Below are 55,865 nucleotides of genomic sequence, written 5' to 3'. Positions count from 1 at the left end.
CGTGGCCGGACGGGTTTCCGGCAGCCACCGACCGGCCACCAGCAGCAACACTGCCGCCAGCACCAACAGACCGCTGAAGACCCCGAGATAGCCAAGCCGCTCGGCCAGCAGGCCGCCGCTCACCAACCCCAGCACGGGGCTGAGGGAGAGCGCCATGCCCATCACCGAGAAGACCCGCGCCAGATCGCTGCCCTGATAGCTGTCGCGCAGCATGGTCTGGGTCACCACGGATCCCACGGCGGCGCCGAAGGCCGAGATGACCCGGGCCAGCAGCAACACCTCGAACTCATTGGCCAACAGCGCCAGCAGAGTGCCGACGCCATAGGTGTGCAGACCTGCCAGCATGGCTGGACGCCGCCCGATCAGATCGCAGAGCCTGCCCCAGCAGACCACACCCACCGCAAACGCCAGGAAATAGACCGACAGGGTCTGGGATGCCTGCCCCTCGCTCACCCGGAACTGGGTGGCGATCTGGGTCAGCACCGGGCTGTAGATGGTCTCCACTATCTGGGGAAACATCATCAATCCCACCACCAGCCAGCGCGGTGGCAACTTGTTGTTCATGACAAACCTCCTTCACAAGAGGTCGCCATTCTAGAGAGATACCGATTGTCTGATTACAATAAGCAGGACTATATACATCAAGAATCGGACACATGGCCTTTATTCTTCCCGATCACCCTTTCGACCCCGACCAGCTGACGGGCAGCGTGATCGGCATCGCCTCCGCGCTCGGCTGGCACGACTCCGGCCTGCATCGGCATCAGCGCCACCAGCTGCTGTTCGCCCAATCAGGCTGCATGACCATGGCGCTGGCAGACAGGGTCTGCCTGCTCCCGCCGACGCGAGCGGCCTGGCTGCCGGCGGGCACGCCCCACAGGGTCCTGATGCGCGGAGTGGTGGCCTATCGTTCTCTCTACTTCACCCCGCACCCCGAGCTGCCGACCAGCATGGCGGTGCTGGGGGTCAATTCCCTGTTGCACGCCCTGATCGAACGGATGGCGCTCTGGCCGTGGGACCAGCCGCAAGAGGAGCAGCAGCGGACGCTGGCACTGTTCATGGAGGAGTTGGGGCAGGCACCCCGAGAGTCCTGGCAGCTGCCGTTGCCGTCAGACCCGCGTCTGGCGACCTGGCTGCAGAAGATAAAGCGGGGCGACACCCTGCCCCCTCGGCTCAACCGGCTGGCCGAGGAGGTGGGTGCCAGTGACAAGACCATAGGTCGCATCTTCATGAGAGAGACCGGCATGAACTACCAGGCCTGGCGCCAGCAGTGGCGACTGCTGCGAGCCATGGAGTTGCTGGCCGAAAGCGAACCCATCAGCCGGATTGCCGCTTCCCTGGAGTTTTCCAGCGACAGCGCCTTCATCAGCTTCTTCAAACAACACTCGGGGCAGACGCCCCTGCGTCACCTCAACTCTCGGGGTGAGTCGTCACGGCGGGGCTGACCTCCACCACCAGGGTATCCAGTGCCAATGGCTGGAGGTTGTGGATGGCATCCAGTACCACCTCCCGGGATGCCTGCTGCTGCTGGGCAAGCATCTCCTGCGCCAGCTTGGCGCTATCCAGCTCGGGCCTGGGGTTGTCGTTGGCCATGGCGTTCAGGCTCAGGCTGCTCAGTATCAGGGTCGCGATCAGGGTCTTCATCTGGCTTGCTCCGGTGTGGTTGAGATGACCAGAGAGTTATACCAATAGTCGTGCCAACTATATAAACATTTGATTTTGTTTAAATAAAATAAAAACAGATACCATTTGAGGCATCCCTTCCCATCTTGTTGGTTATTTTGAAACCCATTAGTGGTTATTTTTACCACATCCATTTTCCTGGGCCCGTTCCACGTGGAACGTCCCATGATTTTGATCGACACCCGCTTTTAAACTGAGCTATGGTGCTAGCTCCCCCGTAACTGACTCTGGATCTGTCACCGAATGGAATTCTCCTTGTTCGGCGAGAAGTTCACTCGCCACGCCGGTATTACCCAACTCATGGATGACCTCAATCAGGGGCTGCTCAATCCGGACGCCATCATGCTGGGAGGCGGCAATCCGGCCCCCATCCCCGCCATGCTGGAACGCTTTCAGACCGAGGCCAAGCAGCTGCTCGACAATGGCGAGCTGATCAAGGCCATGGCCAACTACGATGGCCCGCAAGGCAAGGACAGGTTCACCAAGGCGCTGGCCGCCCTGCTCAAGAGAGAGCTGGGCTGGGACATCTCGGCCCGCAACATAGCCCTGACCAACGGCAGCCAGAATGCCTTCTTCTATCTGTTCAACCTGCTGGCCGGCGAGTTCGCCGATGGCCGCAAGAAGAAGGTGCTCTTCCCCCTGGCCCCCGAATACATCGGCTATGCGGACTCGGCCCTGGCGGAGGATCACTTCGTCGCCTACAAGCCCACCATAGAGAAGCTGGCCGACGGCCAGTTCAAATACCATGTGGATTTCGAGAGCCTGGAGGTGGGTGACGACATCGGGGTGATCTGCGTCTCCCGCCCGACCAACCCCACAGGCAACGTGCTGACCGATGAAGAGATAGAGCATCTGGATCAGATCGCTCGCGACAAGGGGATCCCGCTGCTGCTCGACAACGCCTACGGCGTGCCCTTCCCCGGCATCATCTTCAGCGAGGCCAAGCCGTTCTGGAATGCCAACACCATACTCTGCATGAGCCTCTCCAAGCTGGGCCTGCCGGGCACCCGCTGCGGCATCGTCATCGCCGACGAGAAGATCATCCAGGCCATCACCAACCTGAGCGGCATCATCAACCTGGCACCGGGCAGCCTGGGGCCCGCCATCACCATCCCCATGATAGAGAGCGGCGAGATCATCGCCCTGAGCGAGCAGGTGGTGAAACCCTTCTACAAGCATAAGGCCGACTTCGCGGTCCAGCTGCTGCGAGAAGCCATTCCCGATCCACGCTTCCACATCCACAAGCCGGAAGGCGCTCTCTTCCTCTGGCTCTGGTTCGAAGGCCTGCCGATCCACTGCCAGGCGCTCTACGAGCGGCTGAAGGCGAAGAACCTGCTGATAGTGCCGGGTCATTACTTCTTCCCCGGCATCGACGACCCCGAGTGGCGCCACAGTCAGGAGTGCATCCGCCTCAACTACTCCCAGAGCGAGGAGCTGGTGCGGCGCGGCATCGCCATACTGGCGGACGAGATCAACGCCATTTACCGCGGCAGCTGACTCGCCTGCAGATAGAAGAAAGGCCTGCGATCGCAGGCCTTTCTCGTCTCTGGTGTCAGGCTCCCCGGCTTAACTCGGCAGCGCCAGCTGATCGGGTTTGCCGATGAGGATGGCGCGGGGCTTGAGTGCCTCCGGCAATTCGCGGGCGAGATCTATGGTCAGCAGACCATGCTCCAGTCTGGCCTCCTTCACCTCCACGTGCTGGCTCAGCTTGAAGGCGAGCTCGAAGTCACGCTCGGCAATCCCCTGATGGAGGAACTGACGCTCACCGGCCGCAGCGGCCTTGCGCCCCTTCACCTTGAGGGTGCCGTTTTCGGTCTCCAGCTCTAGCTCTTCGCGCTCGAAGCCAGCCACGGCAACCGTGATGCGGTAGCCGTCATGCTCCCGCTTTTCGATGTTGTAAGGGGGATAGGCCGCCGCCTTCTGGTCGAACAGGCCTTCCAGCTCGCGGGCCATCCGCTCGAAGCCGACGGCATTGGAAGAGAGGTGAGAAAAATCGAGGTTACGCATAATCCTATCCTTCTAGTAAGCAACAGGTTTGACTCTCCACAGGCCCGTCATCGGCACCCGGGAAGCAGGTAAAAACACTGAGAGTTCAGGCTGTCAGCCGTTGATCTCGATCTTGCGGGGCTTCATCGCCTCGGGCACTTCACGGGCCAGATCGATGTGCAGCAGACCATTCTTGAGATCGGCACCCTTCACCCGCACATAGTCGGCCAGCTGGAAGCGACGCTCGAAGCCGCGCTCGGCTATGCCCTGATAGAGATAGTGGCGCTCGGAGTCAGCCTGCTTGTTGCCCTTCACCGTCAGCAGATTTTCCTGGAAGCTCAGCTCCAGCTCTTCCTGGGTAAAGCCCGCCACCGCCATGCTGATGCGGTAGTCGTTGTCACCCAGCTGCTCGATGTTGTAGGGGGGATAACCGGCATTGCCATTGCTGGCCGCAGATTCGATGAGATTGGCCAGACGATCGAAACCAATGGCAGAACGATAGAGCGGAGAAAAGTCGATAGAACGCATAGTATTACCCTCTTGTGAGCGATAACGGATTGTTTGCCCTCCATATGGACGGGCGCCTGGTCGAAACCTCTGTCGAGCGTTCCGGCCTTGTTACCTATATAGGGGCTCACTTTTTCCTTTCAAGGGAAAAAATGAAAAGAAATTTTTGGTCGCCTGTCAGCGTCGAAAATGGCCCGATTGATATGATATTCGGCCCGCGGGCCACTCATCTCCTGATCCGCTGCGCGCCATACTGGTTGCGTCCCCCCACCAGAGACCGGAGCACACCATGCAAGTTACCCAGGTTCGCAATGCCACCCTGCTCATCCACTACGCCGGCACCCGCTTCCTGATCGATCCCATGCTGTCTGCCAAGGGCAGCCTCCCGGGGTTTGAGGGAACGGCCAACAACCAGCTGCGCAATCCGCTGGTCGAACTGCCCCTGCCCATGGCAGAGATCCTCGATGTGGATGCGGTGATAGTGACCCATGATCACCTCGACCACTGGGACCCGGTCGCTCAGCAGCAGATCCCCAAGCACCTCCCGCTGTTTGTGCAGCATCAGAAAGATGCCGACACCATAAGCGCCAGCGGCTTCAGGGATGTGCGCCTGCTGAGCGAGCAGGTCGAGTTTGCCGGGATCCGGTTGCAACAGACCGAGGGGCAACACGGCAACGATCAGGTCATGGCGGTGTTGGGCGAGCGACTGGGTGAGGTATCCGGAGTGGTCTTCTCCCACCCCGCAGAGAAGACCCTCTATCTGGCGGGTGACACCGTCTGGAACGCCCAGGTTAAACAAGCGCTGCAACAGCACCAGCCCGAGGTCGTCATCCTCAACTGTGGCGATGCCCAGGTGCCGGGGCTGGGTTCCATCATCATGGGCAAGGAGGATGTCGCCGCCGTCTATCAGGCAGCGCCACAGGCCACCCTGATTGCCAGCCACATGGAGGCGGTCAATCATGCCCTGCTGACAAGGCGCGAGCTGCGCGACTACCTCGGCAAACAGGGGATGGCAACGCGGGTGCTGGTGCCCGAGGATGGCGAGTCCATCGTCCTCTGATCGAGCGGGCCATGTGACCACATGGCCCTTCGGCTTTCTGTTGCCGCCCCTTATCATGGGGATCCGAGTGCAAAGGAGTCTGCTACTATGCCCAATCCCATCGTCGTCGCCGTCATCACCTTCGATCACTTCAGCCCCTTTCACTGCGCCGTGCCCTGCCTCATCTTCGGCGACACCATGATGCCTGGCGCCTCCCTGTTCGAACTCAGGCTCTGCGCCGGCGACACCACCCGCCAGCCCGGTTCCGCCCAGGGCTTTCGCATCGACGCAAGCCACGGGCTGGAGGGATTGATCGGGGCTGACATCGTCATCATCCCCTTCTGGCGCGATCCGGCCGAGCGACCGGCCCAGCCACTGCTCGATGCCCTGGTTGCCGCCCGAAGCAGGGGTGCCCAGCTAGTGGGGCTCTGTCTGGGCACCTATGTGCTGGCCTATGCCGGTCTGCTGGAGGGACGCAGGGCCTCGACCCATTGGGAGTTCGAGCAGGACTTCATGGGCCGCTTTCCCGCCGTGCGGCTCGATACCAATGCCCTCTACGTGGACGATGAGGGCCTGATCACCTCGGCCGGCACCGCCGCCGGGCTGGATTGCTGCCTCTACCTGGTGCGCGAGCACCATGGCAGCCGGATCGCCAACAAGCTGGCTAGGCGGCTGGTGGTGCCACCCCATAGAGAGGGGGGCCAGGCCCAGTTCATTGAGCAGCCGGTGCCCGCCTCCACCCGGGATGCCAGGATCAACCAGCTGTTCGATCACCTGCGTATGCACCTGGCCGAGCCTCACAACCTGGACGCACTGGCAGAGCACTGCCTGATGAGCCGGCGCACCTTCACCCGTCGCTTCCAGCAGGCGACCGGCCTCTCCGTCGGGGAGTGGCTGCTGGCCGAGCGTCTCAGGCGCAGTCAGGAGTTGCTGGAGACGAGCGGCCACTCCATGGATCGCATCGCCGAACTGGTAGGATTGAAGACGGCCGCCATACTGCGCCAGCATTTTCGCGCCCGTTTCGGTGTCTCTCCGAGTGAATGGCGCCGCTCTTTTCGTGGCCACAACGTCTGATGACGCCCCCTGTACCGGTTCAACCCGCTATGGCAGGCTAACCAGAAATACTCAGGAGTCATATCATGTCCCGTTCCGAACGCCTGCTGTCCCTGCTCCAGCTGCTGCGCGGCCACCGCTACGCCATCACAGGCTCTGAACTGGCCAGCCAGCTTGGCATCAGCCTGCGCACCCTCTATCGGGATATCGCCACCCTGCAGGCGCAAGGTGCCCATATCGAGGGAGAACCGGGTATCGGTTATGTGCTACGCCCCGGCTTCATGCTGCCGCCGCTGATGTTCAGCGAAGAGGAGCTGGATGCACTGGTGCTGGGGTCGCGCTGGGTGGTCGCGCACGGTGACGGAGCCTTGAGTGCATCGGCCAGCAGCGCACTAGCCAAGATAGAAGCCGTGTTGCCCGCCGACTATCGCCAGCAGCTCCAGAGCAATGCCCTGCTGATCGGCACCTCCCGCAGCGACAGCCTCACCGATGAAGCCCCGTTGCGCAGCGCCATCCGCCAGCAGCGCAAAGTGATCCTGAGCTATCGCGATCTCAAGGAAGATACTTCTGAGCGCACCGTCTGGCCCTTTGCTCTTGGCTACTTCGAGCAGGTGCGGGTACTGGTCGCCTGGTGCGAACTGCGTCAGGGCTTTCGCCACTTTCGGGTCGATCGCATCACCCGGATGCAGCCAGAAGAAAACCGCTATCCCAAAAGCAGGGAGAGCTTGCTGAAAGCGTGGCGCGCCACCCAGCAGATCCCGCAACCCAAATTCATTGCTGACAGAAACTGACAGCAGGTAGCGCCATGCTGACGGGGTCGGCGCAGATGCGCCCTCCCCAATCAAGGAGCATCACCATGTTGTTAGTCCCACCGTTCACCATTCTCTATGTTTCTAATCCGGCCCGCAGCGCCCGCATCTATCGCGAGCTTTTCGGTCGCCCACCGGTAGAGGAGTCCCCTACCTTTGTCATGTTCGTGTTCGAGTCGGGAGCAAAACTGGCTATCTGGTCCAGCGCTACCGTCGAGCCCGCCGTGACCCAGTGTGCTGGCGCCATGGAACTGGCCTTCCCGCTGCCCGATGAAGCCAGTGTCGATTCTGGCTTGGCCGAGTGTCAGGCTCGCGGCCTGACCATCATCCAGCAGCCGATCCGGATGGAGTTTGGCTATACCGGCATGGCACTTGATCCCGATGGCCATCGCCTGCGCCTCTACTGCCTGGCAGCAGAACCGGGCTGAGTCGGTGCTATCAACACCAAGGCGGTTTCATGTTTCACGTGGAACACGCCACTTTCCTCACGCACAGAAAACAAAAAGCCGCTCACAAGGAGCGGCTTTTTACTGTCTGACTGCGTCGATCAGACGTCGAGGTTGGCGACCCGCAGGGCGTTGGTCTCGATAAAGTCACGACGGGGTTCGACCGCATCACCCATCAGGGTGGAGAAGAGCTGGTCGGCGCCGACGGCGTCGTCTATGGTGACGCGCAGCATGCGACGGGCTTCCGGATCCATGGTGGTTTCCCACAGCTGATCCGGGTTCATCTCACCCAGCCCTTTATAGCGCTGGATGTAGATGCCACGCTTGCCTTCGCCCATCAGCCAGTCGACGGCTTCCACGAAGTTGGCCACAGGTTTGACCTTCTCGCCACGCTTGATGAAACCACCTTCCTCGATCAGGTTGGCGATCTCCTTGCCCAGGGAGACCAGCTGACGGTATTCACCGGACTGCAGGAAGTCGTAGCTGAGCGGGTATTCCCGGTCGACACCGTGCTGACGTACCACGGCGTGGGGCACGAACAGGCTGCGCTCTTCGTCACGACGTACCTGGATCTGGTACTGGATGCCGTGGTTGCTCTCGTTGAGCACGGCTTCCATCCCCTGGCACCAGGCCAGCAGATCGCTCTCGCTGGCCAGCAGGGTTTCGTTCAACTCAGGCTGATAGATCAGCTGGGTCAGCACGGCATCCGGGGCGCGGCGGGACATGCGGGTGATCAGGTGAGAGACGGCACGGTGCTGGTTGACCAGACGCTCCAGCGCCTCGCCACCGATAGCCGGGGCAGACTCGTTGACGTGCAGGGTAGCACCGTCCAGCGCCATGGAGGTCTGGTACTGCAGCAGTGCATCTTCGTCTTTCAGATACTGCTCCTGCTTGCCCTTCTTGACCTTGTAGAGCGGCGGCTGGGCGATGAAGACGTAGCCACGCTCGATGATCTCCGGCATCTGACGGTAGAAGAAGGTCAGCAGCAGGGTACGGATGTGCGCACCATCGACGTCCGCATCCGTCATGATGATGATGTTGTGGTAGCGCAGCTTGTCCGGGTTGTACTCGTCGCGACCTATGCCGCAGCCCAGCGCCGTGATCAGGGTACCCACCTCTTGCGAGGAGATCATCTTGTCGAAACGGGCCTTCTCCACGTTCAGGATCTTGCCCTTGAGCGGCAGGATGGCCTGGTTCTTGCGGTTGCGACCCTGCTTGGCGGAGCCGCCAGCAGAGTCCCCTTCCACTATGTAGAGTTCGGAGAGGGCCGGGTCTTTCTCCTGACAGTCCGCCAGCTTGCCAGGCAGACCGGCGATATCCAGGGCGCCCTTGCGGCGAGTCAGTTCGCGGGCCTTGCGGGCCGCTTCACGGGCACGGGCCGCATCGATGATCTTGTTGACCACTATCTTGGCGTCGCCCGGGTTTTCCAGCAGGAAGTCCGCCAGCTTCTCGCCCATCGCCTGTTCAACGGCGGTCTTCACTTCGGAAGAGACCAGCTTGTCCTTGGTCTGGGAGGAGAACTTAGGGTCAGGCACCTTGACGGAGATAACGGCAATCAGGCCTTCACGGACGTCGTCGCCACTGGCGGCAGACTTGGCCTTCTTGCTGTAGTCCTCTTTGTCCATGTAGGAGTTGAGGGTACGGGTCAGCGCGGTACGGAAGCCCACCAGGTGGGTGCCCCCATCCCGCTGCGGGATGTTGTTGGTGAAGCAGTAGACCCCTTCCTGATAGGCGTCGTTCCACTGCATCGCCACTTCGACGCCGATGCCATCCTGCTCTGTGGTGAAGTGAAACACCTTGGGATGGATCGGGGTCTTGTTCTGGTTCAGGTATTCGACGAAGGCCTTGATGCCGCCCTCGTAGCAGAAGTGAGCCTCGCGGCCATCCCGCTCGTCCATCAGGCGGATGGAGACACCGGAGTTCAGGAAAGAGAGCTCACGCAGACGCTTGGCCAGGATCTCGTAGTGATACAGGGTATCGGTAAAGATGGTCGGGCTCGGCCAGAAGCGCACTTCGGTACCGGTGCCCGTGCTGTCGCCAATCTGCTTGAGCGGTGCCTGCGGCTCACCCAGGTGATAGGTCTGCTCGTAGACGTGGCCGTTGCGACGTATGGTCAGCAGCAGCTTGTCAGAGAGGGCGTTCACCACTGAGACACCCACGCCGTGCAGGCCGCCGGATACCTTGTAGGAGTTGTCATCGAATTTGCCGCCGGCGTGCAGCACCGTCATGATGACTTCGGCGGCGGAGCGGCCCTCCTCCTCGTGCATGTCGACCGGAATACCCCGGCCGTTGTCACGGACGGAGACGGAACCGTCGGAATGGATCTTGACCTGAATATCGGAGCAGTAGCCAGCCAGAGCCTCGTCAATGGAGTTATCGACGACCTCGAACACCATGTGGTGCAGGCCCGAGCCATCATCCGTATCGCCGATATACATCCCCGGGCGCTTGCGGACCGCATCCAGGCCCTTCAGCACCTTGATATTCGAGGAGTCGTAAGTATTTTCACTCATAGCTTACTCTCTGCCTTCTCTAACGTTTCGGAGATCTTGCCTTGTTCCACGTGGAACAGCTTGCAGTCACTCGCATCCATCATGTCTGCGAGCTGACCGGTATCGATGGCGGTGATAAACACCTGGGACGCGCACTGCTTCAGCCTTGCGGCCAGCAGGCGACGTTTGTCGACATCCAGTTCAGAGGCAAAATCGTCAATTAAAAAAATACAGCCACGGCTGCTATGTTGATTCAAATAGAGCCCTTGAGCCAGTCGCATGGCACAGACCAGCAACTTCAACTGACCCCTGGACAAAATATCCTGAGCGGGTACCCCGTTCGCCTTGAGCCGCACATCCGCCTTCTGCGGACCGACCCCAGTGTACCCCAGCGAACGATCCCGCTCGAACCCCGCCTCCAGCAAGTCGCCGAGGGGAGTCTCTCTCTCCCAGCCCCGATAGAAACCGAGGCTGATGTCGAATTCCGGCAGAAAATCCGCCGTCATCTCCTTGATCAGGGGGGTAATGGCCTGACAATAACTGGCGCGAAACTCCGCCAGCTCACCCCCTAGCCGCACCAGCTCCTGATCCCAGAATGCCAGCTGGCGATACTGGCTGCTCTGGCGCAGCAGCGCATTGCGCTGTTTCAGCAGACGCCGCACCCGCCCCCACAGGGAGAAGAAGGTCGGCTCCTGATGAAAGACACCCCAGTCCAGCCAGGCCCGGCGAGCCTGAGGCCCGCCGGTCAGCAGGTTGAAACCATCGGGATGGATCAACTGCACCGGCAACAGCTCGGCCAGATCGGCCAATCGCTGTGCCTGGGCCCCGGCGATCTTGAGCTGGGTCTCGCCCCCCTTGTCCTTGGCAAGCCCGATGGGCACCTGACGCCCTTCCAGCTCGCACTGGGCAAACAGGGTAAACGCCCTCTCCCCCTGGCGGATGACCCGCCCGGTCAGGTGAGTACGAAAAGAACGACCGAGACCGAGGTAATGGATGGCTTCCAGCACGCTGGTCTTGCCGCTGCCATTGCACCCGACCAGGATATTGAGGCCGGGGGACAGCGCGAGACTGGCGTGCTGGATGTTGCGAAAGTCGCTGAGCTGGAGTTTGACCAGGGACACGACTAGATCCGCATCGGCATCACCACATACTGGGCATCTTGGCTGTCAAAATCCTCAATAATGGCACTGCTGATGGAATCGCTCAGGCTGATCCGGATTTGGTCACATTTTAACGTATTCAGCACGTCCAGCACATAGGAGACGTTGAAGCCGATCTCCATCTCGCCAGCGGCATATTGTACGTCAAGCAGCTCCTCGGCTTCTTCCTGTTCCGGGTTGTTGGCGGTGATGCGCAGCAGGTTTTCCTGCAGATTGAGACGCACCCCACGGAATTTCTCGTTGGAGAGGATGGCGGCGCGGGCGAACGCCTGGCGCAGATCCTCACGACCGGCGATCAGCGCCTTGTCGCTCCCCCGGGGAATGACACGACGCCAGTCCGGGAAGCGGCCATCCACCAGCTTGGAGGTGAAGATGAAGCCATCCAGGGCGGCACGCAGGTTGCTGCGACCGACCTGCAACCGCACCGGCTTGTCTTCCGCCTCCAAGAGGCGCACCAGCTCCAGCACGCCCTTGCGAGGCAGGATGACCTGATGATCGGGCAGCGATTCCCCGACCACTTCGCGGCGACAGGTGGCCAGGCGGTGACCATCGGTGGCGACGGTGCGCAGGCCATGGCCCTCGCTCTCGAACAGCATGCCGTTCAGGTAGTAACGCACATCCTGGCTGGCCATGGAGAACTGGGTCGCATCGATCAGCTTCTTCAGCTCCAGCTGGCTGATGTCGAACTCGAGCACGGATTCCCAGTCCTCGATGTTCGGGTACTCGGTCGCCGGCAGGGTCGAGAGATTGAAGCGGGAACGACCGGAGCGGATGATGAGGCGCTCCCCTTCGGTGTTGAGACGGATATCCGCCCCTTCCGGCAGGCCGCGGCAGATATCCAGCAACTTGCGCGCCGGCACTGTGGTGCGCCCATCCTGGCTGTCGCTGCTGAGATAGACCTGGCCTATCATCTCCACCTCGAGATCTGTCCCGGTCAGCGACAGCAGGCCATTGCTGACATCGAGCAGGACGTTGCCGAGGATGGGCAGGGTCGGCCGGCCACCCAGGGCACCGGACACCAGTTGCAGAGGACGTAACAGGGCCTCACGGCTAATTTCGAGCTGCATCTGTGCTCTCCGTTGTGATTAGGAGGAAAATTTTCGGATCAGGTTGGAATATTCGAGCCCCATCTGTCCACTCCGTTCCGTTATCAGGAAGAAAGGGTACGGATCAGGTTGGAATAGTCTTCCTTGATGTCGTGACTCTCCTCCTTCAGCTGCTCGATCTTGCGGCAGGCATGAAGAACGGTGGTGTGGTCACGGCCACCAAAGGCATCCCCTATCTCCGGTAAACTGTGGTTGGTCAGCTCCTTGGCCAGGGCCATCGCCAGCTGACGCGGGCGGGCAACGGAGCGGGAGCGACGCTTGGACAGCAGATCCGCCAGCTTGATCTTGTAGTACTCCGCCACCGTCTTCTGGATGTTGTCTATGGTGACCAGCTTCTCCTGCAAGGCCAGCAGGTCGCGCAGCGCCTCACGCACGAAGTCGATGTTGATGGCACGGCCGGTGAAGTTGGCGTTGGCGATCACCCGGTTGAGGGCGCCTTCCAGTTCACGGACGTTGGAGCGCAGACGCTTGGCGATGAAGAAGGCCACTTCGTCCGGCAGATGGATCTGGTTCTCGTCCGCCTTGCGCATCAGGATGGCGACACGGGTCTCCAGCTCGGGCGGTTCGATCGCCACCGTCAGGCCCCAGCCGAAACGGGATTTGAGGCGATCCTCCACCCCGTTGATCTCCTTCGGATAGCGATCCGAGGTCAGGATGATCTGCTGGTTACCCTCGAGCAAGGCATTGAAGGTATGGAAGAACTCCTCCTGGGAGCGCTCCTTGTTGGCGAAAAACTGGATGTCATCGATGAGCAGGGCATCGACGCTACGGTAATAACGCTTGAACTCTTCAATGGCGTTATTCTGCAGCGCCTTCACCATGTCCTGAACGAAACGCTCGGAGTGCATGTAGATGACTTTAGCGTCTTTCTTGCGATCCTTGATGGCGTTGCCGACGGCGTGCAGCAGGTGGGTCTTGCCCAGACCCGTGCCGCCGTAGAGGAACAGCGGGTTGTATGCGCCACCCGGATTGTCAGCCACCTGACGGGCCGCCGCACGAGCCAACTGGTTGGACTTACCTTCGACGAAATTCTCGAAGGTATAGTTCACGTTGGTGTTGCTCTTGTGGTTCGGCTCGGGCTTGGCTTCCGCCTTGCTTTCCCAACTCTTGTGAGAGTTATTCACAGGATCGACACCGCGCGCCGGCGCTCTGGCGACCGCGACGGGATGGGGACGATTACCGATGTCAAAGCGCAGGGTGGGAGCATCGGCTCCGCACAGCTCGTTGATGATGCCATTGACCCGGAGCAGGTACTTGTCGCGTACCCAGTCCAGAACGAAGCGATTCGGTGCATACAGGGTCAGAGTATTGTCACTCAACTCCGCTTGAAGCGGCCGGATCCACATGCTGAATTCTGCCGAGGGCAACTCATCTTGCAGCCGGTTAAGGCACTGCTGCCATAGCGAAGCAGTCACTCTAGACTCCCGTCAATTGATTAAGTAAAGACCGGCTATTCTACGTTTTTAGTGGCTGGATCTCCAGTTGCCGCCGCACGGATCCAGCAAATAAGATCCTTGACTTTCAAGGATCCAACGCCCCAGGATCTGATTTCATCCCCAAAGTTACCCACAGCCACCGACCGGTGATGTGGACAGAATGAGAGCCTGCTGCTGCGGTTATTTTATATAACCAAATATCATTTATTCTTTATATTTTATTCCAATAACATCAGCGCCAACCCGTGATTACAACTAAAAATACAGAACTACAGAGAGAGGAATCCCCATGAAGACCACCATCAAGCTGATTTCCGGCGCCGCCATTCTGCTGGCCAGCCTGTCCGGCCAGGCCATCGCCCAGGAAACCATCAAGGTCGGCATGTCCGGCAAGTATTTCCCGTTCACCTTCGTCAAGCAGGACAAGCTGCAGGGCTTCGAGGTGGACATGTGGAACCAGATCGGTGAGCGCACCGGTTACAAGGTCGAGTTCGTCACCGCCAGCTTCTCCGGCCTGTTCGGCATGCTGGAAACCGGTCGCGTCGATACCATCTCCAACCAGATCACCATCACCGACGAGCGCAAGGCCAAGTACGCCTTCTCCCAGCCCTACGTCTATGACGGCGCCCAGATAGTGGTGCGCAAGGGCAACAGCACCATCCACGGTCTCAAGGATCTGGAAGGCAAGACGGTCGCGGTGAACCTGGGCTCCAACTTCGAAGAGCTGCTGCGCAAGAACGACCCGAACAAGAAGATCGACATCCGCACCTATGACTCCAGCTTCGAGCAGGATGTCGCCCTGGGTCGCATCGATGCCTTCGTGATGGACCGCGTCTCCACCGCCCAGCTGATCAAGGAATCCAAGCTGCCGCTGCAACAGGCAGGAGCACCGTTCGAGACTATCGAGAACGCCCTGCCCTTCCTGAAGACCCCGGAAAAACAGGCCGTGCTGAAGAAGGTCGACGAGGCGCTGACCGCCATGCGTAAAGACGGCTCCCTGACCAAGATCTCGGAAAAATGGTTCGCAGCGGACATCACCAGCAAATAAATGATGGAATTTGATCTCGAGTACACGCTAGGGCTGTTTCCCATCCTGCTCAAATACCTGGGCACCACGATGGAGATGGCCCTGTGGGGATTCGTATTGGCACTCGTACTGTCGCTGGCCCTGGCGATAGTACGGGTGTTTCGCGTTCCCGCAATTCACTGGCTGGCGATGCTGTATATCTCGTTCTTCCGGGGGACTCCCCTGCTCGTCCAGCTGTTCCTGCTCTACTACGGGCTGCCGCAACTGTTCCCTGTCTTCGTGGGGATGGATGCCTTTACCGCCGCCATCATAGGGCTGACCCTGCACTTCGCCGCCTACATGGCCGAGTCGATCCGGGCCGCCATTCTCGGCATCCACAAGAGCCAGATGGAAGCTGCCCTCAGCATCGGCATGAGTCGATATCAGGCGATGCGGCGGATCATACTGCCGCAGGCGGCCCGCATCGCGACGCCGTCCCTGATGAACTACTTCATCGACATGATCAAGAGCACCTCGCTGGCGTTTACCCTGGGGGTGGCCGAGATCATGGGCAAGGCACAGATGGAGGCCTCCTCCTCCTTCAAGTTCTTCGAGAGCTTCATGGCGGTGGCCCTGGTCTACTGGGTGGTGGTCATCTTCTTCACCCGCTTGCAGCACCTGCTGGAAGTACGCCTCAATCGTGCTTACTAAGAGGATGCCAGCGATGATGAGCACGCCATTACCCACTTGCGGCACAGGCTGGAAGTACCTCTCAACAGCCGCGCCCATTGAAGGAGACCTGTCATGATCAAGTTAACGGGTCTTTCCAAGGCCTATGACGGCAATCAGGTATTGAACGGCATCGATCTGGAGGTAAAGAAGGGTGACATTGTCGTCATCATCGGTCCCTCCGGCACCGGCAAGTCGACCCTGCTGCGCTGCCTCAACCTGCTGGAGACCCCGGATGCAGGCACCCTTGCCATCGATGATCTGCAGCTGGATCTGGCCCGTGCCAGCGAGCAGCAGGCCATAGAGCTGCGCAAGCGCGCCTCCTTCGTGTTCCAGAACTACGCCCTGTTTGCCAACAAGACGGCGCTGGACAACATCGCCGAGGGGCTGATCACCGTCTGGAAACAGCCAAAGGCGGAGGCCCGTGCCACCGCCCTTGGCATCCTCAAGGACATAGGTCTCGCCGACAAGCAGGATGCCTACCCGGCGTCCCTCTCCGGTGGCCAGCAGCAGCGGGTCGGCATAGGCCGCGCCATGGCGGCCCACTCCAAGGTCATCCTGTTTGACGAGCCCACCTCGGCCCTGGATCCGGAATGGGTCGACGAGGTGCTGGGGCTGATGAAGGAGCTCGCCCGCCAGCACCAGACCATGGTGGTGGTGACCCACGAGATCGAGTTTGCCCGTGATGTCGCCGACCGGGTGATCTTCATGGAAGGGGGCCGGATCGTCGAACAGGGCCCGCCGGATCAGATATTGGTCGATCCGCAGGATCCCCGTACCCGGGAGTTCCTGCGCAAAGTCCTTAAATAGCTCTCTCTTTGGCGGCCTGGCCGCCTTTTTTCTTGGTGGATCCTTGTTTAACCCGGGGTTGCCAGTATAATTCGGGGCCCTTGATCCTCTGGATCCTGCCAGCTTCTCCTGCTTATTGTTGAGCCAGAAGAAGATGAGAGGGAACGGCGGATTGACGAGAAGCCGAACTCTGTTTAGAATTCGGCCTCTTTTGCTAGTCGTCACACGCTATAGCTGGCGCGTCGGCTAAGTGTGACAATCAAAACTGTACAGAAATACGGAATCGAATCATGAAACGTACTTTTCAACCGTCCAACCTGAAGCGCAAGCGCTCTCACGGTTTCCGCGCTCGCATGGCTACTGCCAACGGCCGCAAAGTTCTGGCCGCTCGTCGTGCCAAGGGTCGTGCCCGCCTGGTAGTCTAATGCCTACCCAGCACACCTTCTCTCGGGAGTTACGTCTGTTAACTCCCGAACACTTCAAACGCGTTTTCGCCGAGCCTGTCCGGGCCGCTTCTCCGCAAATTACGCTTCTTGCTTGCCCCAATTCCCTCGAACACCCCCGTCTTGGCCTAGCTGTGCCCAAAAAAGCACTCAAGCGTGCCGTCTGGCGTAACCGTGTCAAACGAGTGGTACGGGAGAGCTTCCGTCTCAATCAGGCCAATCTGCCCGCTATCGACATCGTCGTCATAGCCAAGGGTGGCGTAAAGGAGATGGATAACGAAGAGCTGTTCAAGTTACTGGAAAAGCTATGGCGCACTCTGTCACGCCGTTGCAATGGGTAGCTATCAAACTGATACGCCTGTATCAGCTAATCATTAGTCCCCTGCTCGGGCCGCGCTGCCGTTTCACCCCGACTTGTTCCCAATTTGCGATAGAAGCAATCCGACTTCACGGTTTCATAAAAGGCGTTTGGTTAGCCAGCAAACGTCTATTAAAATGCCATCCCTTATCCGAGGGTGGTTATGACCCGGTTCCGCAACCAAAGCGAAGAAACTGAAGACTATGGAATCACAACGCAATTTACTCCTGATCGGTTTGCTGTTCGTGAGCTTCTTGCTCTGGCAACAGTGGGAGTCCGACAAGGCTCCGAAGCCGGCCCCGACTACCGTGGCCCAAACCGAACATTTCGTACCTGAAGCCGGTCAGACCGGTGATATTCCTCAGGTTTCCGAGCAAGCCAACGCCACTACCGCACGCAAGCTGATCACCGTCTCCTCCGACGTGCTCAAGCTGACCCTGGATACCCAGGGCGGTGACATCGTCTCTGCCGAACTGCTGGCCCACAAGCTGGAAGAAGGCAAGGAACAGCCGTTCACCCTGCTGACCAGCCAGCCTGCGCACCTCTATGTTGCCCAGAGTGGTCTGGTGGGTCGCAACGGTCCTGACAGCCAGCCCCAGGGTCGTCCCACCTACGAAGCCGCCCAGACCAGCTACCAGCTGGCCGATGGTCAGGATCAAGTCGTCGTGCCGATGACCTGGACCGACAGCAAGGGCGTGGTCTTCACCAAGGAGTTCGTGCTCAAGCGCGGTGACTACGCCATCGGCGTCGATTACAAGATCGACAACAAGTCTGCCGAGCCGGTTCAGGTGCAGTTCTACGGTCAGCTGAAGCAGACCGTGACCACGCCGAAGGACCAGGAAGGCCATGCCATGGTGGCCAGCGCCTACCGTGGTGGTGCCTTCTCCAGCGAAGATACCCGCTACAAGAAGTACACCTTCGACGAGATGAAGGATGCCGACCTGAACAAGACCACCAAGGGTGGTTGGGTCGCCATGCTGCAACACTACTTCGTCTCCGCCTGGGCACCGAACGCCGAGGACACCAACAGCTTCTACAGCCGCGTGATCCCGGGTAAAGACCAGGCCATCATCGGCTACAAGGCGCCGCTGGTTGACGTGGCTGCCGGTCAGCAGGCCGAAGTGAGCGGCAAGCTGTGGGTCGGTCCCAAGCTGCAGGATCAGATGGCCAAGGTGGCAAACCACCTGGACCTGACCGTCGACTACGGCTGGTTGTGGTTCATCGCCCAGCCGCTGCACTGGCTGCTGACCGTGTTCCACGGTTTCGTCCAGAACTGGGGCCTGGCCATCATCATGCTGACCCTGCTGGTACGCGGCATCATGTTCCCGCTGACCAAGGCCCAGTACACCTCCATGGCCAAGATGCGCATGCTGCAACCCAAGCTGGCTGCGCTCAAGGAACGCTTCGGTGACGATCGCCAGAAGATGTCCCAAGGCATGATGGAGCTGTACAAGAAGGAGAAGGTCAACCCGCTCGGTGGCTGTCTGCCGATCCTGGTGCAGATGCCCATCTTCATCGCCCTCTACTGGGCACTGATGGAGTCTGTCGAGCTGCGTCACGCGCCGTTCGCCCTGTGGATCACCGACCTGTCGGTGAAGGACCCCTTCTTCGTGCTGCCGATCCTCATGGGTGCCTCCATGTGGTATCTGCAGAAGATGAGCCCGACCACCATCACGGACCCGATGCAGCAGAAGGTGATGCAGTTCATGCCGATCATCTTCACCTTCATGTTCCTCTGGTTCCCGGCAGGTCTGACCCTGTACTGGCTGGTGAGCAACGTCATCTCCATCATCCAGCAGACCATCATCTATCGTCAGCTGGAGAAGAAAGGCCTGCACTCACGCACTTGATGCGCAGCCCATCTTCCCTGATGACAAAAGAGGCGGCCTTCGGGCCGCCTTTTTTATTACAATGTCCCCCAATTACCGAACAGACGAGTCAAGCAAGATGACAACAGATACGATCGTGGCCCAGGCCACCGCCCCCGGCCGGGGTGGCGTCGGCATAGTCCGCGTCTCAGGCCCCGCCGCCGAACGAGTCGCCGAAATCGTGCTCGGTCGGCTGCCCAGGGTGCGCTATGCCGAATATCTGCCGTTCAAGGACGAGCAGGGCCAGCCTCTGGATCAGGGCATAGCCCTGCTGTTCAAGGCCCCCAACAGCTTCACCGGCGAGGATGTGCTGGAGCTGCAGGGCCACGGTGGTCCCGTCATCCTGGACATGCTGATACACCGCATCCTGCAAATCGAGGGCATCCGCCCCGCCCGCCCCGGCGAGTTCAGCGAACGCGCCTTCCTCAACGACAAGCTGGATCTGGCCCAGGCAGAGGCCATCGCCGATCTGATCGAAGCCTCCAGCGAACAGGCCGCCCGCAGCGCCATGCACTCCCTGCAGGGGCAGTTCTCCGGCAAGATCCAGCAACTTGTGGAGAGTCTCACCCGGCTGCGCATCTATGTGGAAGCTGCCATCGACTTCCCGGACGAGGAGATCGACTTCCTCTCAGACGGCAAGGTGGCGGGTGACCTCTACGCCATCATGGCGGAGCTCGACGACGTGCGCGGCGAGGCCAAGCAGGGGGCCCTGCTGCGGGAAGGGATGAAGGTGGTGATCGCCGGCCGTCCCAACGCCGGCAAATCCAGCCTGCTCAACGCCCTGGCGGGCCGCGAATCCGCCATCGTCACCGAAATCGCCGGCACCACCCGCGACGTGTTGCGCGAACACATCCACCTGGACGGCATGCCGCTGCACATCATAGACACCGCCGGCCTGCGCGATACCCAGGACAAGGTGGAGCAGATCGGCATCGAGCGTGCCTGGGCCGAAATAGAGCAGGCCGATCGGGTGCTCTTCATGGTGGATGGCACCACCACGGATGCGGTCGACCCACGGGAGATCTGGCCGGAATTTGTTGATCGGTTGCCAAAAAAGATCGGCCTCACCGTGGTGCGCAACAAGGCCGACCTGACCGGCGAGGATCTGGCACCTAGCCAGGAACTGGGCCACGCCGTATACCGCATCTCAGCCAAGACCGAGCTGGGGCTGCCCGCCCTGCGCGAGCACCTGAAGGCCTGCATGGGCTTCCAGGGCAACACCGAGGGGGGCTTCATGGCTCGCCGCCGCCACCTGGACGCCCTGGAGCGCGCCGCCGAGCGGCTGCTGGTGGCCAGGGAGCAGCTCGAGGTCTTCGTGGCCGGCGAGCTGGTGGCCGAGGAGCTGCGCCTGGCGCAGGAGTCCCTCTCCGAGATCACCGGCGAGTTCAGCTCCGACGATCTGCTGGGGCGCATCTTCTCCAGCTTCTGCATCGGCAAATAAACCTGCACGACAGACAATGAAAAGCCCGGGATAATCCCGGGCTTTTTTTGTGCATTTTTTATCCGAAAACCTAGAGGCGGCGCAGGCACCACATGAAGTAAGCGCCCCCTAACAGGGTGGAGACCAGCCCGACCGGCACCTCCTGCGGGAACAGGATCTGCTGGCCGACCCAGTCCGCCAATACCATGAGCAGGGCCCCGCATCCCGCCGCACCGAGCAGGTGCCAGCGGGCCCGCACCAGCCCCATCAGCTTGGCCATGTGGGGGGCCAGCAAGCCGGCGAAGGAGAGCGGGCCTATGACCATGGTCGCACTGGCGGTGAGCACGGCCACCAGCAGCAGTATGATGAGCTGGGCGCGGTTGAGACGAATGCCGAGCGCCGTCGCCACCGCCGGCCCCATGGGCATAAGATCGAGCCAGCGGCTCACCAGCAGGCAGGCCGCCAGCATCAGCAGCGCCAACCCGGTCAGGCCATAGGCCACCGGCAGGGTGACGTAATAGGTGGAGCCGGACATCCAGGAGAGCAGCTGCTGCACCCGCAGATCGCCGTTGGCCAGGGCGATGGCCTGCAGCGGCTCGAACAGTGCCGTGATGGCGATGCCGGAGAGCAGGATCCGCTCAGGCTGGAAGCCGTGCTTGCGGTTGACCAGCACCAGCAGCAGCAGGCAGCCGAAGGCACCAAGCAGACCCCCCAGCAGCATCATGGGCAGCGGCAAGGCGGGCAGCAGCAAGGCCGTCGCTATCACCCCCATAAAGGTGCCGCCGCTCACCCCCAGCAGCTCCGGGCTCGCCATGGGGTTGTTGCTGACCCGCTGCAGCAGGGTGCCCGCCAGGGCCAGCAGCACACCGGCAGCACCGGCAGCCAGGGTACGCGGCAGGCGCCACTCCAGCTGGGCCTGCCACCTGAGCCAGCTCGGCCAGCTCCAGCCCTGCATCCCCTGCCCGACCAGCAGGGACGCAACCACCGCCAATAGCAACCCCATCAACAGCAGGCCGATAAGGCGAGCGGGCGCCCCATGGCGCGCCACCGTCAGGCCGCTAGCGGCCTTGGGAGCGCCTGACTTGAAGGCAAGCCGAGGGATAAGCCAGAGCAGCAGAGGGGCCCCCAGCAGTGCCGTCATGGCCCCGGTCGGGATCAGCACAGGCCAGAAGCGGCTCAGGGATTGCAGCAGCAGATCCGTGGCCGCCAGCAGCAAGGCGCCCAGTATGGGGGCCCACAGCAGGCGCTGGCCGAGCTGCCTCACCCCCAGCAGTCGCACCATGGCCGGCGCCGCCAGCCCGATGAAACCGATGAGCCCCACCACGCTCACCACGCAGGCGGTGACGAAGACCGCCAGACCGAGGCCGGCGAAGCGCAGCTGCTTGAGGGAGACCCCCAGGCTGCGGGCGCTGGCATCATCCAGCTCCAGCACGCCCAGCGGGCGCACCAGCAGGACGGCCAGGACCCCAGCCAGCAGCAGGCGGGGCAGCAAGTAGCTCACGCCGCTCCAGCTGTTCTGGGCCAGGGAACCGCTACCCCACACCAGCAGGCCCTTGAGCTCCTCCTGGAAGAAGAGCAGCAGCCCCATGCTGATGGCCGCCAGATAGAGGTTGATCACCAGCCCGGCGAATACGATGACCACAGGGTTGAGCTGGCGACGCCAGGCCAGGGCAAACACCAGCCCCATGGCGAGGCTCCCCCCCGCCATGGCGATCCACTCGCGCCCGATCAGCAGCAAGGAGGGGGCGAACAGGGTCACCATCATCAGCGCCAGCTGGGCGCCGGAGGCCACCCCCAGCGTGGTGGGGGACGCGAGCGGGTTACGCAGCACCTGCTGCATCAGGGTGCCGGCCAGCCCGAGGGCGGCACCGGCCAGCAGGCAGACCACCAGCCGCGGCAGCCAGCTGAAGTGGATGACCGCCTGGCGGGCATCGTCCAGCCTGGGGGAGAAGAGCGCCTGCCACCAGAGAAAGTCCGGCAGCTGGCGCGCCAGCTCACCACAGGCCAGCACCAGGGTCAGCGCCAGCAGGCAGAGGCCCGGGCGCAGCAAGGGAGAGGAGACGAAACGATTCATTGGGCTTCTCCCTTGAGGGCCACGCCGCCCTGAGGCTGCAGGGCCTCACCGAGCAAGGTGGCGAAACGACGGGCGGCCAGCATGCCGCCGAAACTCCAGGTCGCGGGCAGATGCAGCACGGGCGTGTTCTGTACCAGCGGCAGGTGCTGCCAGAGCCCGGGTTCCTGCAGTTTTTCACTCACCCCCACGGGAATGGGATCCACCACCACCAGCCTGGCCTCGGGAATGGCCAAGAACTGCTCGAGACTGGCCACCGAGAAGCCCCAGGCATTGGTCTCCCCCTGCCAGGCATTGCGCAGGCCGAGCCGCTCCATCACCGCCTCGAACAGGCTGTGGCGGCCAAACACCCGTACATGGCGCTCGTCGATGAACTGCACCACCAGCAAGGGGGGCAGATCGGCGGGCAGCGTCTCCTTCATCTGCGCCAGATCCCGCTCCAGCGCGGCGAGCTGGCGCTCGGCCTCGGCGGTTCTGTTCACCAGCGCGGCTATGGTCAGGGTCGCCTCGCGCAGCCGCAGCCACAGCTCGGCATCGGGTTCATAGAGGGCGATGGACTGCACCGGCGCGATGCGGGACAGGGTCGGCGCCAGGGGGGCCGCCAGCGGGGAGATGAGGATGAGATCGGGTTTGAGCTCAGCCAGCAGTTCCCGGTTGGGCTGGGCCCGCAGACCGATGTCGATCACCCCGGCGGGGAGCCTGGGTTCGCCGACCCAGGCGCGATAAGAGTTCACATCCCCCATGGCCAGCGGGGTCACGCCGAGGGCCAGCAGGGTTTCGGCTATGGTCCAGTCCACGGTGGCGATGCGCGGAACAGTGCCGCCGGCAACAGGGGTTGCGGGCTGCGTCTCGGCCTGCGTCGCCAGCGGCAGCAGCAGGCTGACGAGGCAGGGGGCCATCTTCAATAAAAGGTTCAAGAGCTCCCCCGATCAGACGATGGCGATGGCGTGGTCATGAGCCGGATGGCGAATGACCTCCATGGGGATGCCATGGTGCATGGAGTGCAGGGTCTCGCCAGTCTGCGGTGATATGGGTACAAATAAACGCATCGGGATAACAAACCTTGTCTAAACGATGGCGATGGCATGGTCATGAGCCGGGTGGCGAATGACCTCCATCGGGATGCCATAGATGGCATGCAGGGTCTCGCTTGTCATGATGCGTGAAGGCTCACCGTGGGTCAGCAGACGACCGCCGTGCAGCGCCACCAGCCGATCGCAGAAGCGGGACGCCATGTTGATGTCGTGAATGACGATGATGACCCCGAGGTTGAGCTGGCGACTCAACTGTTTGACGAGGGTGAGCACCTCCACCTGATGAGCCACGTCCAGGGCGGCCAGCGGTTCGTCCAGCAGGATGAAGCGGCTCTCCTGGGCCAGCAGCATGGCCAGCCAGACCCGGCCCCGCTCGCCGCCGGAGAGGGTATCCACCAGCCTGTCGGCAAACCCCTCGGTATGGGTCAGCGCTATGGCCTTGTCGACCTGGCGGTGATCTTCCGCCCCCATGCGCCCCAGCAGGCCGCGCCAGGGATAGCGCCCCATCTCCACCAGCTCCCGGCCGAGCAGGTTCTCGGCGCTCGGCAGATGCTGGGGCAGATAGGCCACCTGACGGGCGAAGTCCCGGTTGCGCCACTCCTGCAGCGGCTTGTCATCGAACAGTATCTCCCCATCGCTCAGGGGCTGCTGGCGTGCCAGCAGCTTGAGCAGGGTGGATTTGCCCGAGCCGTTGTGGCCGATGAGGCCGTAGACCTGACCCTGCTCGAAACGCAGGCTGGTGGGTTGCAGCAGGGTGCGGTCGTTGACCACGAAGCTGGCGGCTTTCATCTCAAACATGATCTGCTCCCGTGCCGGCTCTGTGCTCGACGCTCGGGTCGGTGAGCGCCATGGCTCGGCGAGCGTTCACCATAAAACCGGCAGATTTCCTCTCAAACATGATTCATTCCTGTACTGAAAGGGGTTGGCGCTCGCCTCCCCCTTGCGGCCGGTATCAGACCGGCACCTCGCTATCGAGATGAGCGACCGCATCCCGGCTCACCTGCTCGCGCCGCTCGCCGGTCAGCTCGGTGAGCTGGCCCTGACGCATCTCCAGCAGGCGATCCGCCAGGGAGAAATAGAGATCGTCGTGGCTGATGGCGATCACCGTCTTGCCCATCTCCTTGAGGCGTGGCAACAGCACCTGATAGAAGATGCGGCGGAACTGGGGATCCTGATCCGCCGCCCACTCGTCAAACAGCATCACCTCGCGCTGCTCCGCCAGTGCCAGCAGCAGGGCGACCCGCTTGCGCTGCCCCTGGGAGAGATCGATGTTGGCGATGAAGTCCTCCTCGATGGCCAGCTTGCTGCCCATCTGCAGCCGCTCCAGCCACTCGGCCACCAGGGCCTCTTTCGGCTCAGGCCCCAGCAGGTGCTGGAACAGGTGGTAGTCGGTGAAGATGGCGGAGAAGAGCGCCAGGTAGGCGTTGCGATCGGCAATGGGTTCACCATCCAGCAGGATCCGGCCAGAGACCGGCTGATAGAGCCCGGTCAGCAGCATGGCCAGGGTCGACTTGCCGGAGCCGTTGCCGCCAATGATGAATATCTGCTCCCCCCGCTCAATGGTCAGATTGATGGGGCCCACGGCGAAGCCGCCCTCCCCCTGATAGTGAAAGCTCACCTGCTCCAGCTCGATACGTTGCCAGGCACTGGGGGCCGGCGGCAGCGGGAACTTGGGCTCCGGCTCGGCCAGATTCAGGGTCGCTATCTTGTCGAACGCCACCTGGGCCGAGATCAGGGTCGGCAGGGCCCCGATGCCCTGCAGCAGCGGGGTGCGCAGGAACAGCAGGGTCAGGGCGAAGGTGGCGGCCACATTGGTATTGGCCCAACCGAGGCCGTTGGCCAGGAAGAAGACCAGGCCTATGGCCCCCAGCATCATGATGTTCGACCAGTTCACCGCGCTCAGGTGATAGGTATCGGCACGGATGATCTCCCGGCGGTAGTCCCGGGCGTTCTGCTCATAGAGCTGGTGATAGACGAAGTGGGCCCGCTCGCGGTTGAGCGCCAGCTCCTTGCTGCCCGCGATGATGGACTGGTAGTTCTGGTAGAGCCTGTCCTCGGCCTGACGCATCCGGGCCAGGTGGCGATAGACCCGGTTCACCAGCAGCCAGCCCACCACCATGGTCACGGTCACCCAGAGGGCGGTGACACCGAGCAGGGCGGGAGAGAGCAAGCCGAGGTAGATGATGGAACCCAGGGTGAGCACCAGCCCCTGCACCAGCTCCGGCAGGCGCACGAAGGCGATGGTGATCTGGCCGATGTCGCTGGAGAGGGAGGCCAGCAGCGGCCCCTGCCCTATCTGGCGAATGCGGGCGACGTCGGTGTCCAGCAGTTGCTTGAGCAGGCGGCCGCGCAACCGGTAGACGAAATGATGACCGAGGGTGGTCAGGGCCAGCTGAGAGCCGAGCGTGATCACCAGCAGCAAAAAGATAAGGCCGACAAGCTGACCCAGGATCGGCAACGGATCGCCGACTGACTCGATAAGATATTGATTAATAAAGGCAATGACACCTATCCCGCTGACAGCACTGAGCAGGCTGAGCAGGGTAATGGCGATGAAGGGCCAACGGTATTGGCGGTAAACCAGTGACAAGAGTTCCATGACAGGCCTGTGTACAAAAAGAAGGAGGGCGGGAGCTTGAGGCTCCCGCCCGGCCTGTATCTTACCAGCGGTAGTTGACTGAGCCGACTATGCTGCGCGGCTCGCCGTAGTAGCAGTAGTAGTCACAGCTCGCTACATAGGTGTCGTTCAGCAGGTTGTTGACGTTGACCTGGGCACGCCAGTTCTTGGCGAAGTCATACCCGATCATCGCATCCCACACCGTCTGGGCCGGCACCTGGGCCGAACCGTAGATGGGGGTGTAGTCCGCATTCACGGCACCTATGCCGACGCTGGAGCCGATGTAACGCACCCCGGTGCCCACTTCCAGCCCGGAGACCGGACCCTGCTGCACCTTGTAGTTGCCCCAGAAGGAGGCCTGGTGACGCGGGATCAGGCTGGCCTGGCGATCACCGTTGCCGGTGTCGTTGGTCTTGGCATCGGTGTAGGTATAAGCAGCGGTCAGGCGCAGCGCCTCTGTAGCCTGCACGCTCCCTTCCAGTTCGATCCCCTGGGAGGTCACTTCACCGGCCTGGGTCTGCTGGCCGGAGCCGGTAGAGACGAGCGAGTTGGTCTGTTCCAGATCGAACAGCGCCAGGTTGATGTAGCCATCGAGGAAGCTGGGGGCGTACTTGATGCCGGTCTCATACAGCTTGCCTTCCAGCGGCTTGTAGGAGTTCTTGGTGTTCGGGTCTATGCCAGGCAGCACCTCGAACGACTCCGCATAGGCGAAGTACGGGGAGAGGCCGTTGTCGGCTAGGTACATCAGGCTGCCGGAGAGCGAGAGGTTGTCGTCATACTGCTTCTCGTTCTTGCTGGTGGCTTCGCTGATGTTGTGGGTCTCCACATAGTCGAAGCGGCCGCCTGCAGTCAGCAACCAGCGATCGTCCCAGCGGATCTGATGCTGGGCGTAGAGGCCGCTCTGACCCTTGGTGTTCTTCTGATAGGTGGCGGTGGACTCGTCGAAGCCGGGGAAGCCGCTGTAATCCGGGTTCATGGTGTCGATGGACCCCATGCCGTAGTTGTCGGCCTCGACCCCTTCGTTCACGTGGCGCTGCAGATCTATCCCCATCAACAGGGTCTGCTCGGTGCGATCCGTGTTCCAGTAACCCACCAGCTGGTTGTCCATGGTGGCACTCTTGGTGTCGCCGTCACGGTAGACCAGGCCGCGGTAGGCGGTGGTGCCTTCATAGGTCGGGAAGATATAGGTCTGGCGCAGCAGCAGATCGTTGTAGTTGAAGCGGACGTTCTGCTTGAACTCCCAGGTCTGGTTGAACTGGTGGGCCAGCTCGTAACCGGTGGAGATCTGGGTGTTGCGGTTGCGATCGTAATCCGGCTGACTCAGGTTGGTACTGGGATCGATCTGGCCGCCTTCGGTATTGAGGGTGCCATAGACGGGGAAGAAGCCGTTGGTGGGCACCCCTTCATCGTGCAGGAAGCTGGCCAGCAGGGTGAGGCTGGTGCGATCCGAGATGTCCAGGGTCACGCTCGGCGCCAGGTAGGCGCGCTCGTTGTAGGTGCCATCCAGCACGCCGTCGCGCTCTTTATAGAGCGCAACCATGCGATAGCGGCTGTCGTCGGTCAGATCGTCGGAGAAATCGACCCCGACCTGGCGCAGGTCCCGGTTGCCCAGTTGCAGATTGACCAGGCCTTGCGGGGTCGCGGTGGGGCGCTTGCTGATGGAGTTGATGACACCGCCGGGAGGCGCCTCGCCGTAGAGGATGGAGGCCGGGCCCTTGAGCAGCTCCACGCTTTCCAGACCAAATGGCTCCGGTGTCCAGACATAGTAGCCGGTGCCGAACAGGCGGTTGCCATCGAGGTACTGGGCGGCATCGAAGCCACGCACCTTGAACCAGTCGGTGTTGTTGTCCGAGCCATAGAAACCGGTCAGCACGCCGGAGCGGTAGCGCACGGACTCGTCGAGCTGCTGCACGGCGTGCTGATCCAGCTCTTCACGGTTGACCACGGAGACGGCGCGAGGAGTCTCGGCCATGGGCACCTCGACCTTCATGGCGGTGCCGGTGACCACCATGGTTTCAGCCGCCTTGGGCAGCTCTTTATCCACCGGTTCCGCGGCCAGCACCGGCAGGCTCGCCAGCAGGCAGGAGAGCTGCAATAGCTGGGCCCCCTTCTTTCGCATCACTGCATCTTGGGTATTTTTTTGCGCAATCATATAAGTGTCTCAAATATCAATGAGTTATAAATTGGTTTCTTATTATGGGTGCCCAATGCTGCCGGTCTGCCCGACTCCTTAGGCGAATAAATCGGCATAATGCTACTACAGGAGCCATGATCGAATCGATTCAATAATTGCTAATCATTTGCATCTCTATTGTTACCTGTTGTATCAACGGGTGCCTTTTCCGGCAGAAAGACTCATTCAGGAGGGTGATCAAGAGAAGGGAACACAGAGGAAGATGAAAAAAGATGGCGAGGGCCGCCTTTGCCATAAAAATCGTGCAGGATTCTTATCCCCAAGCTTTATCCATATTTATCCACATCCTTTGGCGGTAGAATCCCGGCTCTCCGTTTCTTTCGATGACATCAGGATCCATTCCATGGCCAAACTCAATCTTGTCGTCGGCTCCATGCTGGGCGCCGCCGAATATGTCGCAGATCATGTCGCCAGCCTGCTGGAACAGGCGGGCCACCAGACCCGGATCCACAACCCGGCCAGCCTGGCCGAGGTGCTGGCGGAGCCGGATGCGATCCTGCTGGTGATCACTTCCACCCACGGTGCCGGCGATGTGCCCGACAATCTTCAGCCCTTCGCCAAGGATCTTGCCGACCAGCATCCGGATCTCAACGCCTTGAAATATGGGGTGATCGGGCTTGGGGACCGCAGTTATGACACCTTCTGCCAGGGTGGCAAGACGCTGGATCGACTGCTGGCCGAGTGTGGCGCCAGCCGGATCGGGGATCGTCTGGAGATAGACGTGACCCAGTACGAGATCCCGGAAGACGCCGCCGAAGCCTGGATCCAGGACTGGATGCAGATGATCGCCTGATCAGGGCCTGGGAGATCCGGTAAAAACACCTTGATCTCCCCTCTTACCCCCAAATTCCTATCCACCAGGTTATTAACAGATAGATCCGGGAGAGTTGTTCTACAGGGTTACCCACAACGCCCAGGGGTAATGTGTATAACTACAGTGTTAAGCTCTGTAAAACCTATAGTTATCCATGTATGAGATCTAATCCAGTTCTGGTCTGTGTATAAAACCACTGGTTATCCCCCCGTTCACGGCCTTGGGATCCAAGCTTTTCCACAAGCTGGGATCGTCTTTAAACGGATGATCTTTATGATCAAAAAGGGCTTATCAACAGAAACCCCGGATCCTAATAAAAGATCCAGTAAAAGATCGATCTAAAGATCCTTAAGATCTACTAACGGATCCTGCATCCATACTGATCCTGAAGTAGACGTTCCCCTCAAGAGGCGAAACGGATAGAATGATCCGCCCTTCAGCCCAGGCAAATAAAGATCTTCAGGCGTGCAGATCAAGGTGATCCCCAATGCAATACCATGAACAATTTGATGTGATCGTCGTCGGTGGCGGTCATGCAGGAACCGAAGCAGCAACGGCGGCCGCCCGTATGGGCCTGAATACCCTGTTGCTGACCCATAACATCGATACGCTGGGACATATGTCCTGTAATCCGGCGATCGGCGGGATCGGCAAGGGACACCTGGTCAAGGAAGTAGATGCCCTGGGCGGGATCATGGCGCAGGCCATCGATCTTGGCGGGATCCAGTTCCGCACCCTCAACTCCTCCAAAGGGCCTGCGGTGCGTGCCACCCGTGCCCAGGCGGATCGCCTGCTCTACAAGGCCGTGGTGCGCCAGACCCTGGAAAATTACCCGAACCTGAAGATCTTCCAGCAAGCCTGTGACGATCTCGTCATGGACGGGGATCGCGTCGCCGGCGTGGTCACCCAGAGCGGGATCCGCATCAGCGGCAAGACGGTGGTGCTGACGGTAGGAACCTTCCTGAACGGTTTGATCCACATCGGGATGGAAAACTACAAGGGCGGCCGCGCCGGGGATCCACCCTCGATCGCCCTGGCCCAGCGTCTGCGTGAGCTGCCCCTGCGCATCGATCGGCTCAAGACAGGCACGCCGCCACGCATCGATGCCCGTACCGTCGATCTCTCCGTGATGCAGCAGCAGCACGGTGACGATCCTCGCCCCGTCTTCTCGTTCATCGGCAACGCCAGCCAGCACCCGCGTCAGGTGCCCTGCTACGTTACCCACACCAACGAGAAGACCCACGAGGTGATCCGCAACAACCTGGATCGCAGCCCCATGTACGCCGGGGTGATCGAGGGGATAGGCCCTCGTTACTGCCCGTCGATCGAGGACAAGATCACCCGTTTCGCCGACAAGACGGCGCACCAGATCTTCGTCGAGCCGGAAGGCCTGACCACCCACGAACTCTACCCGAACGGGATCTCCACCAGCCTGCCGTTCGACGTGCAGGTGCAGATCGTCCGTTCGATCCGTGGCTTCGAGAATGCCCACATCACCCGCCCCGGCTACGCCATCGAGTACGACTTCTTCGATCCGCGGGATCTCAAGGCCAACATGGAGAGCAAGTGCATTCCAAACCTCTTCTTCGCCGGCCAGATCAACGGCACCACAGGCTATGAAGAGGCGGCCGCCCAGGGGCTGATGGCCGGTCTGAACGCCGGTCTGCGCGCCCAGGGCAAGGATGCCTGGCATCCCCGCCGGGATCAGGCCTACATGGGTGTGATGATGGACGATCTCTCCACCCTGGGTACTCGCGAGCCCTACCGCATGTTCACCAGCCGCGCCGAATACCGTCTGCTGCTGCGGGAAGACAACGCCGATCTGCGCCTGACCGCCATAGGTCGCGAGCTGGGCCTGGTGGATGACCATCGCTGGAGCCTGTTCAACACCAAGATGGAGCAGGTGGAGCAGGAGCGTCAGCGCATGCGTTCGACCTGGATCCACCCGCAGCACCCGTCGCTGGAGGCAGTCAACGCCCTGGTGAACACGCCCCTGACCCGGGAGCAGAGCCTGGAAGAGCTGCTGCGTCGCCCCGAGGTGACCTACGATGCCCTGATGGCCATCGAAGGGGTCGGCCCGGCGCTGGAAGACGCGGCCGCGGCGGATCAGGTGGAGATCCAGATCAAGTACGCCGGCTACATCGAGCGCCAGCACGACGAGGTGGAGAAGCAGCTGCGTAACGAGAACACCCTGTTGCCGCTGGACATGAACTACCGCGACGTGAACGGTCTCTCCAACGAGGTGATCGCCAAGCTGAACGATGCCAAGCCGCAGACCATAGGTCAGGCCTCCCGCATCTCCGGCATCACCCCGGCGGCCATCTCCATCCTGCTGGTTCACCTGAAGAAACACGGCCTGCTGCGTAAAACCGCCTGAGGAATCCCATGCTGGAAAGATTGAACGGCCTGCTCATGCAGGCCGGTATTGTTATCACCGACACCCAAAAGACCCAGTTGGTGCAGTTGGTTGAGTTGCTGCACAAGTGGAACAAGGCTTACAATCTCACCTCGGTGCGGGATCCGGACGCCATGCTGGTCAAGCACATCCTCGACAGCCTGGTGGTGAGCCCTCACCTGCACGGTGAGCGTTTCATCGATGTGGGCACAGGCCCGGGTCTGCCCGGCCTGCCGCTGGCCATCATCAATCCGGACAAGCAGTTCGTGCTGCTCGACAGCCTGGGCAAGCGGATCAACTTCATCCGCCAGGTGATCCAGGAGCTGGGGCTGACCAATGTGACGCCAGTCAAATCCCGGGTGGAGGAGTATCAACCCGAGGTGGGCTTCGATGGCGTTCTCAGCCGGGCCTTCGCCTCCCTGGAGGACATGTTGAACTGGTGTCACCATCTGCCGTCACCCGAGGGCAGCTTCCTGGCACTCAAGGGACAATATCCCGAGCAGGAACTGGCACAGTTGCCTGCCAGCATTCGTCTGGTTGCCACCCATCAGCTGGTGGTGCCCGAACTGGAAGGTGAGCGTCATCTGCTGGAGTTTAAAGCCATCCAGCCCGAATAGGGCCGCCGTATTCATTTAGGGGATAGTGTGGGAAAAGTCATTGCCATAGCCAACCAGAAGGGTGGAGTGGGTAAAACCACCACCTGTGTGAATCTGGCCGCCTCCATGGCCGCCACCCGGCGCAAGGTGCTGGTGATCGATCTGGATCCGCAGGGCAATGCCACCATGGGCAGCGGCGTCGACAAGTACGAAGTCGAACGCACCGCCTATGAACTGCTGATCGAAGACACCCCCATCAAGGAGGTGATCATCCCCGAGACCTCGGGTGGCTATCACCTCATCGCCGCCAATGCCGACGTGACTGCGGCGGAAATCCGTCTGATGGAGTTCTTCGCCCGCGAGATCCGCCTGCGCAACGCCCTGGCCTCGGTACGGGACAAGTACGACTACGTCTTCATCGACTGCCCGCCTTCTCTCAACATGCTGACCGTCAACGCCATGGCCGCCGCCGACTCCGTGCTGGTGCCCATGCAGTGTGAGTATTACGCGCTGGAAGGGCTCACCGCCCTGGTGGATACCATCAGCAAGCTGGCGGCCGTGGTCAACCCGGAGCTGAAGATCGAAGGGGTGTTGCGCACCATGTTCGATCACCGCAACCGGCTGGCCAATGATGTGTCCGATCAGCTGAAACAGCATTTCGGGGACAAGGTCTATCGCACCATCATCCCCCGCAACGTTAGACTGGCGGAGGCGCCGAGCTTCGGTGCCCCGGCCATGCACTATGACAAATCATCGGTGGGGGCCAAGGCCTATCTGGCCCTGGCTGGCGAGATCCTGCGTCGCCAGGAGCAGGAGTCTCAGCCGATCACCGCAGACCGAGAGAGCATATGACGCCGAAGAAACGTGGGCTGGGCAAGGGGTTGGATGCCCTGCTCAGCACCAGCACGGCCGCCCGCCAGAAACAGGTGATGAGCGACCAGCGTACCGAACAGGCCATGGCCCCCACCAACCAGGGCGAGCTGCGCAAGCTGCCGCTGGAGTGGCTGCAGTCCGGCAAGTACCAGCCGCGCAAGGACATGTCTCAGGATGCGCTGGAAGACCTGGCCAACTCGATACGGGCGCAAGGCGTGATTCAGCCGATAGTGGTACGCTCCATCGGCGAGAATCGCTTCGAGATCATCGCTGGTGAGCGGCGCTGGCGCGCGTCCCAGCTGGCCAGGCTCGAGGTGGTGCCCTGCATCGTCAAGGACGTGCCCGACGAGGCGGCGGTGGCCATCGCGTTGATTGAGAATATCCAGCGCGAGGATCTCAACGCCATCGAAGAGGCGGTGGCCCTGCAGCGACTGCTGACCGAATTCGAGCTGACCCACCAGCAGGTGGCCGAGGCGGTGGGCAAGTCCCGCACCACGGTCACCAACCTGCTGCGCCTGAACCAGCTCAACGAAGACGTGAAGCGGTTCGTCGAGCACGGGGATCTCGACATGGGCCATGCCCGTGCCCTGCTTGCCCTGAGCGGCCCGGCCCAGTCCGAGCTGGCCAAGCTGGTCGCCCAGAAGGGGCTGACGGTGCGAGATACCGAGAAACTGGTGCAAAAAACGCTGGAACCGGCAAAAACCAAAGTCGAGCCAGTCCGCGATCCGCAGTTTGGTTACCTCGAGCGCCAGATTTCAGAAAAAATTGGCAATCAGGTACAGCTTCAGCCAGGCAAGAAGGATAGCGGCAAGTTAGTAATAAGTTACGATAACTTAGCGGACTTGGACCGGGTATTGGGCTATTTTGGTCTGTCAGAATCGTGATTTTTACGCTTTTTGTAGTAATAAAACATCCATTCCTTTCGATATGAACATAACCTTAATTTCGCGCGGAAAGCCGCAAAAATTAAGGATTTTTGCCATGTTGCAATAGCCGTCTTCACGGGTATAATTTGACCGGCTTTTCGAGCTGTGAACCTGGGGTCTTCGGATCCCGATTTTTTACAGTTCTGTAATGTTCAGGGGTAGGTTGGTGAAACAGAAAGTAGCCTTGGAAGGTTTGACGCTAGCCTTGGCTATGCTCGTTTGTCAGCTCATCCTGATCCTGGCGATCGGTTCCGTCTGGTTTTATCAGAGCGGGGCGCTTGCCGGACGTTCTTCCCTCTTCGGGGGGGGAATGTACTGGGTTCCTCAAGCCCTGTTCACGCTCTGGGTTCTGCGCCGCAAGGTGACGAAAGAGAGCGTGGGCCTGGTTTTGCGGGACTTTTATGGTGGGGCAGGGATTAAGCTCATTACTACAACAGGACTTTTCGCCCTGATGTTTGGCTCCGGGATCGAGGTCGACACCGTCTCGTTCTTCGCCACTTATATCCTCGCCCTCGTTGTACAGTGGATAGTTTCATTCACGCTTAACAACCACTATTAGGAAAACTCATGTCTGCAACCGGAGAAGTCCTGACTCCTCAGGGATATATCTCCCACCACCTGACCCACCTGCAAGTCGGGTCCGGGTTCTGGACGGTGAATATCGACTCAATGATATTTTCCGTCTTGCTAGGCGCCCTGTTTATCTGGTCGTTCCGCCGTGTAGCCGTCAAGGCCACCAGCGGTGTGCCCGGTAAACTGCAGTGCTTTGTGGAGATGCTGGTCGAGTTTGTGAATGGTAACGTCAAAGACATCTTCCATGGTCGGAACCCGGTCATCGCACCGCTGGGACTGACAGTGTTTGTCTGGATCTTCCTGATGAACTTCATGGATCTGATCCCCGTTGACTTTATCCCTCACGCTGCACAGTTGATGGGTGTTCCCTATCTGCGTGTGGTTCCCTCTGCTGACGTTAACATCACCATGTCCATGGCTTTGGGCGTGTTCTTCTTGATCCTGTACTACAGCATCAAGGTCAAGGGTATCAGTGGATTCGTGAAGGAGCTGACGCTTCAGCCTTTCAACCATCCCGCTGCCATCCCGGTTAACTTCATCCTTGAAACCGTCACGTTGATTTCCAAGCCTGTTTCATTGGGTCTGCGACTGTTCGGCAACATGTATGCTGGCGAACTGATCTTTATCCTGATTGCGGGTTTGTTACCCTGGTGGTCACAGTGGATCCTGTCCGTGCCTTGGGCAATTTTCCACATCCTGATCATCACTTTGCAGGCGTTTATCTTCATGGTTCTGACCATCGTCTATCTGTCGATGGCGCAAGAAGACCATGGTTGATGCAACTCAAATAATCCTTTTTATACAATCAATTACATCTAAATAAATGGAGATCCTCATGGAAAACTTGAACATGGACCTGCTGTACATCGCTGCTGCAATGATGATGGGTCTGGCGGCTATCGGCGCCTCCATCGGTATCGGTATCCTGGGTGGCAAGTTCCTGGAAGGTGCTGCTCGTCAACCGGACCTGATCCCTGTTCTGCGTACCCAGTTCTTCATCGTCATGGGTCTGGTGGATGCGATCCCGATGATCGCCGTTGGTCTGGGTCTGTATGTGATGTTTGCGGTTGCCTAAGTCGTCACGACTCACGCAGAACCCATTAACTAACTTAAGAGGACATCGGCTGTGAATATCAACGCCACCCTCCTCGGCCAAGCAGTTGCTTTTTTCATCTTCGTAGTGTTTTGCATGAAGTACGTATGGCCGCCGCTGATCGCTGCCATCGAAGCCCGTCAGAAAGAAATTGCTGATGGTCTCTCTTCTGCCGAACGTGCCAAGAAAGATCTGGATTTGGCCAAGGCCAACGCCACCGATCAGCTGAAAGAAGCCAAGCTTCAGGCTGCTGAAATCATCGATCAGGCCAACAAACGCAAGGCCCAGATCATTGATGAAGCCGCTGTCGGAGCTCAAGCAGAGCGGGAAAAAATCCTGGCTCAGGGCCGTGCAGAGATCGAAGCTGAACGTCATCGTGCCAAAGAAGAACTGCGCAAGCAGGTTGCTGCTCTTGCCATCGCGGGTGCAGAGAAGATCCTGGCACGCCAAATCGACCAGGCTGCCAACAGCGACATCGTCGACAAACTGGTAGCAGAACTGTAACGGGAACGGGGCTATGTCTGAACTGACTACAATCGCTCGCCCCTACGCCAAGGCTGCTTTCGAGTTTGCCGTTGAGCACAAGGCGGTTGACCAATGGCTGGAGATGCTCGGTTTCGCCGCACAAGTGGCAGAGAACGAGACCATCCATGACCTGGTAAACGGCTCCGTGGCCGCCGAAGAACTGGCAAATCTGTTTGTCGGTGTCTGCGGTGAGCAGCTCAACGAGCATGGTCAGAACCTGATCCGGGTGATGGCTGAGAATGGTCGCTTGGGTGTGCTGCCGGCTGTCGTTGCTGAATATGTCGCGCTCAAGGCTGAACTGGACAAAGAAGTTCAGGCTGACGTGATTTCGGCGATCGAACTGACCGACCAGCAGAAGGCCGCTATTCAGGCTTCTCTGGAACAACGTCTCGCGCGCAAAGTGAAGCTGAATTGCAGCACAGATGCGTCCTTGATGGCCGGGGTGCTCATCAAGGCCGGTGATCTGGTTATCGACGGCACGGTCCGCGGTAAGCTGGATCGCATGGCCGACGCGCTGCAATCTTGATTGGGGTATTAGAGCATGCAACTGAATTCCACTGAAATCGCCGAGCTGATCAAGCAGCGCATTGCGCAGTTTGATGTCAAAAGCGAAGCGCGTAACGAAGGTACCATCGTCTCTGTGAGTGACGGTATCATTCGTATCCACGGTCTGGCCGATGCCATGCAGGGTGAAATGATCGAGCTGCCGGGTAACCGCTTCGCTCTGGCATTGAACCTGGAGCGTGACTCCGTTGGTGCCGTTGTCATGGGTCCCTATGCCAACCTGGCTGAAGGGATGAAAGTAAAGGGTACCGGCCGTATTCTGGAAGTGCCGGTCGGTCGTGGTCTGTTGGGCCGGGTGGTCAACACCCTGGGTCAGCCGATCGACGGTAAGGGTCCGGTAGACAACGACGGCTATTCGCCGATCGAAGTCATTGCCCCGGGCGTTATCGAGCGTAAGTCTGTTGACCAGCCAGTCCAGACCGGTCTGAAAGCCATCGATGCCATGATCCCCATCGGTCGTGGCCAGCGTGAGCTGATCATCGGTGACCGTCAGGTTGGTAAGACCGCCATCGCGATCGACACCATAATCAACCAGAAAGACTCCGGCATTAAGTGCGTCTACGTTGCGATTGGCCAGAAGGCCTCCACCATCGCCAACGTGGTGCGCAAGCTGGAAGAGCACGGCGCCCTGGCCAACACCATAGTGGTCGTCGCCTCCGCCTCCGAAGCTGCTGCCCTGCAGTACCTGGCTCCCTATGCCGGTTGCTCCATGGGTGAGTACTTCCGTGACCGCGGTGAAGACGCGCTGATCATCTATGATGACCTGTCCAAGCAGGCCGTAGCCTATCGCCAGATCTCCCTGCTGCTGCGCCGTCCGCCAGGACGTGAAGCTTACCCGGGCGACGTCTTCTATCTGCACTCCCGTCTGCTGGAGCGTGCTTCCCGCGTCAACGTCGAGTACGTTGAGAAGTTCACCAAGGGTGCCGTGACTGGCCAGACCGGTTCTCTGACCGCGCTGCCGATCATCGAAACCCAGGCTGGCGACGTGTCTGCGTTCGTTCCGACCAACGTGATCTCCATCACCGATGGCCAGATCTTCCTGACCACTCAGCTGTTCAACTCCGGTATTCGTCCGGCGGTTGACCCGGGTATCTCCGTATCCCGTGTGGGCGGTGCCGCTCAGACCAAGATCGTCAAGAAGCTGTCCGGTGGTATCCGTACCGCGCTGGCCCAGTATCGTGAGCTGGCGGCTTTCGCCCAGTTCTCTTCCGATCTGGACGATGCGACTCGCAAGCAGCTGGATCACGGTCAGAAAGTGACCGAGCTGATGAAGCAGAAGCAGTACTCTCCGATGAGCGTGGCTCACCAGTCTCTGGTGCTGTTCGCCGCCGAGAAGGGCTACCTCGCCGATGTCGAACTGAGCAAGATCGTCGACTTCGAAGCCGCTCTGCTCTCTTACGCCAATACCCAGCATGCCGAGCTGATGGCTGAAATCAATGCCAAGGCCGACTACAACGACGCGATCGTTGGCAAGCTGACTGCGTTGCTGGATAGCTTCAAGGCAACCCAGACCTGGTAAGCGTGTGTGGCAGCGCAAGCTGCCACCTGATGGAGAGAAGAGATGGCCGGCGCAAAAGAGATACGTAACAAGATCGGGAGTGTGAAGAACACTCAGAAGATCACCAGCGCTATGGAAATGGTGGCAGCCAGCAAGATGCGCCGTGCGCAGGAACGCATGTCTGCCAGCCGTCCGTACGCTGAAACCATGCGCAAGGTGATCGGCCATATCGCTCAGGGGAACTTGGAATACAAGCACCCCTACCTCATCGAACGTGAGGTCAAGCGAGTGGGTTACATCGTCGTCTCCACCGACCGTGGCCTGTGTGGCGGCCTGAACATCAACCTGTTCAAAGCTGCCCTCAACGATATGAAGCAATGGAGCGCGAAAGGTGCCAAGGTTGACCTGGCACTGATCGGTAGCAAAGCCTCCAACTTCTTTGAACGGCACGGCGCCAAGGTGAAAGCCCATGTCTCCGGACTGGGTGACAACCCGAGCGTCAATGACCTGATTGGTTCAGTCAAGGTCATGCTGAAGGCTTACGACAACGGTGAGATTGACAGGCTGTATCTGGTGTACAACAAGTTCGTCAACACCATGGTTCAGCAACCAAAAGTCGATCAACTGCTGCCTTTGCCCGTAACAGAAGACAGCAAGCTCGCCAAGAAACACCACTGGGATTACCTCTATGAGCCGGATCCCAAGCAGCTGCTGGATACCCTGTTGATTCGCTACGTCGAATCCCAGGTGTACCAGGGCGTGGTAGAAAACTTGGCAAGTGAACAGGCAGCCCGAATGGTTGCCATGCAAGCCGCGACTGACAACGCCGGCAACCTGATTAACGATCTGCAACTGGTGTACAACAAGGCCCGTCAGGCCAGTATTACCCAGGAACTGACAGAGATCGTATCCGGTGCTGCTGCGGTGTAAGGCAAGGGTTATCAAAGGTTTAGAGGATTTGACATGAGTAACGGTTTCATCGTCCAAATCATCGGCGCTGTAGTGGACATCGAGTTCCCGCAGAATGCCGTGCCCCAGGTGTACGATGCACTGAAAGTCATCAGCGAAGGCCAAGGCCAGGGTCTGGTACTGGAAGTTCAGCAACAGATCGGCGGCGGCGTCGTTCGTTGCATCACCATGGGTTCCTCCGACGGTCTGCGTCGTGGGTTGGAAGTAGTTAACAGCGGCAAGGCCATCCAGGTACCGGTTGGTACCTCGACCCTGGGTCGTATCATGAACGTACTGGGCGAGCCCATCGACGAGAAGGGTCCGATCGGCGAAGAAGAGCGTTGGTCCATCCACCGCGAAGCCCCCAGCTACGAAGATCAGTCCAACAGCGCCGAGCTGCTGGAGACCGGCATCAAGGTTATCGACCTGGTTTGTCCGTTCGCCAAGGGTGGTAAGGTCGGTCTGTTCGGTGGTGCCGGTGTAGGCAAGACCGTCAACATGATGGAGCTGATCCGTAACATCGCGATCGAACACAGTGGTTACTCTGTATTCGCCGGTGTGGGTGAGCGTACCCGTGAGGGTAACGACTTCTACCACGAGATGATGGAGTCCAACGTACTGGACAAAGTATCTCTGGTATACGGTCAGATGAACGAGCCGCCCGGAAACCGTCTGCGCGTGGCGCTGACCGGTCTGACCATGGCCGAGAAGTTCCGTGACGAGGGTCGTGACGTGCTGTTCTTCGTGGACAACATCTACCGTTACACCCTGGCCGGTACCGAGGTATCCGCACTGCTGGGCCGTATGCCGTCCGCAGTAGGTTACCAGCCGACCCTGGCCGAGGAGATGGGTGTTCTGCAAGAACGTATCACCTCCACCAAGACCGGTTCCATCACCTCAGTCCAGGCCGTTTACGTGCCTGCGGATGACTTGACCGACCCGTCTCCGGCGACCACCTTCGCCCACCTGGATGCGACCATAGTTCTGTCCCGTCAGATCGCGGCACTGGGTATCTACCCGGCCGTTGACCCGCTGGACTCCACCTCCCGTCAGCTGGATCCGCTGGTGGTTGGCAAGGATCACTATGAGACCGCTCGTGGTGTGCAGATCGTGCTGCAGCGCTACAAGGAGCTGAAGGACATCATCGCCATCCTGGGTATGGATGAACTGTCAGAAGAAGACAAACTGACCGTATCCCGTGCCCGTAAGATCGAGCGTTTCCTGTCCCAGCCGTTCTTTGTGGCCGAAGTATTTACCGGTTCTTCCGGCAAGTACGTGCCGCTGAAAGAGACCATTCGCGGTTTCCAGGGCATCCTGAAAGGCGAGTATGACGATCTGCCCGAGCAGGCGTTCTACATGGTTGGCGGTATCGACGAAGTCGTCGAGAAAGCCAAGAAACTGTAAGCCTCGATAGGAGGGCCCATGGCTGAGATGATCTCATTTCACCTGGATGTAGTGAGCGCCGAAGGGAAACTGTTTTCCGGTCGCGTGCAATCTGCCCAGGTAACAGGCTCCGAGGGTGAGCTGGGTCTCCGCCACGGTCATGCTCCGTTGCTGACTGCCATCAAGCCGGGCCTGGTCCGCTTGATCAAGCAAAATGGTAGCGAAGAGGTGCTGTACATCTCCGGCGGCATGCTGGAAGTACAACCCGAAGCCGTGACCGTGCTGGCCGATACCGCCATTCGTGCCGATGACCTGGATGAGGCGAAAGCCCAGGAAGCCAAGCGTCGTGCCGAAGAGCGGATCAGCAGCTCCCATGGTGATATCGACTATGCTCAGGCGTCTGCCGAGCTGGCCAAAGCAATGGCCCAGCTGCGGGTTATCGATATCGTCAAAAAGAATTACCGCTAATCACGGTGATGCAAAAAGCGACCTTCGGGTCGCTTTTTTTTTGCCCGTTGGATAGACTCCGCCGAGCATTTCCTCATGTTTCAAAGGCTGGCTATGTCTCTCAACGTCGTGATCCTGGCTGCGGGTAAAGGTACTCGCATGCGTTCCGTTCTGCCCAAGGTGCTGCACCCTGTCGCCAACAAACCCATGGTGTCCCATGTGATCGACACCGCCCGCCAGATAGGTGCCGAGCAACTGCACCTGGTCTATGGCCACGGCGCCGAGCTGCTCAAGGAGCGGATCGCCGCCCCGGATCTCAACTGGGTGTTGCAGGCGCAGCAGCTGGGCACCGGCCATGCGGTCGCCCAGGCGATCCCGTTCTGGCAGGATGAGGATGACGTACTAGTGCTCTACGGCGACACTCCGCTGATCCAGCCCGAGACCCTGCAACGGCTGCTGGCTGCCAAGGCCGACGACGGCATGGCGCTGCTGACCGTGGTGCTGGACAACCCCACCGGCTACGGCCGCATAGTGCGGGAAAACGGCCAGGTGGTCGGCATCGTCGAGCAGAAGGATGCCAGTGCCGAACAGCTCGCCATCCGCGAGGTGAATACCGGTGTGCTGGTGGCCAATGGCGCCCAGCTGAGCGGCTGGCTGTCGCGCCTGGACAACAAGAACGCCCAGGGGGAGTTCTATCTGACCGACGTGATCGCCATGGCTCATGGGGATGGCTGCCTCATCGCCGCCGTCCATCCGGACAGCGCCATGGAGGTGGAAGGGGCCAACAACCGGGTCCAGCTGGCGGCCCTCGAGCGCAGCTATCAGCAGATGCAGGCCGAGAAGCTGATGATCGCCGGGGTCACCCTGATCGATCCGGCCCGCTTCGATCTGCGCGGCACCCTGGAGATCGGGGAGGAGGTGGTGATCGACGTCAACGTCATCATCGAGGGCAAGGTCAAGCTCGGCAACCATGTGCGCATAGGTGCCGGCGCCGTGCTGAAGGATTGCGAGATTGGCGATCACAGCGAGGTGAAACCCTACTCCGTCATTGAGGGTGCCCTGGTGGCGGATCAGTGCTCGGTCGGCCCCTTCGCCCGTCTGCGTCCGGGTGCCGTGCTGGAGCAGGATGCCCATGTCGGCAACTTCGTCGAGATGAAGAAATCCCGGCTCGGGGTCGGTTCCAAGTGTGGTCACCTGACCTACCTGGGGGATGCGGACATCGGCGCCAAGGTGAATATCGGTGCCGGCACCATCACTTGTAATTATGATGGGGTGAACAAGTTCCAGACCATCATAGAGGATGACGTCTTCGTCGGCTCCGATACCCAGCTGGTGGCACCGGTGCGCATCGGCAAGGGGGCGACCCTGGGGGCGGGTTCCACCATCACCAAGGATGTGGCCGAGCACGAGCTGGTGATCACCCGGGTGCCCCAGCGCCACATCAAGAACTGGGCCCGCCCGGTCAAGAAGAAGTGATGCCCGATCAATGAAATGAAACCGGCGCCCTGAGGGCGCCGGTTTTGTTTTCAGCTCTCCTGGTCCGGGGCTGGAGAAGGGGGCGGGTTGCCCATCATCCCATACCAGTCCAGCTTGCGGGTCAGCACCATGACCAGCGCCAGGATGGCGAACAGCAGCAGGGCGCCGAGCAGCAGGGCTATCTCCTCGGCTTGCAGCAGCCCGAACAGTATGGCGTAGACCAGCCCGAGCAGGGCCGCGAAGCCGAGGCCCTGACGCGGCCCCCCCAGCACATGGCTGAGGTAGAAGCCGTTGAGCGACACGCTGGCGAGGCTGGCAATCAGATAAGCCCAGCCAAAGCCGAGGTGCTCGGTCAGCGCCAACAGCACCAGATAGAAGATGGCCAGCCCCATGCCCACCAGGGCGTACTGGATCGGGTGTACCCGCAGCCCCCTGAGCAGCTCGAACATGAAGAAGCTGAGGAAGGTGAGGCCGATGAACAGCAGGGCGTACTTGGCGGCCCGCTCGTTCAGCTGGTAGTGATCCACCGGCTGCACCAGGCTGACGCTGAAGGTCGGCAACTCGGCCCCCGCCCCCTTCATCATGCGGGTGAAGCGCCGCTCCATGTCGGTGGCAAACCAGCTGGTCTGCCAGCTGGCGTCGAACCCCTGATCGTTCAGGGTGCGGTTGCCGGGCAGAAAATCGCCGATGAAGTTGGGATGGGGCCAGTTGCCACTCAGGTTGAACCTGCTGTCCTGGCCGATCGGCACCACCTCGAGTGCGTTCATGCCCTGCAGGTTCAGCTCGATGTGAAAGCGACCATCTTCCCCGGGCAGGCTGTCGAGCGGAGCATGGATGCCGGCCAGACCGTCACCCAGCAAGGCACCGGGGGCGAACGGAATGCGCCGCTCCCCCAGCTGCAGCTCGGGCACGCTGCTGATGCCGCGAGCATCGGACAGCACCAGGCTGAGGTAGGGCTTGCCCGGGATCAGGGCGGGATCCGCGGCGTCGAAGCTGAGATCCGGGTTGCCGGCCACCAGCGCCTTGTCGGCCAGGCTGGCCGGCAAGCGGCCGGAGAGGGAGAGCCGGCCGTGATAGACCTGGGCCTGATAGATGCCGAGCTTGCGCGGGGTGACCTCCATACTGGCCCGCACATCCAGCCTGTCCGGCAGCAGGTAGCGATAGACCCGCTCCTCGCGCACGAAGCGCTTGCCATCCTGCTCGACGGTGACGGCCCGGGTATAGGGTTGCACCAGCACAGGCCCCAGCAAGCGCTGCGGACCGCTGCTGCTGGCCATGATGCTGTGGATGGCCTGGCTGCGGTAGGCCTGGCGCTCCCGGTTCAGCTCCATGATGGAGTGAACCGGGATCATCAGCAGCAGGCTGAGCAACAGCAGCAGCGTTATCTTGTGGGTGAATATCTGTTTGACCATGACGCCTCTCCTTGTTGATGGGGTCGACTGTGCCCTGGTCGGGTGAAGCGGGGATGGGGCCCTGTGAAGTGGGAGTGAAGGAGGATAAAAAAAAACCGGCGCCTGGCGCCGGTTGGGGATCAGAGTTTCTTCAGCTCTGCTGGCAAGGCGGCAAACACCTCTTCCTTTGCCCTGAGGGACGCGAACTGCTTGCCGGGTTTTTGTACCACTGTGTGCACGAAGATGAGCTTCTTGTCCTGCTTGCTGGCCCAGCCGACGAACCAGCCGATCTGCTGATCCCGGTTGAGGCTGCCATCCAGCAGCTTGGGATAGCCCATGCCGGTCTTGCCGTGGATCTGCCAGCCATCGATGTCGGGCTGACGCAGCAGAGTGCTGGTGCGGCGCACCGCCTCGGCGGAGACCGGCAGCTTGCCGCTCACCAGCTTGCCGAGGAAGCGGGCCTGCTCCTGGGGGCTGATGGCGAGGCTGGAGCTGAGCCAGGCCTGGGTCAGGCCGTCGTGCTTGCCCGGGTTGCCCGACAACTCCCGGTTGCCGTAGTCGAAGCGGTCGACGTATTGCTGGAAGCGCGCCTCTCCCAGCCACTCGGTGAGGCGTTGGGAGTACCAGATCACCGAGAACTTCATCCAGTTGCTCGGGGTGGTGGTCTGCTTCCATTCCGGCAGGAAGTCAGGGTCACCGGCTTTGAATGGCAGGGCGGGCAGTTGTTCATCCACCAGGAAGCCGCTCTCATAGCCCATCAGCGCGAGGGGTATCTTGAAGGTGGAGGCGGGCGTCAGCTGGCTGGCGCAGTCACCCTGGGTGCTGAGGGGCTTGCCGCTGCCATCGGCGAACAGCAGGCAGCCCGTGGTGGCGCTGGCGGGCAAGGCACAGAAGAGGCCGGCGGCAAGCAGGCCGGACAACAGAATGCGGGACATGAACATCTCCTTGATTCATCAGAACGCGGGCAGACGGGTCCGGGCGGGACCCTATCCGAGGAGGCGCAGCTTAGCCCGGCTCTGTGTGTTCAGTGTGAAGTCTTCTGGCCGGCAGGCAGCCAGAGTTTGGCCAGCACCCCGCCTTCAGGCTGGTTGCCCAGGGTCAGCCGGCCGCCGTGCTGGCGCGCCACCTCGGCGGCAAAGCTGAGCCCGAGGCCGCTGCTCTTGCCCTTGTCGGGTCTTGGCAGGGAGTAGAAGCGCTCGAAGATCCGCGGCAGCGCATAGTCCGGGATGCCGGGCCCCTGATCCCGTACCCGGAAGCAGTAGCCCCCCTCCTCCATGGCGCCACTCAGCCGGATGTGACCCCCGGCGGGTGAGAAGTCGAGGGCGTTGTCCAGCAGGTTGCCCAGTGCCTGCTCCACCAGCAGGGGATCCCACTTCTGCCTGGGGGCGTCGGCGAGCTCTGCCCCCAGGGCCACCTGACGACGGGCAGCGACTATCTGGCGGGCATCCAGAGCCCGCCTGCCCAGCGTGGCGGGGGCTGTGGCCTGTCTGTCCAGCCCCTGCCCGGATTCGAGACGTGCGAGCTGCAGCATGCGCTCGATCAGTTGCTGCATGCGGGCCGTCTCCAGATTGATGTTGCCGATAAAGCGCCGCGCCACCTCGGGGGGCGGCGCCTCGGCGAGGATCTCCCCTGCCCCGCGGATGGCGGCCAGCGGGCTTTTGAGCTCGTGGGTCAGGCTGTGCACATAGGCTTCGATGTAGGATTTGCCGTCCAGCTGGCGGCGCATGGTCTCGAGGGAGTGGCCGAGCCGGTCCAACTCCGGGCTGTGGAGCCTCGGCAGGCTGGCGGGCTGGCCCTGGCTGACCGCATCGGCATAGTGCACCAGCTTGCCGATGGCGCGGGTGAGCCACCACACCAGCAGGGCGCCGATCAGCAGCGAGATGAACAGCAGCAGGGCCGCTCCCTGCAACAGCTGGTGCTCGCTTCGCTCTATCATGGGCAGCAGGGTGCGGTTGGGCTTGGCGACCGTGAGGGAACCCAGGATCTCGTCCCCCTCGCGCAGGGGGGCGGCCACGTGCATCACAGAGCTGGCGGGATCGTCGGGATCGCTGCGGGTGCTGCGGGCGCCATACTCCCCGCGCAGGGTGCGGTAGACGTCGTTCCAGCGGGAATAGTCCTTGCCCAGATCCACCCCGTCCGAGTCATAGACCACCTTGCCTTTGGCATCGACCACATAGATGCGGTACTCCGCCTGCTGCTTGAGGTGACCGTCGATCAGGGCGTTGATGGGGCTCTGGTTGAGGCGGGCGAAGGCGCTGGCCAGCCGGCCATCCGCCATCCTCCCCTCCTGCAGATCGTCCAGGGCCAGGGGGGCCAGCAGCTGGGCCATGTCCACCAGGGTATCCTCGGTGGCGCTGCGCACCCCGGGTTTGATCTCCTCGACGAAGATCTCCAGCACGAACCAGGCGGCCAGGGCGAAGATGAGCACCAGGCCGCACAGCAGTTGCAATCCGATTCTCATCTCATCCCCCGGCCGGTGCCCGGCATCCCTGAGTTCATGCCAGCTCCAGGCTGTAGCCCAGCCCGCGATGGGTCAGGATCAGATTGGCCTCGGAGTCCCGCTCCCGCAGCTTGGCCCGCAGGGTCTTGATGTGGGTGTCGACGGTGCGATCCAGGCTCTCTTCGGCCCCGCTCCACACCAGGTCCATCAGCTGCTGGCGGGAGTAGACCCGGCCCGGTGCCTGCATGAGGGTCTTGAGCAGCAGGTATTCGTAGCGGGTGAGGGTCAAAGGCTGACCGTGGAAGCAGATGCGGGCCCGCTCCTCGTCCAGTGCCAGCAGGGCGCTGGGCTGGGGAGCGCTCGGCTGGCTGCGGCGCAGTATCACCCTCACCCTGGCGCACACCTCCCGCGGCGAGAAGGGTTTGGCCACATAGTCGTCTGCCCCTATCTCCAGCCCGATCAATCTGTCTATCTCCTCGCTGCGGGCGGTGAGAAACATCAGGGGAGTGTCGGTCAGGGCCCGCACCTGCTTGCACAGCTCGAAGCCGCTGATGTCCGGCAAGCCTACATCCAGGATCAGAAAGTCCGGGCGCGACTGTTCCAGTCGCGCCAGCAACGGCTGGCCGAGGGGGAACCACTCCACCTCGAAACCGTCGGTCTGCAGGGCATAGATCAGGGTGTCGGCAATGCTGGCCTCATCTTCCACCAGCCAGATGACTCGTTTTTGCATGGCGTCCTCGTCACAAATCGGCCTGACCATTCTGGCATCGAACCAAATCGGATCCTATTTGCCGTTTGATTTTTCCCAAAAAGGTATTAATATTTCGCCATTCTTTCGAATCGAAACTTTAAGATGACCAAACGCAACACTCAACAGCGCCGTCACACCATAGTGACCCTGGTGCAGGAACAGGGCGAAGTCAGCGTCGATGCCCTGGCCAAGCACTTCTCCACCTCGGAAGTGACCATCCGCAAGGATCTGGCGGTGCTGGAGACCGGCGGTCTGCTGCTGCGCCGTTACGGTGGTGCCGTGCCTCTGCCGAGCGAGATGGTGGTGGACAGCAACCCGGATCAAGTTTCGAAACGAAAGCTGGCCATCGCCCGTGCCGCCGCCGAGCGCATCCGCGATCACAACCGCGTCATCATCGACAGCGGCAGCACCACCAGCGCCATGATCCCCATGCTGGGCAGCAAGCGCGGCCTCATCGTGATGACCAACTCCCTCAACGTGGCCGGTGCCCTGCGCGAGCTTGAGAACGAGCCCACCTTGCTGATGACCGGCGGCACCTGGGATCCCCACTCCGAATCCTTCCAGGGACAGGTGGCGGAGCAGGTGTTGCGCTCCTATGACTTCGACCAGCTGTTCATCGGCGCCGACGGCATAGACCCGGAGCGGGGCACCACCACCTTCAACGAGCTGGTGGGCCTCTCCCGGGTAATGGCCGAGGTGTCCCGCGAGGTCATCGTCATGGTGGAGTCGGAGAAGATAGGCCGCAAGATTCCCAATCTCGAGCTGCCCTGGTCCAGCATCCATACCCTGGTGACCGACGAGGGGCTGGACGACGAGGCCAAAGCACAGATCCAGGCCCGGGGGATAGCACTGATCTGCGCCCCCGTGGCGGTTTGACCCAAACATCTATTATCCAATCGAATTAACGTCTTACATTTCAAGGAGAAGTCTATGTGTGGCATCGTCGGGGCTGTGGCCCAACGTGATGTGGCTGAAATCCTGGTAGAAGGCCTGCGCCGTCTGGAATACCGCGGCTATGACTCCGCCGGTGTGGCCGTGTTCAGCGCCAACCAGCCGCTGCAGCGGGTGCGTCGCCTCGGCAAGGTGGCCGAGCTGGCCAAGGCACTGGAGGAGCAGTCCGTCCATGGCGGCACCGGCATAGCCCACACCCGCTGGGCGACCCACGGCGAGCCGTCCGAGCGCAATGCCCACCCCCATGTCTCCGAGCATATCGTCGTGGTGCACAACGGCATCATAGAGAACCACGAAGAGCTGCGCAGCCAGCTGCAGGGCATGGGCTACGAGTTCACCTCGGACACCGACACCGAGGTGATCGCCCACCTGGTGCACCACGAGCTGAAATCCGCCCCCAGCCTGCTGGCGGCCATGCAGGTCACGGTGAAGCAGTTGCGCGGTGCCTACGGCACAGTGGTGATGGACAGCCGTGACGACAGCCGCGTGGTGGTGGCCCGCTCCGGCTCGCCTCTGGTGATTGGTCGCGGCATCGGCGAGAACTTCATCGCCTCCGATCAGATGGCCCTGCTGCCGGTGACCCGCCGCTTCATCTTCCTGGAAGAGGGTGACGTGGCCGAGGTGACCCGCCGCGACGTGCACATCTTCGACACCGACGGCAATGCCGTGGTGCGCGAGGAGCTGGAGTCCGAGCTCTCCCACGACGCCGGTGACAAGGGCGAGTACCGCCACTACATGCTCAAAGAGATCTACGAGCAGCCCAAGGCCATCACCAACACCCTGGAAGGCCGTCTGGGCACGGATCACGTGGTGGTCGAGTCCTTCGGCAACGGCGCCCGTGCCATCTTCGACAAGGTGGAGCATGTCCAGATCGTGGCCTGCGGCACCTCCTACAACTCCGGCATGGTGGCCCGCTACTGGTTCGAGGAAATCGCCGGCGTCTCCTGCGACGTGGAGATCGCCTCCGAGTTCCGCTATCGCAAGTCCGTGGTGCGCCCCAACAGCCTGCTGGTGACCCTCTCCCAGAGCGGCGAGACCGCCGACACCCTGGCGGCCTTGCGCCTGGCCAAGGAGTCCGGCTACATGAGCTCGCTCGCCATCTGCAACGTGCCGGGCTCCTCCCTGGTGCGGGAATCGGATCTGGCCTTCATGACCCGGGCCGGGGCTGAGATTGGCGTCGCCTCCACCAAGGCCTTCACCACCCAGCTGGCCGGCCTGCTGATGCTGGTGGCCTCCGTCGGTCACTGCCGTGGCAACCTGAGCGCCGAGGCCGAGGCCGAACTGGTCAAGGCGCTGCAGGCCCTGCCGCTGCGCATCAAGGAGAGCCTGGCCCTGGCCAAGCAGATCGAGACCCTGGCCGAAGAGTTTGCCGACAAGCATCACAGCCTCTTCCTCGGCCGTGGCAGCCAGTACCCCATCGCCATGGAGGGGGCGCTCAAGCTGAAAGAGATCTCCTACATCCACGCCGAGGCCTATGCCGCCGGTGAGCTCAAGCACGGCCCGCTGGCACTGATCGATGCCGAGATGCCCATCATAGTTGTGGCGCCGAACAACGATCTGCTGGAGAAGCTGAAGTCCAACGTGGAAGAGGTGCGCGCCCGTGGCGGTATCCTCTATGTGTTCGCCGATGCGGACGCCGGCTTCAAGAGCGACGAGACCATGCGGGTGATGAGCCTGAATCACGTGGAAGAGATGATTGCCCCCATCGTCTATACGGTGCCGTTGCAGCTGCTCTCCTACCACGTCGCCCTCATCAAGGGCACCGACGTGGATCAGCCGCGCAACCTGGCGAAATCCGTGACCGTGGAATAAGTCGTTGTCAGACATGAAAAAAGAGCCGCTGTTGCGGCTCTTTTTGTTTGGCTGGCGGGGTTGCCGTTATGACAGCCGCAGGTTGGTGATGGTCACATCGTCCAGCGAGGGCACTATGATGCCGCTGGAGATGCTCTTGGCGATCGCCTGGTTGCGGTTCTTCGAATCCGTCTTGTTGGTGACCTGATTGAGGTGGAAGTTCACGGTGCGCTCGCTGATGCCGAGTATGGTGGCTATCTCCCAGGAGGTCTTGCCCTCGCTGGCCCAGAACAGGCACTCCTTCTCCCGATCCGACAGCTCGGCCAGATGCTTCATCAGGTCCGGCCTGCTCTTTATCAGCTGCAGCGCCGCGTTGAAGATGTAGCTGGCACAAAATGAGAGCATGGGAACGTTTTCAAACATCAGGTCAGAGTTGGACCTTTCCTTGCTGATGAAGGAGAGGATGCCGTGTTCCCCCTGAGGGGTGTGCAGCGGGAAGGAGACACCGTTTCGCACGCCAAAGTCGGCGGCGAGGTTCATCACTTCCCGGCTGGCGCTGGGCAGCCAGGGGGAGTCGCAGTCGAGCTTGTTCCAGAAGATGGGCTGGGTCTGCTTCAGGCCCAGGAAGACCACAGGATCCTGGGTCAGGTAGTGCCGCTCCGTGTAGGCATCAAACCAGCTGGTCGGGCAGTTGTTGAACAAGGCCACGTGTGATTTCTGCATACTGATGGGGAAAATGATCAGCAACCTGAAGTAATCAAATCCCATCTGATGGCTGAAGCGCTCCAGTTGTTGCTGGATGTCGCTGGTTTTCTTGGCCTTGGTGAACCGATCTATGTGTTCCCAGATCGCATCGTTAAACATGTAAGTCTCCTTTTTCGACCACTTATCATCCTGATCGAAAAGACATTTTTTAGTTATTTAAAATGGTGTTGTGACTACCAACGCCAGTTGTTCCCGTGCTTGTCTAAAAAGTATCCTGTTTTTTCAGCCACAGGCCAAGAAAATCATCTGATTGCCACTGACCCCACTCTTTGAGACAATGAGAATAGTTATCATTGTTAAGATTGTGTACCATGAAAAAGATCTGGGGTCTGGCCTTGTTGCCATTGGCCGTTCATTTCGTCGCCTCGGCAGACGATCTGGTCGCGCCCGCACTGAAAAACAGCATCGCGGATGGGAAAGCCTCCCAGCAGCGCGTAGAAAAGGCGGCCGATGCCGCCGTTGCCGCCCGGCTGGAGCTGCAAAATGCCCAGCTGCAACTGCGGGATCTGGAAGCCTACAACCGCTACATGCAGTCTCTGGTGGCCGATCAGCAGAATGAGCTGGGCAAGCTGACTCAACAGCTGGAAGCGGTTCAGGAGACCCGTCAGGGCCTGATCCCGCTGATGTTGCAGATGCAGGCGGATCTGGAAAAACTGGTGCAGGACGACATTCCCCTGCGCAAGGAGGACCGTCTGGCGCGGGTCGAGCAGCTGAAGGTGACCCTGGCCCGGGCGGACGTGAGCGAGGCGGAGAAGTTCCGCCAGCTGCTGCAGGCCTACCAGATCGAAGCCGAATACGGCAGCCGGATGGATACCTATCCCGCCCAGCTGGCGCTGGATGGTGCCGAGCGCCGGGTCGATGTGCTGGCGCTCGGTCGCGTCTCCCTGCTGGCCATGACAGCCGATCGCACCCAGGGCTGGCGCTGGTCCGCCGAGAGCAAGACCTGGTTGCCGCTGGATAGCGAGTGGCTCACCCCCCTTGCCGATGCGCTGGACATGGCGGCCGACAAGAAAGTCCCGCAACTGTTGCATGTACCCCTGTCTGTCGCGCGTAGCCAGGAGGCTCAGTCATGAAATGGTTCCCCCTTCTGATCACCCTCTCCCTCTGCTCCCAGCTGGCCCTTGCCAATGAAGAGTGGCAGCAGCAGGAACAGGCCCGCGAGCAACAGGCACAGCAGGATCTGGCGTCTGTCTCCACCGAATTGCACAGTGCCCGCGCCAGACTGGCCGAGGCTCAGCGCCTGAGCAAGGAGCTGGCCGGCCAGTTTGCCAGCAATGAAAAGCAGCTGGTCGAGCTCAACACCCGCTGGGAGCAGGCCTCCGGCGACATGAACGAGATCTTCGCGGTGACTCGTCAGGGGGCCAGCGATGCGGTCAAGCTGCTGGGTGACTCCTCGGTGCAGGGCCAGTATCCGGATCGCCTGACAGCCTTGAAGGCCATGGCCCAGGACAAGCAGGTGCCGGATCGCGCCGCCCTTGCCCTGCTGCCCGCCACCCTGCTGCAGGAGATTCGCGAGTCGGGTCGGGTTGTCCAGTTCGATGGCAAGGTGCTCAATGCCCAGGGCGCGGCCAGTGAGCAGGCGCTGACCCGGGTCGGCAGCTTCGCGCTGTTTGGCAGCGAAGGCTTCCTGCAACCGAGCGGCGAAGGGCTGATCCCTGTACTGGGACTGCCCGGCGGCTTGCTGTCCGAGCTGACCGCCTATCAGGGCAAGGAAGGCGAGGCGTTGCCGCTGGATCCCTCCCACGGTGTCCTGCTCGAGATGCAGGCCCAGGCACCGACCTTCTGGCAGCAAGTCCAGCAAGGGGGCCAGGTAGGCGCGATCATAGTGCTGCTGGCCGCCATCGGCCTCGGCATTGCCGCCGTGCGGCTCTGGACCCTCTCCCGCGAACTGACCCTGGTGCGTCGCCAGCTGAAGAGCGGCGAATACCACGCCGACAATGCCCTCGGTCGAGTGCTGACGGTGGCGGACAAGCACCCGGAGCTGAGCATGGAGACCCTCGAACTGAGGCTGGACGAGGCCATATTGCAGGAGACGCCCCGGATGGAGCGTGGCATCGGCATGGTCAAGGTGATCGCGGCCATCGCCCCCATGCTGGGGCTGCTCGGCACCGTGACCGGTATGATAGGCACCTTCCAGGCCATCACCCAGTTCGGTACCGGCGATCCCAAGATCATGGCGGGCGGCATCTCCATGGCGCTGATCACCACGGTACAGGGGCTGGTGGCCGCCATTCCGCTGATCCTGGCCCACAGCCTGCTGCAATCCCGTTTCACCGAGCTCTCCAACGTGCTGGAGCAGCAGGTCGCCGGCATTCTGGCCGAGCGGGCCGAGAATAACGGGGACGGGATGGAGCGGGTGGCATGATGGTCGACATCTGGCAACAGTTGCAGAGCTTCATGGGCCGTGGCGGCCCCGTGCTCTGGGTCATCCTGGCCTTGCTGGTGCTGATGTGGATTCTGATGATCGAGCGGTTGCTCTACCTCAACCTGGGCTTCGGCCCGCTGCAGCAGCAGCTGTTCGGCCGCTGGCAGGGGCGCAGCGAGCGCCACAGCTGGCACGCCAAGGCGATCCGCAGCCGCTGGCTGGCCGAGGCCGAACTCGAGCTCAACCGCCATCTCATCTTCATCCGCACCCTGGTGGTGCTCTGCCCCATGCTGGGCCTGCTCGGCACTGTGACCGGCATGATAGGCGTATTCGATGCGTTGGCCGCCGCCAACCGCTTTAACCCGGAGAGCATGGCGGGCGGGATCTCCCGCGCCACCATCCCCACCATGGCAGGCATGGTGGTGGCGCTCTCCGGCGTGTTGTTACTCAGTCGTCTCGAGAGCCAGGCCAAGCGTGCGCTGGCCAAGACCCGGGACGGCCTGCGAGAAGAGAAGGTAATGCAATGAGACGGCAATCCAAACGCCAACGTGATGAAGTGCAGATCGACATGACCCCCATGCTGGATATCGTGTTCATCATGCTGATCTTCTTCATCGTGACCACCTCCTTCGTACGGGAAGCCGGGCTAGAGGTGCACAGGCCCCAGGCGAGCCAGGCCAAGGCGCAGAAGTCCTCCAGCATCATGCTGGCGATCGGGGCTCAGGGGCAGATCTTCCTCGACCGCAAACAGGTGGATGTGGAGCGGGTGCAGGCCAGCCTGGCCCGCCTGCTGTCGGAGCAGCCCGAGGCCAGCCTGGTGATCCAGGCCGATGAGCGGGTGCCCCATGGCAAGGTGGTGAGGGTGATGGATGAGGCCAAGGCGGCAGGCATCGCCAATATCGCCGTGGCGGTGGCGCCGAAATGAAGTTCAAGCTGATGAGCCTGGGGCTGGGGATTGCCCTCAGCCTGGGGATCCTGCTGTTCATGGCCACGCTGGTGGAACCTCCCCGGGGAGAGAAGGCCTCGTCCGAGCAGAAAGCCATCGTCATCAATATGCAGACCGAGGTGAACGAGGTGCAGGTGCGCGAGCGCCCGGTACCCCAGGAGCCGGAACCCTTGCCGGAGCCTCCCGCCGCCCTGGCGTCCACACCAATGCCCATGCCGGCGGCGGCGCCGCTGCCCTCGGTGCAGCCCAGCCTGGATCTGGTATCCAGCCTGAGCGCGGTGCAGGTATCTGCCCCCGGGGTCGCAACCAGCCCCACCCCGGTGGCGAGCGGCAACTTCCATGGTCAGTCCCAAGGCGCGGGCATAGGGGTCGGCGACATGCTGACCCCCTTGCAGCGGGTCGAACCCGTCTATCCCTATCGGGCCCAGCAGGCCGGCATAGAAGGCTCGGTGACCCTGCGCTTTAGCGTCGATGCCGAGGGGCGGGTACAGGATGTGGAAGTGATCGACGCCAAACCCAAGCGGCAGTTCGAGCGGGCGGCGATTCAGGCTGTCAGCAAGTGGCGCTACCAGCCAAGACCGGGTGCCACCGACAAGCTGGTGCAAACCATCAATCTCAAATTCAAATTGGAGTCGTAACCATGTTGCGGATCTGGATCTGTCTGCTGGCCCTGGTCAGCCAAGCCTGTCTGGCCATGGAAGTGAGCCCTCATTTCTCCCGTCAGCTGGAGCCCGTGATGAAGCTCTATCAGTCGGGTCAGTGGCAACAGGCCCAGAACAAGGCGACCGGGCTCAAGCCTGGCTCCGATGCCGAGCGCGCCTGGCTGGCCCAGTTGCAGGCTTCACTGGCGGCCAACCTGCAGCAGACTGCACAGGCGAGTCGCTACGTGGAGCAGGCGCTGGCCTATAAAGAGTGGCCCGAGCAGCAGCAGCTCCAGTTGCTGCGTCTGCGTGGGGATATCCAGGCGCAGCAATCCAACTGGTCAGGCGCCATCGCCAGCTACAAGGCCGCACTGGCACTCAAGTCCGACGATGCCTTGCGTCTGCGCCTGGCCGGCCTCTATTACCACAACAAGCAATATGGCGAGGCGGTCAGCCAGAGCGAGCAGTTGCTGAAGAAAGGCTGGCACAAGCAGACGGCGATCATTCGCCTCTCCGCCCTCACTGCCCTGCAACGTTATGGGGTGGCGGCGGATCAGGCGGAAGAGCTGATCCGCCACGAACCGAAAGAGAGCAAGTGGTGGCAGCAGGCGGTATCCCTCAACCTCTCCGCCAAGCGCGGGGACCAGGCGCTGGCGCTGTTGCAGACCGCCATCGATAGAAAACTGATGGATGATGCCGCCGCCCGCGACCAGCTGATCCGGCTCTATGCCTGGCAGGGGCTGCCCTATCGTGGCGCCCGTCTGCTGGAAGCGGCCATGGCCAAGGGACAGATGAAGGGGAGTGCCGAGAACCAGCAACTGCTGGCCCAGTTGTGGGAAGGTGCCCGCGAGTGGCCCAAGGCGGTAGATAGCTGGCAACAGCTCGCCAAACAGCATGCCCAGCCCAAGGCGGCTATGCGCGTCGCCGAGCTGTTGCTGCAACAAGGCAAGACAGAAGCCGCCATGACCCAGCTGGTGGCCATGAAGTCAGCCAAGGGTGAGCAGGGCAACAGAGCCAAGGCACTGCTGGTGCAGGCACATCTTAATAAGGAGCAGTATGCCCAGGCGCTGGAGCTGGCTCGCGAGCTGCAACAGCAGGACAACTGGCAACAGCGGGCGACCAGCTGGGTCAACTACATTCAGTCCCAGACCGATGGAGTGAACAAAAAAGCGGCATGAAACGGAGCTAAAACTCGCATTTCATGAGGTTCAGCCTGCTTTTTCAGCAAACGAACGCGTTTTTACAAAAAGCCCTTGTCATCCCGGCGCGGCTCCCTATAATGCGCCCCTACCAGCACGGCGGAACACGTCGGACTGATGAGCCAGCTTCCTAGCGAAGTGGGCGCCGAAAGAAAAGCGAAAACAACCGCTTGACTTTCGAAGTGAGGAGTGTAAGATGCGCCTCCTCAACGCGATAAGCGTGACGCTCTTTAACAATTTGAATCAAGCAATCTGTGTGGGCACTCAC

Annotated in this window: 55 protein-coding genes (1 of these 55 running past the window's edge); 37 read left to right on the top strand and 18 right to left on the bottom strand. The window is 60.9% G+C overall.

Annotated features, from left to right (window positions below):
- On the bottom strand, positions 1-564 hold the start of the coding sequence (locus AC3WR3_RS17675) for a multidrug effflux MFS transporter (RefSeq protein WP_492292610.1). Its footprint begins 564 nt before the window's first position; 564 of the gene's 1,128 nt are visible here — the first part of the coding sequence; its start codon is at positions 562-564; its stop codon lies beyond the left edge, outside the window.
- A gap of 92 nt (positions 565-656) precedes the next feature.
- On the opposite strand from AC3WR3_RS17675, the gene AC3WR3_RS17670 reads away from it, so the two are divergent.
- Positions 657-1,445 carry an AraC family transcriptional regulator gene (locus AC3WR3_RS17670; protein WP_492292608.1) on the top strand — a complete coding sequence of 263 codons (789 nt, stop codon included), beginning with the start codon at positions 657-659 and terminating at the stop codon, positions 1,443-1,445.
- On the opposite strand, the gene AC3WR3_RS17665 is transcribed toward AC3WR3_RS17670, so the two are convergent.
- The gene (locus AC3WR3_RS17665; RefSeq protein ID WP_319914244.1) at positions 1,411-1,644 is read right to left on the bottom strand and encodes a hypothetical protein; all 234 of its coding nucleotides are present in this window, start codon (positions 1,642-1,644) and stop codon (positions 1,411-1,413) included. The two genes, AC3WR3_RS17670 and AC3WR3_RS17665, sit on opposite strands and share 35 nt — an antisense overlap.
- 282 nt (positions 1,645-1,926) lie before the next feature.
- Here AC3WR3_RS17665 and AC3WR3_RS17660 point away from each other — a divergent pair, with 282 nt between their 5' ends.
- Entirely contained in the window at positions 1,927-3,180 is a 1,254-nt protein-coding gene (locus AC3WR3_RS17660) for a valine--pyruvate transaminase (protein WP_492292606.1), read from the top strand.
- A 69-nt stretch (positions 3,181-3,249) separates the two neighbouring features.
- Here the strand turns inward: AC3WR3_RS17660 and AC3WR3_RS17655 are convergent, their stop codons facing one another.
- Positions 3,250-3,690, bottom strand: coding sequence for an Hsp20 family protein (locus AC3WR3_RS17655; RefSeq protein ID WP_492292604.1), 441 nt, complete (start codon positions 3,688-3,690; stop codon positions 3,250-3,252).
- 93 nt (positions 3,691-3,783) lie between these two features.
- Positions 3,784-4,197, bottom strand: coding sequence for an Hsp20 family protein (locus AC3WR3_RS17650; RefSeq protein WP_042000332.1), 414 nt, complete (start codon positions 4,195-4,197; stop codon positions 3,784-3,786).
- A 268-nt stretch (positions 4,198-4,465) separates the two neighbouring features.
- Between AC3WR3_RS17650 and AC3WR3_RS17645 the strand changes: the two genes are divergently transcribed.
- The 4 genes from AC3WR3_RS17645 to AC3WR3_RS17630 all read left to right on the top strand — a co-directional run bounded on the left by AC3WR3_RS17645 (position 4,466) and on the right by AC3WR3_RS17630 (position 7,505).
- Positions 4,466-5,236, top strand: a complete 771-nt coding sequence (locus AC3WR3_RS17645; protein WP_427229622.1) for an MBL fold metallo-hydrolase — start codon at positions 4,466-4,468, stop codon at positions 5,234-5,236.
- A gap of 87 nt (positions 5,237-5,323) precedes the next feature.
- A complete protein-coding gene (locus AC3WR3_RS17640) occupies positions 5,324-6,289 on the top strand; it encodes a GlxA family transcriptional regulator (RefSeq protein WP_492292601.1) in 966 nt (321 codons plus the stop codon).
- A 65-nt stretch (positions 6,290-6,354) separates the two neighbouring features.
- Entirely contained in the window at positions 6,355-7,059 is a 705-nt protein-coding gene (locus AC3WR3_RS17635) for a helix-turn-helix transcriptional regulator (protein ID WP_492292599.1), read from the top strand.
- 68 nt (positions 7,060-7,127) lie between these two features.
- The gene (locus AC3WR3_RS17630) at positions 7,128-7,505 is read left to right on the top strand and encodes a VOC family protein (RefSeq protein WP_492292653.1); all 378 of its coding nucleotides are present in this window, start codon (positions 7,128-7,130) and stop codon (positions 7,503-7,505) included.
- Positions 7,506-7,624: 119 nt separating this feature from the next.
- On the opposite strand, the gene gyrB is transcribed toward AC3WR3_RS17630, so the two are convergent.
- From gyrB to dnaA, 4 genes are all read right to left on the bottom strand, one after another.
- Positions 7,625-10,036 carry a DNA topoisomerase (ATP-hydrolyzing) subunit B gene (gyrB, locus tag AC3WR3_RS17625; protein WP_139437127.1) on the bottom strand — a complete coding sequence of 804 codons (2,412 nt, stop codon included), beginning with the start codon at positions 10,034-10,036 and terminating at the stop codon, positions 7,625-7,627.
- Positions 10,033-11,136, bottom strand: a complete 1,104-nt coding sequence (gene recF, locus AC3WR3_RS17620; protein WP_005326309.1) for a DNA replication/repair protein RecF — start codon at positions 11,134-11,136, stop codon at positions 10,033-10,035. Before recF ends, gyrB begins: the two co-directional genes overlap by 4 nt.
- Before the next feature lie 2 nt (positions 11,137-11,138).
- Positions 11,139-12,242, bottom strand: a complete 1,104-nt coding sequence (gene dnaN / locus AC3WR3_RS17615; protein WP_005326306.1) for a DNA polymerase III subunit beta — start codon at positions 12,240-12,242, stop codon at positions 11,139-11,141.
- An 83-nt stretch (positions 12,243-12,325) separates the two neighbouring features.
- Positions 12,326-13,696: a chromosomal replication initiator protein DnaA gene (dnaA, locus tag AC3WR3_RS17610; protein ID WP_492292596.1), complete on the bottom strand. Its 1,371-nt coding sequence runs from the start codon at positions 13,694-13,696 to the stop codon at positions 12,326-12,328.
- Positions 13,697-14,006: 310 nt separating this feature from the next.
- On the opposite strand from dnaA, the gene AC3WR3_RS17605 reads away from it, so the two are divergent.
- From AC3WR3_RS17605 to mnmE, 8 genes are all read left to right on the top strand, one after another.
- Positions 14,007-14,765 (top strand): amino acid ABC transporter substrate-binding protein, encoded by a 759-nt coding sequence (locus tag AC3WR3_RS17605; RefSeq protein WP_042650677.1) that lies wholly within the window; start codon positions 14,007-14,009, stop codon positions 14,763-14,765.
- Complete coding sequence (locus AC3WR3_RS17600) at positions 14,766-15,434, top strand: amino acid ABC transporter permease (RefSeq protein ID WP_139437129.1); 669 nt, start codon at positions 14,766-14,768, stop codon at positions 15,432-15,434. It abuts the gene before it with no gap.
- Between the two features lie 93 nt (positions 15,435-15,527).
- Positions 15,528-16,262, top strand: a complete 735-nt coding sequence (locus tag AC3WR3_RS17595) for an amino acid ABC transporter ATP-binding protein (RefSeq protein WP_139437132.1) — start codon at positions 15,528-15,530, stop codon at positions 16,260-16,262.
- Positions 16,263-16,531: 269 nt separating this feature from the next.
- Entirely contained in the window at positions 16,532-16,666 is a 135-nt protein-coding gene (gene rpmH, locus AC3WR3_RS17590) for a 50S ribosomal protein L34 (protein WP_005307156.1), read from the top strand.
- Positions 16,666-17,025 (top strand): ribonuclease P protein component, encoded by a 360-nt coding sequence (rnpA, locus tag AC3WR3_RS17585; RefSeq protein ID WP_025328882.1) that lies wholly within the window; start codon positions 16,666-16,668, stop codon positions 17,023-17,025. Before rpmH ends, rnpA begins: the two co-directional genes overlap by 1 nt.
- Positions 16,992-17,240, top strand: coding sequence for a membrane protein insertion efficiency factor YidD (gene yidD, locus AC3WR3_RS17580; protein WP_010672280.1), 249 nt, complete (start codon positions 16,992-16,994; stop codon positions 17,238-17,240). Before rnpA ends, yidD begins: the two co-directional genes overlap by 34 nt.
- 5 nt (positions 17,241-17,245) lie before the next feature.
- A complete protein-coding gene (gene yidC / locus AC3WR3_RS17575) occupies positions 17,246-18,892 on the top strand; it encodes a membrane protein insertase YidC (protein ID WP_139437134.1) in 1,647 nt (548 codons plus the stop codon).
- A gap of 97 nt (positions 18,893-18,989) precedes the next feature.
- The gene (mnmE, locus tag AC3WR3_RS17570; protein WP_492292592.1) at positions 18,990-20,351 is read left to right on the top strand and encodes a tRNA uridine-5-carboxymethylaminomethyl(34) synthesis GTPase MnmE; all 1,362 of its coding nucleotides are present in this window, start codon (positions 18,990-18,992) and stop codon (positions 20,349-20,351) included.
- Positions 20,352-20,421: 70 nt separating this feature from the next.
- On the opposite strand, the gene fhuB is transcribed toward mnmE, so the two are convergent.
- From fhuB to AC3WR3_RS17545, 5 genes are all read right to left on the bottom strand, one after another.
- Positions 20,422-22,404, bottom strand: coding sequence for a Fe(3+)-hydroxamate ABC transporter permease FhuB (fhuB, locus tag AC3WR3_RS17565; protein ID WP_492292589.1), 1,983 nt, complete (start codon positions 22,402-22,404; stop codon positions 20,422-20,424).
- Positions 22,401-23,300 (bottom strand): ABC transporter substrate-binding protein, encoded by a 900-nt coding sequence (locus AC3WR3_RS17560; protein ID WP_492292651.1) that lies wholly within the window; start codon positions 23,298-23,300, stop codon positions 22,401-22,403. Before AC3WR3_RS17560 ends, fhuB begins: the two co-directional genes overlap by 4 nt.
- A 168-nt stretch (positions 23,301-23,468) precedes the next feature.
- Positions 23,469-24,233, bottom strand: coding sequence for an ATP-binding cassette domain-containing protein (locus tag AC3WR3_RS17555; protein ID WP_492292587.1), 765 nt, complete (start codon positions 24,231-24,233; stop codon positions 23,469-23,471).
- A gap of 154 nt (positions 24,234-24,387) precedes the next feature.
- Positions 24,388-26,034 (bottom strand): multidrug ABC transporter permease/ATP-binding protein, encoded by a 1,647-nt coding sequence (locus AC3WR3_RS17550; protein WP_492292585.1) that lies wholly within the window; start codon positions 26,032-26,034, stop codon positions 24,388-24,390.
- A gap of 61 nt (positions 26,035-26,095) precedes the next feature.
- Positions 26,096-28,204 (bottom strand): TonB-dependent siderophore receptor, encoded by a 2,109-nt coding sequence (locus AC3WR3_RS17545; protein WP_492292584.1) that lies wholly within the window; start codon positions 28,202-28,204, stop codon positions 26,096-26,098.
- Positions 28,205-28,589: 385 nt separating this feature from the next.
- On the opposite strand from AC3WR3_RS17545, the gene mioC reads away from it, so the two are divergent.
- The 15 genes from mioC to glmU all read left to right on the top strand — a co-directional run bounded on the left by mioC (position 28,590) and on the right by glmU (position 42,357).
- A complete protein-coding gene (gene mioC / locus AC3WR3_RS17540) occupies positions 28,590-29,039 on the top strand; it encodes an FMN-binding protein MioC (protein WP_427229632.1) in 450 nt (149 codons plus the stop codon).
- 508 nt (positions 29,040-29,547) lie between these two features.
- On the top strand, positions 29,548-31,437 hold the full coding sequence (gene mnmG, locus AC3WR3_RS17535) for a tRNA uridine-5-carboxymethylaminomethyl(34) synthesis enzyme MnmG (RefSeq protein WP_139437145.1): 1,890 nt from the start codon (positions 29,548-29,550) through the stop codon (positions 31,435-31,437).
- Positions 31,438-31,445: 8 nt separating this feature from the next.
- Positions 31,446-32,072 (top strand): 16S rRNA (guanine(527)-N(7))-methyltransferase RsmG, encoded by a 627-nt coding sequence (gene rsmG / locus AC3WR3_RS17530; protein ID WP_106887825.1) that lies wholly within the window; start codon positions 31,446-31,448, stop codon positions 32,070-32,072.
- A 27-nt stretch (positions 32,073-32,099) separates the two neighbouring features.
- Positions 32,100-32,903: a ParA family protein gene (locus AC3WR3_RS17525; protein WP_202048001.1), complete on the top strand. Its 804-nt coding sequence runs from the start codon at positions 32,100-32,102 to the stop codon at positions 32,901-32,903.
- Positions 32,900-33,808 carry a ParB/RepB/Spo0J family partition protein gene (locus AC3WR3_RS17520; RefSeq protein WP_171277147.1) on the top strand — a complete coding sequence of 303 codons (909 nt, stop codon included), beginning with the start codon at positions 32,900-32,902 and terminating at the stop codon, positions 33,806-33,808. The genes AC3WR3_RS17525 and AC3WR3_RS17520 overlap by 4 nt, the downstream gene beginning before the upstream one ends.
- A gap of 190 nt (positions 33,809-33,998) precedes the next feature.
- Positions 33,999-34,409 (top strand): ATP synthase subunit I, encoded by a 411-nt coding sequence (locus tag AC3WR3_RS17515; RefSeq protein WP_162519234.1) that lies wholly within the window; start codon positions 33,999-34,001, stop codon positions 34,407-34,409.
- Between the two features lie 8 nt (positions 34,410-34,417).
- Positions 34,418-35,200 carry a F0F1 ATP synthase subunit A gene (gene atpB, locus AC3WR3_RS17510; protein WP_025328868.1) on the top strand — a complete coding sequence of 261 codons (783 nt, stop codon included), beginning with the start codon at positions 34,418-34,420 and terminating at the stop codon, positions 35,198-35,200.
- 58 nt (positions 35,201-35,258) lie between these two features.
- Positions 35,259-35,498, top strand: coding sequence for a F0F1 ATP synthase subunit C (gene atpE / locus AC3WR3_RS17505; protein ID WP_010672265.1), 240 nt, complete (start codon positions 35,259-35,261; stop codon positions 35,496-35,498).
- A gap of 51 nt (positions 35,499-35,549) precedes the next feature.
- Positions 35,550-36,020 carry a F0F1 ATP synthase subunit B gene (gene atpF, locus AC3WR3_RS17500; protein ID WP_139437153.1) on the top strand — a complete coding sequence of 157 codons (471 nt, stop codon included), beginning with the start codon at positions 35,550-35,552 and terminating at the stop codon, positions 36,018-36,020.
- Positions 36,021-36,033: 13 nt separating this feature from the next.
- Positions 36,034-36,567 carry a F0F1 ATP synthase subunit delta gene (atpH, locus tag AC3WR3_RS17495; RefSeq protein ID WP_139437155.1) on the top strand — a complete coding sequence of 178 codons (534 nt, stop codon included), beginning with the start codon at positions 36,034-36,036 and terminating at the stop codon, positions 36,565-36,567.
- A 15-nt stretch (positions 36,568-36,582) separates the two neighbouring features.
- Positions 36,583-38,124: a F0F1 ATP synthase subunit alpha gene (gene atpA, locus AC3WR3_RS17490; protein WP_005326253.1), complete on the top strand. Its 1,542-nt coding sequence runs from the start codon at positions 36,583-36,585 to the stop codon at positions 38,122-38,124.
- Between the two features lie 42 nt (positions 38,125-38,166).
- Positions 38,167-39,033 (top strand): F0F1 ATP synthase subunit gamma, encoded by an 867-nt coding sequence (gene atpG / locus AC3WR3_RS17485; RefSeq protein ID WP_041206629.1) that lies wholly within the window; start codon positions 38,167-38,169, stop codon positions 39,031-39,033.
- A 33-nt stretch (positions 39,034-39,066) separates the two neighbouring features.
- Positions 39,067-40,455 (top strand): F0F1 ATP synthase subunit beta, encoded by a 1,389-nt coding sequence (atpD, locus tag AC3WR3_RS17480; protein WP_041206630.1) that lies wholly within the window; start codon positions 39,067-39,069, stop codon positions 40,453-40,455.
- Between the two features lie 18 nt (positions 40,456-40,473).
- Positions 40,474-40,902 carry a F0F1 ATP synthase subunit epsilon gene (locus AC3WR3_RS17475; RefSeq protein ID WP_025328862.1) on the top strand — a complete coding sequence of 143 codons (429 nt, stop codon included), beginning with the start codon at positions 40,474-40,476 and terminating at the stop codon, positions 40,900-40,902.
- A gap of 93 nt (positions 40,903-40,995) precedes the next feature.
- A complete protein-coding gene (gene glmU / locus AC3WR3_RS17470; protein ID WP_492292577.1) occupies positions 40,996-42,357 on the top strand; it encodes a bifunctional UDP-N-acetylglucosamine diphosphorylase/glucosamine-1-phosphate N-acetyltransferase GlmU in 1,362 nt (453 codons plus the stop codon).
- Between the two features lie 50 nt (positions 42,358-42,407).
- On the opposite strand, the gene creD is transcribed toward glmU, so the two are convergent.
- From creD to blrA, 4 genes are all read right to left on the bottom strand, one after another.
- Positions 42,408-43,769: a cell envelope integrity protein CreD gene (gene creD, locus AC3WR3_RS17465; protein WP_492292575.1), complete on the bottom strand. Its 1,362-nt coding sequence runs from the start codon at positions 43,767-43,769 to the stop codon at positions 42,408-42,410.
- 119 nt (positions 43,770-43,888) lie between these two features.
- Positions 43,889-44,683 (bottom strand): class D beta-lactamase, encoded by a 795-nt coding sequence (gene blaOXA / locus AC3WR3_RS17460; protein WP_265435910.1) that lies wholly within the window; start codon positions 44,681-44,683, stop codon positions 43,889-43,891.
- 89 nt (positions 44,684-44,772) lie between these two features.
- Entirely contained in the window at positions 44,773-46,209 is a 1,437-nt protein-coding gene (gene blrB / locus AC3WR3_RS17455) for a beta-lactam sensor histidine kinase BlrB (RefSeq protein WP_492292573.1), read from the bottom strand.
- Positions 46,210-46,243: 34 nt separating this feature from the next.
- Entirely contained in the window at positions 46,244-46,918 is a 675-nt protein-coding gene (gene blrA, locus AC3WR3_RS17450; RefSeq protein ID WP_205642820.1) for a beta-lactam response regulator transcription factor BlrA, read from the bottom strand.
- Between the two features lie 123 nt (positions 46,919-47,041).
- On the opposite strand from blrA, the gene AC3WR3_RS17445 reads away from it, so the two are divergent.
- Positions 47,042-47,815, top strand: a complete 774-nt coding sequence (locus AC3WR3_RS17445) for a DeoR/GlpR family DNA-binding transcription regulator (protein WP_492292570.1) — start codon at positions 47,042-47,044, stop codon at positions 47,813-47,815.
- Between the two features lie 54 nt (positions 47,816-47,869).
- A complete protein-coding gene (gene glmS / locus AC3WR3_RS17440) occupies positions 47,870-49,702 on the top strand; it encodes a glutamine--fructose-6-phosphate transaminase (isomerizing) (RefSeq protein ID WP_247627654.1) in 1,833 nt (610 codons plus the stop codon).
- Positions 49,703-49,768: 66 nt separating this feature from the next.
- Here the strand turns inward: glmS and AC3WR3_RS17435 are convergent, their stop codons facing one another.
- Positions 49,769-50,545, bottom strand: coding sequence for a LuxR family transcriptional regulator (locus tag AC3WR3_RS17435; protein ID WP_005326226.1), 777 nt, complete (start codon positions 50,543-50,545; stop codon positions 49,769-49,771).
- Between the two features lie 212 nt (positions 50,546-50,757).
- Between AC3WR3_RS17435 and AC3WR3_RS17430 the strand changes: the two genes are divergently transcribed.
- The 6 genes from AC3WR3_RS17430 to AC3WR3_RS17405 are packed head-to-tail and all read left to right on the top strand — an operon-like array spanning position 50,758 to position 55,576.
- A complete protein-coding gene (locus AC3WR3_RS17430; protein ID WP_492292567.1) occupies positions 50,758-51,519 on the top strand; it encodes a DUF3450 domain-containing protein in 762 nt (253 codons plus the stop codon).
- Positions 51,516-52,811, top strand: a complete 1,296-nt coding sequence (locus AC3WR3_RS17425; RefSeq protein ID WP_247627655.1) for a MotA/TolQ/ExbB proton channel family protein — start codon at positions 51,516-51,518, stop codon at positions 52,809-52,811. Before AC3WR3_RS17430 ends, AC3WR3_RS17425 begins: the two co-directional genes overlap by 4 nt.
- On the top strand, positions 52,808-53,338 hold the full coding sequence (locus AC3WR3_RS17420) for a MotA/TolQ/ExbB proton channel family protein (RefSeq protein ID WP_265435914.1): 531 nt from the start codon (positions 52,808-52,810) through the stop codon (positions 53,336-53,338). The genes AC3WR3_RS17425 and AC3WR3_RS17420 overlap by 4 nt, the downstream gene beginning before the upstream one ends.
- Complete coding sequence (locus AC3WR3_RS17415; RefSeq protein ID WP_005326222.1) at positions 53,335-53,736, top strand: ExbD/TolR family protein; 402 nt, start codon at positions 53,335-53,337, stop codon at positions 53,734-53,736. Before AC3WR3_RS17420 ends, AC3WR3_RS17415 begins: the two co-directional genes overlap by 4 nt.
- Positions 53,733-54,395, top strand: a complete 663-nt coding sequence (locus tag AC3WR3_RS17410; RefSeq protein ID WP_139437173.1) for an energy transducer TonB — start codon at positions 53,733-53,735, stop codon at positions 54,393-54,395. The genes AC3WR3_RS17415 and AC3WR3_RS17410 overlap by 4 nt, the downstream gene beginning before the upstream one ends.
- A 2-nt stretch (positions 54,396-54,397) precedes the next feature.
- Positions 54,398-55,576 carry a tetratricopeptide repeat protein gene (locus AC3WR3_RS17405; RefSeq protein ID WP_492292564.1) on the top strand — a complete coding sequence of 393 codons (1,179 nt, stop codon included), beginning with the start codon at positions 54,398-54,400 and terminating at the stop codon, positions 55,574-55,576.
- The last annotated feature ends 289 nt before the right edge of the window (positions 55,577-55,865 follow it).

This window comes from Aeromonas sp. EU05-FHT14A05, from assembly GCF_058791175.1.
Note: the sequence above shows the minus strand (reverse complement) of the source record. Positions and strands in the feature narration are given on the sequence as shown.

Excerpts from the sequence above, each read along its gene's own strand:
- AC3WR3_RS17670 (WP_492292608.1), top strand. The coding sequence starts at position 657 with ATGGCCTTTATTCTTCCCGATCACCCTTTCGACCCCGACCAGCTGACG.
- AC3WR3_RS17665 (WP_319914244.1), bottom strand. The coding sequence starts at position 1,644 with ATGAAGACCCTGATCGCGACCCTGATACTGAGCAGCCTGAGCCTGAAC.
- AC3WR3_RS17660 (WP_492292606.1), top strand. The coding sequence starts at position 1,927 with ATGGAATTCTCCTTGTTCGGCGAGAAGTTCACTCGCCACGCCGGTATT.
- AC3WR3_RS17655 (WP_492292604.1), bottom strand. The coding sequence starts at position 3,690 with ATGCGTAACCTCGATTTTTCTCACCTCTCTTCCAATGCCGTCGGCTTC.
- AC3WR3_RS17650 (WP_042000332.1), bottom strand. The coding sequence starts at position 4,197 with ATGCGTTCTATCGACTTTTCTCCGCTCTATCGTTCTGCCATTGGTTTC.
- AC3WR3_RS17645 (WP_427229622.1), top strand. The coding sequence starts at position 4,466 with ATGCAAGTTACCCAGGTTCGCAATGCCACCCTGCTCATCCACTACGCC.
- AC3WR3_RS17640 (WP_492292601.1), top strand. The coding sequence starts at position 5,324 with ATGCCCAATCCCATCGTCGTCGCCGTCATCACCTTCGATCACTTCAGC.
- AC3WR3_RS17635 (WP_492292599.1), top strand. The coding sequence starts at position 6,355 with ATGTCCCGTTCCGAACGCCTGCTGTCCCTGCTCCAGCTGCTGCGCGGC.
- gyrB (WP_139437127.1), bottom strand. The coding sequence starts at position 10,036 with ATGAGTGAAAATACTTACGACTCCTCGAATATCAAGGTGCTGAAGGGC.
- dnaN (WP_005326306.1), bottom strand. The coding sequence starts at position 12,242 with ATGCAGCTCGAAATTAGCCGTGAGGCCCTGTTACGTCCTCTGCAACTG.
- AC3WR3_RS17605 (WP_042650677.1), top strand. The coding sequence starts at position 14,007 with ATGAAGACCACCATCAAGCTGATTTCCGGCGCCGCCATTCTGCTGGCC.
- AC3WR3_RS17600 (WP_139437129.1), top strand. The coding sequence starts at position 14,766 with ATGATGGAATTTGATCTCGAGTACACGCTAGGGCTGTTTCCCATCCTG.
- AC3WR3_RS17595 (WP_139437132.1), top strand. The coding sequence starts at position 15,528 with ATGATCAAGTTAACGGGTCTTTCCAAGGCCTATGACGGCAATCAGGTA.
- rpmH (WP_005307156.1), top strand. The coding sequence starts at position 16,532 with ATGAAACGTACTTTTCAACCGTCCAACCTGAAGCGCAAGCGCTCTCAC.
- rnpA (WP_025328882.1), top strand. The coding sequence starts at position 16,666 with ATGCCTACCCAGCACACCTTCTCTCGGGAGTTACGTCTGTTAACTCCC.
- yidD (WP_010672280.1), top strand. The coding sequence starts at position 16,992 with ATGGCGCACTCTGTCACGCCGTTGCAATGGGTAGCTATCAAACTGATA.
- yidC (WP_139437134.1), top strand. The coding sequence starts at position 17,246 with ATGGAATCACAACGCAATTTACTCCTGATCGGTTTGCTGTTCGTGAGC.
- mnmE (WP_492292592.1), top strand. The coding sequence starts at position 18,990 with ATGACAACAGATACGATCGTGGCCCAGGCCACCGCCCCCGGCCGGGGT.
- fhuB (WP_492292589.1), bottom strand. The coding sequence starts at position 22,404 with ATGAATCGTTTCGTCTCCTCTCCCTTGCTGCGCCCGGGCCTCTGCCTG.
- AC3WR3_RS17560 (WP_492292651.1), bottom strand. The coding sequence starts at position 23,300 with ATGGCCCCCTGCCTCGTCAGCCTGCTGCTGCCGCTGGCGACGCAGGCC.
- AC3WR3_RS17555 (WP_492292587.1), bottom strand. The coding sequence starts at position 24,233 with ATGTTTGAGATGAAAGCCGCCAGCTTCGTGGTCAACGACCGCACCCTG.
- AC3WR3_RS17550 (WP_492292585.1), bottom strand. The coding sequence starts at position 26,034 with ATGGAACTCTTGTCACTGGTTTACCGCCAATACCGTTGGCCCTTCATC.
- AC3WR3_RS17545 (WP_492292584.1), bottom strand. The coding sequence starts at position 28,204 with ATGATTGCGCAAAAAAATACCCAAGATGCAGTGATGCGAAAGAAGGGG.
- mioC (WP_427229632.1), top strand. The coding sequence starts at position 28,590 with ATGGCCAAACTCAATCTTGTCGTCGGCTCCATGCTGGGCGCCGCCGAA.
- mnmG (WP_139437145.1), top strand. The coding sequence starts at position 29,548 with ATGCAATACCATGAACAATTTGATGTGATCGTCGTCGGTGGCGGTCAT.
- rsmG (WP_106887825.1), top strand. The coding sequence starts at position 31,446 with ATGCTGGAAAGATTGAACGGCCTGCTCATGCAGGCCGGTATTGTTATC.
- AC3WR3_RS17520 (WP_171277147.1), top strand. The coding sequence starts at position 32,900 with ATGACGCCGAAGAAACGTGGGCTGGGCAAGGGGTTGGATGCCCTGCTC.
- AC3WR3_RS17515 (WP_162519234.1), top strand. The coding sequence starts at position 33,999 with ATGTTCAGGGGTAGGTTGGTGAAACAGAAAGTAGCCTTGGAAGGTTTG.
- atpB (WP_025328868.1), top strand. The coding sequence starts at position 34,418 with ATGTCTGCAACCGGAGAAGTCCTGACTCCTCAGGGATATATCTCCCAC.
- atpE (WP_010672265.1), top strand. The coding sequence starts at position 35,259 with ATGGAAAACTTGAACATGGACCTGCTGTACATCGCTGCTGCAATGATG.
- atpH (WP_139437155.1), top strand. The coding sequence starts at position 36,034 with ATGTCTGAACTGACTACAATCGCTCGCCCCTACGCCAAGGCTGCTTTC.
- atpA (WP_005326253.1), top strand. The coding sequence starts at position 36,583 with ATGCAACTGAATTCCACTGAAATCGCCGAGCTGATCAAGCAGCGCATT.
- atpG (WP_041206629.1), top strand. The coding sequence starts at position 38,167 with ATGGCCGGCGCAAAAGAGATACGTAACAAGATCGGGAGTGTGAAGAAC.
- atpD (WP_041206630.1), top strand. The coding sequence starts at position 39,067 with ATGAGTAACGGTTTCATCGTCCAAATCATCGGCGCTGTAGTGGACATC.
- AC3WR3_RS17475 (WP_025328862.1), top strand. The coding sequence starts at position 40,474 with ATGGCTGAGATGATCTCATTTCACCTGGATGTAGTGAGCGCCGAAGGG.
- glmU (WP_492292577.1), top strand. The coding sequence starts at position 40,996 with ATGTCTCTCAACGTCGTGATCCTGGCTGCGGGTAAAGGTACTCGCATG.
- creD (WP_492292575.1), bottom strand. The coding sequence starts at position 43,769 with ATGGTCAAACAGATATTCACCCACAAGATAACGCTGCTGCTGTTGCTC.
- blaOXA (WP_265435910.1), bottom strand. The coding sequence starts at position 44,683 with ATGTCCCGCATTCTGTTGTCCGGCCTGCTTGCCGCCGGCCTCTTCTGT.
- blrB (WP_492292573.1), bottom strand. The coding sequence starts at position 46,209 with ATGAGAATCGGATTGCAACTGCTGTGCGGCCTGGTGCTCATCTTCGCC.
- blrA (WP_205642820.1), bottom strand. The coding sequence starts at position 46,918 with ATGCAAAAACGAGTCATCTGGCTGGTGGAAGATGAGGCCAGCATTGCC.
- AC3WR3_RS17445 (WP_492292570.1), top strand. The coding sequence starts at position 47,042 with ATGACCAAACGCAACACTCAACAGCGCCGTCACACCATAGTGACCCTG.
- glmS (WP_247627654.1), top strand. The coding sequence starts at position 47,870 with ATGTGTGGCATCGTCGGGGCTGTGGCCCAACGTGATGTGGCTGAAATC.
- AC3WR3_RS17435 (WP_005326226.1), bottom strand. The coding sequence starts at position 50,545 with ATGTTTAACGATGCGATCTGGGAACACATAGATCGGTTCACCAAGGCC.
- AC3WR3_RS17430 (WP_492292567.1), top strand. The coding sequence starts at position 50,758 with ATGAAAAAGATCTGGGGTCTGGCCTTGTTGCCATTGGCCGTTCATTTC.
- AC3WR3_RS17425 (WP_247627655.1), top strand. The coding sequence starts at position 51,516 with ATGAAATGGTTCCCCCTTCTGATCACCCTCTCCCTCTGCTCCCAGCTG.
- AC3WR3_RS17420 (WP_265435914.1), top strand. The coding sequence starts at position 52,808 with ATGATGGTCGACATCTGGCAACAGTTGCAGAGCTTCATGGGCCGTGGC.
- AC3WR3_RS17415 (WP_005326222.1), top strand. The coding sequence starts at position 53,335 with ATGAGACGGCAATCCAAACGCCAACGTGATGAAGTGCAGATCGACATG.
- AC3WR3_RS17410 (WP_139437173.1), top strand. The coding sequence starts at position 53,733 with ATGAAGTTCAAGCTGATGAGCCTGGGGCTGGGGATTGCCCTCAGCCTG.
- AC3WR3_RS17405 (WP_492292564.1), top strand. The coding sequence starts at position 54,398 with ATGTTGCGGATCTGGATCTGTCTGCTGGCCCTGGTCAGCCAAGCCTGT.